The organism is Trichocoleus sp. FACHB-46 (assembly GCF_014695385.1).
Classification (GTDB): Bacteria; Cyanobacteriota; Cyanobacteriia; order FACHB-46; family FACHB-46; genus Trichocoleus.
Genome location: NZ_JACJOD010000014.1, coordinates 173014 through 230684 on the forward strand (window position 1 = coordinate 173014; position 57671 = coordinate 230684).

Sequence of the window (57671 nt, forward strand, 5' to 3'; positions counted from 1 at the left end):
CTGTTGCGCGAGCAGGCCGCTCGGACAGTCGCAGAATCAGCCGAAAGACGAGCCGCATTTTTAGCAGAAGCCAGCCGAGTTCTGGCTAGTTCTCTCGATTACGAAGCGACCTTGGAAAGTGTGGCTCAACTCGCCGTCCCGCCGATCGCTGATTGGTGTTTGGTGGATGTCTTAAATCAAGACGGGACCTTGCGACGCTTAGCCATTGCCCACCTCGATGCCACGAAAGTAGCCCAAGCTTGGCAGCTAAATCAGCGTTATCCTCCCGTAACTCACGCCTCTTCTGGCCCTGCTTATGCAGTGCGAATGAGAGCCTCAGAACTGATCCCTCATATCTCTGAGGAGATGTTGATTGCTTATGCTCAGAACGCTGAACATTTAGAGCTGTTGCGGAGTTTGAGTTGCCAATCTGCAATGGTGGTGCCGCTGATTGCTCGCGATCGCGTCTTAGGCGTGATTACCTTCGCAACGGCTGAATCAAAGTGGCAGTACAACACAGTAGATCTGGTTTTGGCAGAAGATTTAGCGCAACGAGCCGCGATCGCCGTAGATAATGCTCGTCTCTATCAAACCGCCCAAGCCGCCCTGCAAGAACGAGAAGCAGGATTGCGGCTCCAGCAAAGCGTTGAGCAAAAGCTGACTTTATTGGTCGAAGCTTCTAGCACCTTAATTAGTTCTCTAGAGCTGACGGTACTGCTGCCTAAGATTCTAGACCTGTCTTGCAATCTAATTGCTGCCGATGCTTATGCGGTCTGGCGTTTCTTACCCTCCCTAAACAAATGGCAAGTTGTTTCAGCCGCCGGATTGTCTGAGGCTTACCAGCAATCTGTGATTCAGGTGACAACTGCTACACCTACGATGCCAGACGAACCATTTGTGATCGAGGATGTAGAACAGTCGCCCCTCCTAGAAATGCGCAAAGCGGGCTATCGCCAAGAAGGAATCATGGCGCTCCTAGTACTACCGCTAAAAATTCATGGAGAAACTTCTGGGACTTTGGTGTTTTATTACCACCAACCCCACCCATTCCACGATACCGAAATCCGAGTGGGGATGGCCTTGGCTAACTTGTCGGCTTCAGCCATCGGCACAACCGAGCTATATCAGGAGCAGAAGCGCCTACGCGCAGAAGCAGAAGCAGCTAACCGCATCAAAGACGAATTTTTGGCGGTGCTCTCTCACGAATTACGCACCCCTCTGAATCCCATTTTGGGCTGGGCCAAGTTACTGAGAGGTGGCAAGCTAGAACCCGCCAAAGTGGATTTAGCCCTAGAAACCATTGAGCGCAATGCCAAGCTGCAAACTCAACTCATCGAAGATCTGCTCGATGTCTCTCGGATTCTCCAAGGGAAGCTGACCTTGACGGCTCATCCCGTGAATTTAGTGGCTGTGATTGCCGCTGCGATCGAAACAGTCCGTCTGGCAGCAGAAGCCAAATCGATTCGCATTCACACCTTCTTCGAGGACGGCGTCGGTCAAGTTTTAGGGGATCAAAACCGACTCCAACAAGTAGTTTGGAATTTGCTGTCCAATGCAGTAAAGTTCACCCCCGCAGGCGGGCAAGTAGAAGTGAAGCTAGAACAAATAGGGAGTCAAGCCCAAATTCGTGTGAGTGATACAGGCAACGGCATCGCCCCAGAATTTCTATCTTATATCTTTGACTACTTTCGCCAAGCAGACAGCACGACCACTCGCATCTTCGGCGGCTTAGGTCTAGGACTGGCGATCGCTCGGCATTTAGTAGAACTGCATGGTGGTATGATTCAAGCCGCTAGCGCCGGAGAAGGGCAAGGAGCCACATTTGTCATCCGCCTACCGCTGTGGCAAGTCGAGGAAAGAGATCAGCATGAACTGCTGCCTGGAGATGCTGCCGTTCTCAGCCTGCAACCCTGGCTAACAGCCTTGAGAATTTTGCTGGTGGATGATGATGCCGACACCAGAGAAGTGGTGGAGTTCATCTTGAGCCAAGCTGGAGCAACCGTCACTGCTGTAGGTTCTGCGGGGGCAGCCTTACAAGCGCTGAGCCAAGCTCAACATGATTTGCTTTTGAGCGACATTGGCATGCCGCAAATGGACGGTTATATGCTGATTCGTCAAGTGCGATCGCTGCCTCCCGAGCAAGGTGGCACTATTCCCGCGATCGCCCTAACCGCCTATGCGGGAGAGTTAAATCAGCAACAAGTACTAGCGGCTGGTTTCCAACAGCATGTCGCCAAACCCATCGAGCCTGATTATCTAATTAAGGCGATCGCCCAACTAATGGGACGAGTGGATTAGAGCGCCAGAGGCTACAAACTTCTAGAATAAAGCGTTTGCTCTTGATCTATGTCCTTGGAATCGCAGCGACTTCCTCACTACACCGCCAAAACGGTACGCGAAAACGGCAAACAATATTATGTCAATGCCCAAGGTAGACGTTTGCCGAGTGTCACCACCATTCTCAATGCCACTAAACCCCAGGCTCATCGCGAAGCTTTAGCAAATTGGCGCGATCGCGTGGGGGCAGCCGAAGCCACTCGCATTTCTGGGGCCGCAAGTCGGCGCGGGACGGGGACCCACAAGCAAATCCAGCGTTATTTGTCCGGTGAAGCAGTGGTTTGCTCAGAAACCGTGCAACCTTACTGGGACAGTGTCGCACCCGTGTTGCAGGAAATTCACCAGATTCGCTTAGTCGAAGGTTTCGTATTTCATGAAGACTTGGGTTACGCCGGACAGGTAGACTGTGTTGCTAGCTATCAAGGCGTGCCCTGTGTCTGTGAGTGGAAAACGGCAGATAAACCAAAGCAAACCATAGAGCGGCTGTACGATTATCCCTTACAGTTAGTTGCCTATTTAGGCGCAGCTAATCAGCTATATCAAGACCACGAACTAAACTTGGCGCACGGATTGTTAGTTGTGGCTCTCCCTGGCCTGGCAGCCGAATTATTTTGGTTTGACTCAGAAGCCCTCAGTGCTTACTGGCAAGAATGGGAAGCGAGAGTCGCGGAATTTTGGCGGCGGGCAAGGTATTGGAGGAAAGGGGAAGGATGAAGGATAAAGGATGAAAAGGTTAGAGCTTGGGAACCTGCGATCGCTGCTCTCTGCGCTGCTCTCTGTGCTAGGTATTATTGCCTTATTGCTCAAAAATCTGTAACATACAGAACAATTCATCATCAAATTTTGTGTATCACCTGTCCCCATAGACAAGGGCTTACACGACTCCCCTATGAAAAGCCACTTTCCCAACCTGCGTAGAGTAGAGCTAGATCAGTCATTACAAGCTTCACCCCCACGGCGTTTTAAGGCAAATAACATCAGGCGGTTTGTTCGGGTCAAGCGATGGCCTCAGCGCTGGAACAACTATGTTGGCAAAATGCGGGGAACACCCATTCAACTGCCGCAGCCGAATTATAAATATGTGTTGTGGTCATGGTTGGGCGCTTTCTTAGCGATCGCCACCACCGGATATAGTTCTGCGATCGCTCAAGCTCCAATGTTGATTGCGCCGTTTGGAGCCACCTGTGTTTTAGCTTTTGCAGCGCCTGAAAGCCCTTTGGCGCAACCGCGTAACATCGTGGGCGGCCACTGTTTAGCGAGTCTGATTGGCTTGGCTTGCTTGCATCTGTTTGGCTCGGAGGCTTGGGTGATGGCGCTGGCAGTAGCGACCGCGATCGGTTGTATGCAGTTGACTCATACGCTGCATCCACCCGCCGGAGCTGACCCACTCGTGATCATCATGACAGGGGCAAGTTGGAAATTTTTCTTTACCCCAGTACTGACAGGCTCGATTTTGCTGGTGTTGTGCGCGGTCGTATTTAATAACCTGGCAGAAGACAGAAAATATCCTAAGTACTGGCTTTAGGAATTACGACCCAAAAAATGCAGCAAAAAGACGCGGCAAGCTAAGAATCGTTGCAGTCAAACCCAAAGGTGATAAACCATGCGACTTTGCAGGGGAAGATGGATATAGGCCACAATATTGGTTCTAGCTCACATTACTGACCTTGCATCTTTGTTAGCGACATCTATGAAGTCTTATCTGGCTGCCGCCATTCAAATGAATAGTCTGCCTAATTTGGAAAAAAATTTAGTGCAGGCAGAAGAACTGATCGACCTTGCAGTGCGGCAGGGCGCAGAATTAATCGGGTTGCCAGAAAATTTTTCCTTTTTAGGAGATGAGGACGCCAAGCTGGATCAAGCGGAAGCGATCGCCGTTGAGAGCGAAAAATTCCTCAAAACAATGGCTCAGCGTTTTCAAGTCACCATCTTGGGCGGTGGGTTTCCGGTTCCCGTCGGCAATGGCAAAGTTTACAACACAGCCTTGTTGATTGATCCGAGTGGGCAAGAGTTGGCTCGCTACGAAAAGGCACATTTGTTTGACGTTGACCTACCAGACGGCAACACCTACCGCGAATCTAGCAGTGTACTCGCAGGCATGCGGGTGCCGCCCATCCATCCTTCTAAGGAGCTGGGCCAGATTGGGCTGTCGGTGTGTTACGACGTACGCTTTCCAGAACTATATCGGCATTTGTCTCAGATGGGTGCGGAAGTGCTTTTTGTGCCCGCCGCATTTACAGCCTATACAGGCAAAGACCATTGGCAGGTTTTGCTGCAAGCTAGAGCGATCGAAAATACTTGTTATGTGGTTGCACCCGCCCAAACAGGTCGCCACAACAGCATACGGCAGTCACACGGCCATGCCATGATCATCGACCCCTGGGGCGTGATTTTAGCGGATGCGGGAGATAAACCAGGGATTGCGATCGCCTCGATTGAACCTGCGCGTCTAGACCAAGTCCGTCGTCAAATGCCTTCCTTGCAGCATCGCGTGTTTGTCTAAATCCAGCGTTTCTGGCAGGACTCCTAGCCTAGAGCAGATTAATTCTGTAAAGAAACCTGTACATTAGACAAAATGAGTTCTGCGGAAGCAATGGCTGATTTAACTGCCTGGGTAGCCTCCTCCATCTTCTCCATGCCTTTTGTTCCTCCTGCTCCCTTGCTGGCAACGGCAGCGGAAACGGAGAGTAGTGCTCTCGTCCTAGCAGGAGTATTGCTGAGCTTAGTTGTTGTTTACTTAGCTAGCAAAATTGGTGGTGAACTTTGCGCTCGAATTAACTTACCGCCAGTTTTAGGAGAGCTGGTGGGCGGTGTTGTCGTGGGTGTCTCGGCCCTACATTTGTTGGTTTTTCCGGAAGGTGGGGCCGATGCTTCCACCTCCGTAATTATGAATTTCATCCAAATGACCACAGGCTTGAGTTCGGAAGCGATCGCGAGCCTGTTTTCCGCTCAGAGCGAAGTTGTCTCGGTCCTAGCGGAACTGGGTGTTGTGATTTTGCTGTTTGAAATTGGTCTGGAATCAGACTTGAAAGAACTGATTAGGGTGGGTCCTCAAGCAGCAGTGGTGGCTGTGGTAGGAGTAGCTGCACCCTTTGCCGCAGGCACAATTGGGCTTATCACCATTTTTGGTGTGCCCACGATACCCGCAATTTTTGCTGGGGCAGCTCTAACCGCTACTAGTATTGGCATCACCGCGAGAGTTTTGGCAGAGATTCAGCGCCTCAGCTCCCGTGAAGGCCAGATTATCATCGGCGCGGCGGTCTTGGATGACGTGCTTGGCATCATTGTTCTGGCGGTCGTAGCGAGCCTCGCCAAAACCGGAGAAATTGAAGTCACAAATGTAATTTATCTGATTATCAGCGCCACAGTCTTCCTAGTAGGCTCGATTCTCCTGGGCCGCTTTCTCAGCCCCTTCTTTGTCTCTTTGGTCAACCAACTGAAGACCCGCGGCCAACTGCTGATTTCCGCCTTAATCTTTGCTTTCATCTTGTCCTACATTGCAGCCGCAATCCAGTTGGAAGCCATTTTGGGGGCATTCGCGGCAGGCTTGATTCTGGCAGAGACAGAAAAACGTGGTGAGCTAGAAAAACAGGTCATCCCCATTGCCGACATGCTAGTGCCGATTTTCTTCGTCACTGTGGGTGCTAGAACGGATATCGGTGTCCTCAATCCAGCGATTCCCAGTAATCGAGAAGGGTTGATTATGGCAGCCTTTTTGATCGTGGTGGCGATCCTGGGTAAAGTCATCACCGGATTAACAGTGTTTGGTCAGCCCAACATTAATCGGCTAGCCATTGGAGTTGGCATGATTCCGCGGGGTGAAGTGGGCTTGGTCTTTGCTGGCGTAGGGTCAGCGAGTGGTGTCCTGTCTAAATCTTTAGAAGCAGCCATCATCGTGATGGTGATTCTAACCACCTTTGTCGCGCCTCCTCTGCTGCGGCTGGTGTTTCAAAATGGCCCGGATGCCTCAGCCACTGAGCCAGCAGACTTGGCGTTGGCAGCAGGTCAGACTCAACCCTTGACTGAAACCGTTGGGCTGCAAGGCGATCGCGTTGAATCAGACACTCTCGAATCCAACAGCGAGCCTGGGCAACATTAGCCAATCAGCTGAGACAACCGGTACATTTGGAGGATTTCCACCTCAGAATCCTGAGGAGGTTCGCTGTAGGTTGATTAACACTATTGGATGAAACTTGTGTGGCTGAGTCTGCGTCCAATCGCTTATCAATCTCAATTGAACAGGTGAGTTTGAGCGCAGCAGGCTGCTGCAAAAACGATGGCCGAGTCCGTTGGCATCGTCGAAGCTGCAAGCAACGTCTGCAAATCATGCGTTTAACCGAGACTCTAACTTGAAAGATTGGTGGGTGTGAGGAATGTGGAGCAACAAGTCAGTTGCCAATGACCAATGGAATAACGCTGTTGGAGCAGTCTGGTTCAGGCAAAAGAGCCTACTAGCTAATCAACTTCTAGCTTCTAAGGCTGTGGTGTGACCTAAATCGTGGTATTTTTCAACGCAGCCTTCAAGTTTGAACTTAGCAGAGGAACATGGCCCAGCATGGGGTTTGGCTTACTGAATTGGGTTGATTTCCAACTCGCCAATAGCTTACAGCGACGCAATCCAAACGAGGAGAAATCACAGTGAGGCTTCACTGGCTACTACCCAGCTTTCTGGGCATTATTTTGCTGTCGTCCCCTGCAGAAGCGGCTAGACTACAGTCTTGGCAATTTAATGCCAATCAAAATCAACTTGACTTCACAACTGACGATGGGGTGCAACCCAGAGCGCAATTGATTGCTAATCCCACGCGCTTGGTAATTGACTTACCAGGTACTAAGGTGGGCGGAGCCTTGAGAAATCAATTGGTCGGCGGAGCCATCCGTTCTATCCGGGTCGGCCAGTTTGATCCTCAAACCACTCGCATCGTTGTGGAGCTGACACCGGGCTATACGCTCGACCCACAGCAAGTCAAGTTTCGAGGCCGTTCGGCCAATCAATGGTCTGTGCAACTGCCAACTCCTCAACCTGTATCGTCTAATACTCCTGGGTTCGTAGTCCCCGGTTCACCCGTCAACCCTACACCTCCAGCCACTTCCCCAGTAGTAACGGGGGCGACCACTCAAATTCAGAATGTCCAGGTCACCCCTGATGGCATCTTTGTCCGGACGACGGGTAGAGCCCCAGAGGTCGAAGTCGATCGCAGTAATAATGGACAGCAAATCGAAATTTCCCTTAAAGGGACCGCTATTTCTCCTCGCCTGACCCAGCGATCGCTATCGATTAACCGCTATGGAGTCAGTCAGCTTCAGGTGACTCAGGCTCAAGCATCTCCTCCAGTCGCTCGCATTACCCTCAATGTGGCGAGAAGCAGCCCCAATTGGCAAGCTACAGTCAGTAACTTGGGTGGCGTAGTCCTCGTTCCCACCGGAGGAGTGACAGCAGCCACAGTCGATAGCCAGCGCCCCACCCCCAATAACTCGCGGCCAGTTCCCACCAGCCCTCCGGATACAAATCAGGTAGCCACCATTGAAGCGGTGGACCTAGAAAATAACGGTAATCAACTGCTGATTCGCGGCGATCGCTCGTTCACCTACACCACTGGTTGGGACCGCAATTCGGGGCTATACCGGATTACACTCAACTCGGCTCGATTGGCTGACCGGGTGAGGGGGCCTAAATTGGATGCAAGCAGTGCGTTGCTACGAGTACGCGTGCGGCAAGAAGACCCCCAGACAGTCGTCATTTTGCTCCAACCCGCAGCGGGTGTGCAAGTTGGGGACATTAACCAGCCCAGCAACCAAATATTAGCTTTACAGCTGCAACGGTCGCGTCCAGCACCAGTGCTGCCTCCAGGTAGCACAGTCGGGTCTATTCCAGTCCCACCTCCCACCAACAGACCACCCACGACCAACCTGCCTCGCGTTCCCAACGGGCGACTAGTCGTGATCGTTGACCCAGGGCACGGCGGACCTGATCCGGGTGCCGTTGGCATTGGCGGGCTCCAAGAGAAAGGCATTACTATGGACATTTCTCGTCAGGTAGCCGCAAGACTACAGCAACAAGGTGTGCAGGCAGTTCTGACGCGCGAAGATGACCGAGACTTAGATTTGGAACCTCGCGTTGCCTTAGCAGAGCGAGCGAATGCTAGCTTGTTTGTCAGTATCCACGCTAACGCCATTAGCATGAGCCGACCTGATGTCAATGGGCTGGAAACCTACTATTACAGCAGCGGCGAACGCTTGGCTCGGACTATCCATAGCAACGTGCTTCAAGGGACTGGAGCCCGCGATCGCGGAGTTCGCTCAGCGCGATTCTTTGTGCTACGCAAAACTTCTATGCCTTCAGTCTTAGTAGAGGTTGGCTTTGTGACTGGTGCAGAAGACGCGGCTAGACTGTCAACGTCGAGTTATCGGACTCAAATGGCTGACGCGATCGCACGTGGTGTTCTACAGTACATCCAGCAAAACTTTTAGTTCCACCTGAATGCAACCATCCGTGTCTAACCACTCACAGCCGCACTCCACTTCCCTTCCTAGCAACAATTTGACCTCAGAGCCGCAAGCTAGTTTAGAACCCAGTCTGCCTACACCGTTTGCCACAGAACGACAGCGGGCCTACATTGGTGTGTTTGACAGTGGGGTCGGGGGACTCACAGTTTTGCGAGAGCTATATCGGCAATTGCCCAACGAGTCAATTCTCTACTTTGGAGATACGGCTCGCCTCCCCTATGGCACGCGATCGCAAGCAGAGATTTTGCAGTTTGTGCGGGAGATTTTGACCTGGATGGTGCAACAAGGGGTCAAGATGGCAATCATGGCCTGCAACACTAGCTCAGCTTTGGCTTTAGAAGCAGTCCGGCGGGAGTTCAAAATTCCCATCTTGGGTTTAATCTTGCCAGGAGCCCGCGCCGCAGTTCAGCAGGGCAGCCGCATTGGTGTGATTGCCACTCCTGCCACCGCAGCTAGCAATGCCTACCGTCAGGCTGTTCAAGAAGTGGATGAAACGGCTGAAGTGTGGCAAGTGGGATGTCCGGAGTTTGTACCCTTGGTAGAGCAAAACCGCATTAGCGATCCTTACACCTACCAAGTCGCTCAGGAGTATTTGGCTCCCCTATTGCAGCAGCAGATCGACACGCTTGTTTACGGCTGTACCCACTATCCTCACTTAGCACCTGTACTACGCAGCCTATTGCCGCCCTCTGTGAAGCTAGTCGATCCGGCAGTTAGTGTGGTAGCTGCAGCAGCCCAAGAACTAGAGTTACTCGGGTTGAGAAATATCCGATTGCCGTTACCTACCCGCTTTTGTGTGAGTGGCAACCCGGAACAGTTCGCTCAAGTTTCTGTTCAGTGGCTTGGATTCACCCCGACCGTCGAAAAAATCAATCTTCCAGAAGTACTGAGTCAAATTGTTTCTTGAACCACCGCTGAGCTGTTACCGCTTCTCTAGGCCAAGGCTGGAGCAACTCTAGTCTTGGTATTTTTTCTGGGCAGGGGGGAAGATTAAGACAGCGCAATTTGAGCGATCGCTAGCCTTAAAGCTACGCCACTACTTACTTCAAGCACTCAACTTCTAGAGTGCTCCGTCTTTCTGGCTAAGCGAAACAATTTAGCGTGGCACCTTAGAACTTCGCTGAGCCAACATCAGTAGCAAATAGATTGTAAATAGGTACCCTGTGGCTAGGAGCAGAATAATGGCTGGAATATCGTGATACATAAGACGGCCAGGAGCAAAGCGGGGTTGGCGAAGGAAAGCAAGCTCAGGACAAACAAAGCTAAATTAGCCTGCAAGAAATCACTGGTGTAGCCCCTAGACACACCAACTAATCTCTATCAAGTTGCTCAGCCCAACTGCCGCCTCTAGCCCCTCAAATTCTGGTTCGGCTACAAAAGACCAAGATTGTAAGCTACAACCCCAACAACATAAGTCTTTTAATTTAGGCAGCAGACAAAACCCCCACTGCCACTAGCACAAGGAGAAACCAGAAGACTGAACTGCCATTACCTACTGAGTATCTCAGTAGAGCAGACGATACAGTTACCCTGAGGCAACTCACAGTCTCAGTCGCTTTGTAAAGTATGAAATTGTTGAAATCCTTGTCATCTAGACTAACACATGATTTCCGTGTTTTTGGACCTTACTGCACAAGTTAAGTCGCTAGAAGTGGCTGCAATCGAAAAATTGCAAACAATTGGGTTACTGCAAAACTTGTCACCTTCCCAAAGTCAAGTTCTGCGGTTGATTTCCTAGGCTCAAACGCCCAATCTACAGTAACTGTTGGCTCACAGCGAGGTCGAATTATCAATCAGCTAAAAACAAATCTTTCATAATGCGGGAGGGTTAGCTTAAAATGAGGTTAGGATATGTAAAATTTCGTAACCTAATATCGTAACGCCTGAGCTGGCCTCTCCATGACCTCAGCTACTTCTTTGTTCTCTACTGTCGAAACTGACCTACGGGTCTTGACAGACAATCTGAAAAACTTAGTTGGTGCCCATCACCCCATTCTCTATGCTGCCGCCGAGCATTTATTTGGAGCGGGGGGAAAACGGCTGAGGCCAGCGATTGTCTTTCTGATCTCGCGAGCCACCATGCCAGGTCAAGACATCACTGCTCGGCATCGACGCTTGGCTGAAATCACTGAAATGATCCACACAGCGAGCCTCGTCCATGATGATGTCGTGGATGAATCAGAAGTTCGTAGGGGTGTTCCCACGGTCCATAGCAGCTTCGGAAACCGCATCGCAGTGCTAGCGGGCGATTTTCTTTTTGCTCAGTCCTCTTGGCATTTAGCTAACTTGGACAACTTAGAAGTCGTGAAGCTTCTGTCTAAAGTGATTATGGACATGGCCGAGGGGGAAATCCAGCAGGGGTTGAACCGCTTCGATACTAGCTTGTCGATTGAAGCCTACTTAGACAAGAGCTATTACAAAACAGCTTCCCTCATCGCTAACAGTGCTAAAGCCGCAGGTGTGCTCAGCGATGTCCCATCCTCAATGGCTGAGAACCTATACAACTATGGTCGTCATATTGGCTTAGCATTCCAAATTGTGGATGACATTTTTGACTTCACTGGTTCTTTGGAAGCTTTAGGAAAGCCTGCTGGATCAGATTTAAAGAGTGGCAACCTTACCGCCCCTGTTTTATTCGCCCTTAAAGAAAATCCGATTCTCGAAGGCTTGATTGAACGAGAATTTGCTCACGAAGGCGATCTCGATCATGCGATCGCCTTGATTTTAGAGAGCAATGGTATGGAGCGATCGCGTGAACTCGCAGCTCACCATGCCCAAAGTGCCATAGCCTGCCTCAGTGACCTTCCTCCCTCCGAATCCCACCAAGCTTTAACAGAAATGGCAGATTACGTCTTGAGTCGGCTGCATTAAGCGCCCAGTCGGGAAGCTATCCTCAAAAGCAGTTCGCCTCGGCAATTGGACAATCAACTAAAAAGTTCAGCCAACAACTTAAGCCACATCCGGCGGTAAGTTGTTGCTTGGCGTGGAAAGCTGTTGCATGTGTCCTTGAATTAACTTCGTCAACTCTTCACGTACAATTTCGGTGCCAATATCAACATTGCCAGGGGTATCGAAAAAAATCATGCCGTCTAAACCTGGCATGGAGATGAGGTAAAACAAAATGTGCGCGATTGGCATGGGTAAGGCCAGCACCTCAGGATCTTGTAACTGATAAGGGCCTGACGCCACATCTTTTAGGGTAGAAAAAGCATAAACAACGTTCTTCTCGACCCCAGGTTGGGAACGCTGGTTTAAGGTTGTTACAATCCAAGACTGATTCAGGGTTTGTAAGACATAGTATTGAGGGTGCCGCAATCGTCCTGCTATTTGCTTCAAAATGGGGGCGATCGCTTCAATTAAGCGGGGTGTAGTGCCATCTTGAGGGGCTTGCTCGATCAGGACTTGAATCTGCTGGTCTAGATCCATGCTGGAGTCTCGGAAAGATTAATCATTCTCAGTCTAGACTTTCTTCAAAATTGCTTCAAATTTATGGCTGGTGAGTATGCTAGGGTCTTGGTTAGCTGTTAACCATCATGGGGAGATCTGCCGCGACGTGGAGGCAATTTTTCAGCTACTGTTCAATGAACTTAGGCTGTCAACGGGAGCGTCTGAGCAGAATTGTACGGATGTAGCAGAGCGTTTGACGCAAGAAGTAAAAAGAATTTGCACTGAAAGTAAGCGGATTCAGGCTTCTGGAGAAGTAGAAACTTGGGCGATCACCTTAGCTCGGCATCGCCTCACTCAGTGTTTGACCTACTACAAGCTAGGGTCACGGCGGGGTCGAGTCGAGCTGCACAGTACCCTCAGTGCCGTGATCTATCGCTATATCACCCCCTCCCAAGGACAATCCAGTTATCAAGCCCGATTAACCTTGATCGAGGATTTTCTGCAAGGGTTTTACATGGAAGCCTTGAATGCATTTCGGCGGGAAACCCAGATGCCAAAGGCTTACTGCCCCAAAACCTTGCTAGAGCTAGCAGAATACATGGCCTTTACAGAGCGCTATGCTAAACGCCGCATTCCTCTGCCAGGGCACCGAAATCAGCAATTGATCATTCTGCGAGCCCAAACCTTCTCGCAACAGCAACCCTTAGAAACTTACGTAGATATTGAGCAAGCCGCCGAGGGAGCTTCTCAAGAAACCGATCAAGCTTGGAACGCAGCTTCGGTACAACAACTGCGGGAGCAAATGGTGGCTCAAGCCCCAGAACCCGCCGATGACAGTTTGCGTCACACCGTTGTGACTGAGCTGATGGCTTACCTGGAGGAGCGGCAGCAGAGTGACTGTGCAGACTACTTCGCTTTACGACTGCAAGATTTACCTGCCCATGAAATTGAGGCAATTTTAGGGCTAACCCCTCGTCAGAGGGATTACCTCCAGCAGCGATTTAAGTACCATTTAATTCGATTTGCGCTCTCTCACCATTGGGAATTGGTGCATCAGTGGCTAGAAGCTGACTTAGAACATAATCTGGGTTTGACACCCCAGCAGTGGGAGGCCTTTCAAACGCAAATCAGTGCGCAACAGCTTAGAATATTGCAGCTAAAGCAACAGCAATTTACCAATCTCGCGATCGCTCAAGACGTTGGGTGCACAGTAACTCAAATCCAAAAACAGTGGTCTCAGTTGTTGGAGCAAGCTTGGGAAATTCGCAATAGCCTAGTATCCGGAGCAAGTCCATCTACAGATGAATAGGGGTTTAGGAGATGACTAAGAATCCTGAATCATTTTCCGAAGAGTTACTCGCATGGCTACTGCAAGACTCCAACTCAGCTGAATTTTCAACTGAGACGGGTGCCAATTCTATCAATTCAGGCAACCAGGCTCAGGTTGAGCCGCTCGCTTCTAGTCAAGCGAACCCAGCGGTTAACTATGAGAGTAACAGTCCTGAATTAGCAGACTTAGATCCGTTGGATTCAGAAGGGATAGACTTTGCACTGACTAACTCCAGTGAAGTGCCAGCCTTCTCCCCGCACTCAGGGAGCCAATCACTCAAACCGGGAGAAATACTTACTGTGCAAGACAGATTCCACGCTCTTTTAAAGCGTCGATTACAAACTGAAATTCAACGCCATCCGCCCCTGTTTCCTTGGGAATCGGAGGTCTATGCTTACGAGCCTGATCAAGTTGACTCAACTGTGGTCGGGCAGGTTCCCAGGCGGTTATGGGCAGCTCAACTACGCAACCTGAGTGTCCCCGTTGCGCTACCAGAGGCGGTTCTGGCTCAATTGCTGGACCAATGCCAAGATTTGCTGCAAACTTCTTTGCGGGAAGGAGCCAAATTAGTTCGAGCGGTTGAGACCTTATTTCCGGGCCATACTCAAACTCTGAATGATTTGGCTGGTATGGTACTGGTGTCTCCGGCTCGCTCTGGAACCTTGGATGCTCAGATGGGATCCTCCCTATTAGAAACGAGCACTAAGTTTCCCGATAGTTATGAAGCGGCTACACCGAAGCAGCAAATGGCGCTATCCCTTCTGGCGGCTCGCGAAATTTTAAGTTCGCTAACTTTATCGATTTCAGCTAGCCAATCTTGCCTGGAACGCCAGTGGTTAACAGCAGCAGGGCTGTTGACCTTGGAGATCCGCTATCAGCCTCAAGCAGAACCAAGACTCCGGGTGCAAGGTCGGTTACCTTCCGGTGGCAGCTTAAAGTTACAAGGGCGATCGACTCAATCAACCGCTTCTCGGTCGCGACCGGGTTGCATTAGCGTTGAGGTATTTGATCCACAACCCAATCAAACCTATCCTCTAACCGTGGAATTCTACGACCAGGAGCAAGAGCCGCTGGTCTTTGTGATTCAGCCGCTGAGCGATTGAGTGCTTAACCAGAATTGATTTTGTACAGAAGCGCTAGGATAACTCCAAGGCGCTTATGGTTGGCTTGCTACCAACCGCTGAGCGGCTAGAGTTAACTGCTTCTGTATAAATCTATGTCTAACTCACCTGGGGTACGGCAACGGCGAGGCATCCCTGTTTGGCAGCAGCTACAGCAGCGTTTGCAATCACTGCCAAACGTTGAGGTGGAGGACTCGATCCTACTACGAGTACTTGTGCAGGTACTGGTAACGGTGGGAATTATCGCAACCGATATCGCGGCCAAGGATGCAGTGGCAGAATGGCCGATTACCAGTTATTGGGCGATTCCGTTGAGCTTGTTGGGGGCTACTTGGAGCTGGTACCGTCGCCACGATCGCAACATCCCAACGAAATTTTGCTTAGCCATTGGCATGTTAGTGACGCTACTGGCTTTTTTTGTGCGTCTATTTGGCGAGCTGAATGATACTCGCTTAGCGTTGGCTCAGTTATTAATTCAACTTCAGGTTCTGCACAGCTTTGATCTGCCGCGTCGCAAAGACTTAGGCTACTCGATGGTGATTGGTCTGATTCTGCTAGGCGTGGCGGGTACACTCAGCCAAACACTAGCATTTGGGCCATTTTTGCTCGTATTCGTAGCGATCGCCTTACCTGTTCTCGTTTTAGATTACCGCTCTCGTTTGGGATTGGTATTTCAAGGCTGGAAACTCCGCGGTGCTGACCTGGCTCCTAAGCGTTTGGGTATTTTCCTGCTAGTTGTGGTCAGTCTGGGACTGATCATTTTTGCTTTTTTACCTAGGCTACCTGGCTACCAATTGCGGACGTTTCCGGTCAGCGCGCCCGTAGACTTCCAAGGGAAATTTGACACGAGTCGGATTCTGAACCCTGGTTATGTGCGGGGGGGACGCGGCGGAGGTGAGGAAGGTGAAGGAGAAGGATCTGGTGCTGAAGCGGGACAACGGGGGCAAGGCCGAGGGAAGGGCAAGCTAGACGAAACCTACTACTACGGTTTTGATACCCAAATCAACCAAAACTTGCGCGGACAAATGAAGCCCCAAGTTTTGATGCGGGTGCGATCGCAAGCAGAGGGTTTTTGGCGCGTAGTCGCCTTCGATCGCTACACCGGACAAGGATGGGAAATTTCGCGTAATGACCAAGCAGAGACGATTAACCGCTCTAGTTGGTCTTATCAATTTTTCCTCCCTCGGCCCATTGTTTTGGGCAAAGCCAAGGAAGTAGTTCAGACTTATACGATCGTGGCGGAAGAACTGCCAAACGTAATTCCAGCGATGGCTTGGGCCAAGGAACTCTATTTCCCAACTCGTCAGGTTGCTGTAGATCCAGAAGGTAGTTTGCGATCGCCCTTAGCCTTAGTAGAAGGCTTTACTTACACGGTGATTTCGGAAGTGCCTTACCGCAACCGAACGTTGCTAAGCAAGGCTGCCACCGACTATCCGGAGGCGATCCGGAAAAACTATCTTCAAGTTCCACCCGAAATTGCAGCCAAGGTGCGACAGAAGACGCAAGAGATTTTAGCCACTGCTCCAAATCCGCTCACTAGTCCTTCTGAGCAAGCGCTTTATTTGGCTCAGTACTTGAAACAGCAATATACGATCCAGCCCGACTTAGCTTTTCTGGAAGATAACGACGACTTAGTCGAAGCGTTTCTCTTTCGCTTTGAAGGCGGCTACCCAGATCATTTCTCAACTGTGCTCACCGTCATGTTGCGATCGGTCGGGATACCTGCGCGTTTGGTAACTGGGTTTGCACCAGGAGAATTTAATCCCTTTACTGGCTTGTATGTGGTTCGCAACACTGATGCCTATGCCATGACGGAGGTTTACTTTCCCAAGTATGGCTGGTTTGCGTTTGACCCCATTCCAGGTCATGAACTGATTCCTCCCTCTGTGGAAGAAAACCAAACTTTTAGTGTGCTACGGAAGTTTTGGCAGTGGGTAGCGGGCTGGTTGCCTTCTCCGGTGACGGGTATTCTCAGTGGCTTGTTTAATGCGATCGCGACCATCCTGACTCGAACAATCGGTTGGTTTCTAGGACTTTTTTCGAAAGGATGGCTGGGCCTGTTTACAGGACTGATTGTATCCGTTGGGCTGGCTTTTCTAGGTTGGTTGGGTTGGACAGGTTGGCGAAATTGGCGCTATCAACGCTGGCTGGCCAAACTACCACCCATGGAAAGCCTATACCAGCAAATGCTGGCTTGGTTGGCAACCCAAGGGTTTCACAAACGACCCGCCCAGACTCCTCTGGAATATGCTCAGCAATGGTACAGCCACCCCTCGCCAGAGTATAGTCAAACGATTGCGGCGATCTCACATGCCTATGTGGGCTGGCGCTATGGAGGTCAAGCTGCGAATGTGAGGCAGCTACAGCAGCAGTTTCGCAGCTTGAAAAAGCAGCAAGCTAAGCGATCGCTTGCCATCTGGAAATTGAGAAGTCAACGTCTGATGCAAAGACAGAGCGCTCGATAAATTACATAATCAAGGGCGATCGCTTGTCATAAAACAATTTACCCTCCTTAAACGGGAGGGTAAAAATTTGATTTATCTATGATTGCAGTAAGGAAGTTAGCACGCTAGGACGAAGTGATAAACCTAGGCTCCTAAAAGCTCGATCGCAACTTCCTTAATATGCTGCAAGTTAAAACAAGTAACTCGTCCCATTAAAATTCGAGCCGCTGCTCGGAACTCAAAATCTGCTTCCTGCTGATTAATTTCTTGGCCGAATAGCGCTTTAGCAGCTTGCTGAATCTCTACTAAGATTTGAGCATACTCGTGTTGATAGTCTTGTTGAGAATCGACAGGGATAGAGGGTAGGGTCATAATCAGGCGCTCTGGTCGAGGTGAGTTTGGCAAAGCTGCATGACGCATGAGCCTGCTTATTTCAGAATTCCCGAACTCACCAAAACTATCCGTACCACAGCTTCAAGATTTCGTAAGGAACCGTCACCTTTACATAAAGGATTGGCTTGGAATCTGAGGACGCAGGAGCCAGCCGATCCGTAGTTTCTCCGAATTCTGGCTCCTAGGTTCTAGCTTCTAACTCTTATAAAGGGCTGTATAGCCCAACAAGCTTGGCTCCAGTCAGGCTACTTAGCTTTGGCTTCCAAAGCTTCTAAGCGACTCTTCAGATCTTGGTTCTCCTTTTTCATCTGATCTAGCTCTTCGCGCAGTTGCTTCACAGCTTTATCAGAGCCAGCGTGCTTCTGAACTCTTTGGACTGCTTCTTCAGCAATGCGACGCACTCGACCGTCAGGAGTCTGATCGGCAAGAGCTTGGAGGATGGGAATTGCTTTGAGCGTTTCCATCTGCCCTAGAGCCGCAGCTACCGCCACTTGAGTCAGGAAGAAAGTTTCCCGTGATAGCTCACTAAGACGCTCTAAGATCCGTGACAAATTCACGTTGGTTTGACCAGAGGAAATGCCCCCTAACGCCCGGATTGCGGCGAGACGTAACGATTGGGGGAGTCCAGGAGCGGTGTACTCTAAGATCAAATTCAAAGCTGCTTCTGAAGTTTTCATCTGGCTCAGTCCCGCGATCGCCCCGGATCGTACGACCTCATTCCAGCCTGACCGTTCTGCTAGAACTGTTTTCAGCAGCTTCAGCACCTTGTCATCCTTAGGTTTTTCATGCAGGTTAGAAGCAGCAATCCCACCAATGGCCCGAATAGCAGCGGCTTCAACGTAGTAGCTGGGGTCGCCTTTTTCAACGATTGGTTTTAGGGCTTTATAGCTCTCAGAAGTCTTGATGCTAGCTAACGCTTCAACGACGGCTCGACGGACCTGGGCAACTTCATCCTTTAGCCCTGTGACCAGTCCTGCAAAGGCTTGGTCTAGTTTGACGTCTGCTAGTTGCTTAGCAATTTCTGCTCGGACTCCCCAAAAGCGATCGCGTTTTAGAGCATCCGATAGTGCCTTCACTGCTTCTAATCCACCTTTCTTGGCTAAAGCCTCGGCAGCATAAATGCGGGAAATGGGGTCAGGATCATGCTGAAGCTGAGCTTTAAGTTCAGCGACGGGGTATTCCAGTGAAACAGTTTTGAGGACGTGATTGCCTTGGTCAAAGCTGATGAACTGGGGCTTCTCTTCTAGGGGGAAGTAGAACGTCTGTTCCCGCTCATGGACTCGCACCGTGAAGGTTTTGAAGCTCTTCTCCTCACCTTCTACATACCCAAATGAAATCGGCAATTTGAGATCAAACAGCTCGTTCCGACTGCTGTTATCATTACTCTTCGCTTGGGTTTGAGTGATGGTGATTTTGGCTAACTTGCTATCGCCATCCCAGGCGTAGCTGACTTTATAGTCGGGATGTCCACCGCGAAACACATATTGATCGAAGAGAAATAGCAAGTTGCGTCCCGTCGCTTTCTCGATCGCCCTTAATAAATCAATGGTTTCCACAGTTTGGTGAGCGTTGTCGTTGACAAAGGTGGCGATCGCTTTCCAAAACAAGTCATCCCCCAACTCCGCCCGGATCATGTGGTAGACACAAGCTCCTTTTTCGTAGAGGTGGCGATCGTAAAGCTCGATCGCTTCTCGATAAACGTGGGTGACAATGGGGCGACGGTAACGGGCAGTATCCTCTGCAATATAGTTGCGAGCTTCACCAAGCCGATAGTAAGCCGCTTCTTCGGCTCCGTATTCCTCTTCAGTCCACATCACTTCCGAGTAAGAAGCCATACCTTCTTTTAACCAAGCATGAGACCAGTGCTTGATTACCACCAAATCCCCAAACCACTGGTGGGCCAGTTCGTGGCAGACCAAACTTTCGGTGCTGCGGTTATCTAGCGCGGCTCGTTCATCCAACAGGCAGCGATCGGTCAACAGCGTGGTGGAAGTATTTTCCATGCCGCCGAAAATGAAGTCATCGACGCAGACCTGAGCGTACTTCGGAAAAGGATAGGGATAGCCATACTTCTGGCTGAGAAACTCCATCATTCGGGGAGTTTTGCCCATGCTGCGGCGGGCATCGGCTTCTCGGCTTTTTTCGACGTAATAAGGAACGGGTTTTCCTTGCCACTCATCGCGAATCTCGGCAAAGTCTCCGATTGCTAAGGTCATTAAATAAGTCGGATGCACCTGCTGTTGCAACCAGTGATAAATCTTGGTGTCGCCCTCAACCTCAGTGTTGATCAGCTCGCCGTTGGAAATTGCCGTTAAGTGCTTCGGCACCCGGACTCGAATTTCAGAGCTAGTCAATTGGCCTGGATAGTCAAAGCAAGGAAACCAGAAGCGAGAGTCTTCATCTTCGCCTTGGGTCCAGACCTGAACAGGTTTATTAGGATAATGCTTATCTGGTTGAATAAAGTAGAGACCTCGCTGGGGTTTTTCGACGCTGTAGGCGATCGCTAACTCCAAGGGCTTCCCTGTTTCCGTGGGTTGCTGCAACTGGATGTACAGTTGTTCCCCATCGGTTTCAAAGGCTTGCTCAATCGCGGCAATTTTCACCGACTGAATGTTTAAGTTCACTGCATCCAAAGTCAGGCGATCGATGCCATTGCAAATTGGATTGAGGCGAATGGTGCAAGTGCCTTGGTAGGACTGGTTAGGAATGTCGAGAGCGAGATCTAAAAAGATATGCTCTACTTGACCAGGGCGATCGGGATTGTAGTGAGGCCGAGCACCCGGTAGCTCAAATGACTTATGGCTGTTCTGGTCAGAATCGAAAGACGACTGCAACATTGGTAGAAGATGACCTGTAGGGCTAAAGAATAGAAGCGCCCACCCAAAAACCCAAAGAAGTTTTGGATTTCAAGAACTTCTGAGTTTTTGACTAGACCTTAAGACGGTTGACTAAACGAAGCCGAGCACACGGTTGTTTACAGAGTAGCGTGTTCTAGACCTGATATCTTAACTAACTCGAAGTCATATCCACTACTTTGTTACCTTGGGCTGGCGAACTGGTTAGAAGCAGCCGTTTCAGTCAGCCCTTAAGTGAAATAAGCTGCTATTCAACACATTTTGAAATAAATGAACTATAATTAGAGATCCAAGCATGGGGCTGCACTGGTTTCGACGTGATGGCGAAAGCTGCTTCGTGATGCAGGTCGAGAGTGAGTCACCTCTCGCAAATCAATGGCTCAAAACAAGTACATGCGAACAACATCGTACCCTTTGCTCGTAAAGCAGCTGCTGTTGCCTAAAAACCTCTCATAGGTTCGAGCGTCTGTAGTTTGACTCCGTTAAGGATTACAGACAAACCCCCAACGGATGCGTTAGCTAGTTACCTCTGGTTGACTGGTTAGCAAAGACTTTACCAGAGCATCCCATTGTCCGGGATAAAGGACAGTTCCCGCTTCGAGGATCAGAGAAGCTAAACCTGTGAACGATCGGGGGGTCAATACCCGTTGCGGACAGCGGTTCGATTCCGCTCAGCTCCACTTCTAATTTTAGTAACCTCACCCATGCTTTAACTGGGTGAGGTTTTTTATTTAGGCTGAATCAGCTAGGCACTAGGCGTTTAGGTCAGAGAGCCAGCGCAGCTTAACGACAGCAACAGTTTCAAACAGGTCTACCACAACCAACTAAAAGATAGGTAGTGGCTAAGGTAGTCACCAGTAGAATAGTCATTGAAATCATAATCTTCGAAGCACCCTGTAATAGTTCACAGTCAACGACGACTCAATTTCATCTAGCCTAGTCAGATAGCTCAAGTTCGCTCTGCAAGCAGGCGCAAAAACCAGCAGATTTTGGTTCAAACAGCCTCAATCTCTTATCAGGACCGACAAGAGTGAAGCGATCGCTGAACCAGGTTAAATCATGTGGCAATGGCATGAGCGATCAACAGGAAACAAAATTTGACTCAGGCTGAAACACAGGGAACTTTAATCTGGGCCAAGCTATAGCAGCTTGACTTTGGCGTGAAGTTTTAGCTGAACTCTAAGGGCGTATTGTACAGCTTTATCACCGTATAAATACATAAGAAAAAGAATTTTCCTCATGCGCGATCGCGAAGCAAGCTAGGAAAGTAACTTGATACTATTAGCCATCCTTAAGTCAAGTTTTACTGTATAAACTAATACCTAAGAATCGGAGATTGCTTTTTAGAAACTTTACATCTCCTCCGTAATTGAGCGATCGCTGCTTGGTTCTCTATGTAAGCACTGAATTTATGGAGGGGACAGCAACGATGCAAGTGCAAGCTCTCGAATGCCCCAAGTGCAGCAAGAAGGCAGTAGTTCAGCGCACCAGCGATCTTTATCTGTGCTTATCTTGCGACTTCAAGCGCGATTTATCCAAGTCAGCGCCTTCTAAGCCAGACAACGATCTGTCTCTGATGTTGATGACGCTGCTGACGGCGCTCTTAATTGCACTGATCATTATTTAAGTAAGCGTAAGTAAGGAGCGATCGCTCTTCGCATCAACCTGGAGACCGTGCCAAGATAATGGCAGTTTTGCGGGCTAGAGGATAGATGAAAGGGCTGAGTAAGGTTTCATCCTGGATAGCGATCGCCTCACTAGCTGGGGGAGTGCTGGCTTGTCGTACTAATACGACCCCAAACGTCAGTCCTTCCACAGTTGGTCCTAAAGTATCTGAGCTGACTCTCAATGCTACGCCTGCACCAGGAACAACAAAACTAGTAGCAGCTGAGAATAGCGGTTTGCCCATCCAGCCCATTCCAGTTGATCGTCGGCTGCGAAATCCTTGGCCATCGGACTGGGAGCAGGAATTTCAGCAGCGAGCCCAACAGGTCATTGCTTTTTATCAAGGGAAGAAGTACGGCAACAATAAAGGCGAAAACGAGAAGCGGTCTTACCCTTACGCCATGTTCGATTTTTTGGCGGGAAATCGAGATGCCGCGATCGCTTTTTTGCAAAGTGAAGACAAGCAAGCCAAAGACAATCAGCACACAGCAGGCATTGACTATTACTATTCCTTCACGCTGAAAGGCCAGATGCGGAAATATTTTCTGTTTGGCCAATTTCTCGATCCTGCTTACAAGCAGCGGATGTTTGAGGGTGCTAAGAACTGGACCAAGCAAGACCCAAATCGGCGTCCCCACCCGATTTATGGCAAAGGCGATGACAGCAAGCAAGGTTGGGGTCCAGAGGTGCGGGGTAGTTGGGTAGATAATCGCAACACTGACAATCTCCGAGCCATGCGCGAAATTTCAGTGTACTTAATGGCAGAGGAGACAGAGAATGAAGCGGTACGCCGCTTATACAAGCAAAAGCTACATCGCTATGTTTCGGCTCTTTACCACATTGGGATGGGGGAGTGGGACTCAGAGAATTATCACGGCCACACATTGGCAGCGTACCTGAATCTCTATGATTTCGCCAAAGATCCAGAAGTTAAGCAGTTGGCCAAGGCAGCTTTAGATTGGCTCTCGGCTACTGGAGCTGTGAAGTACTACCACGGCGGATTTGGTGGACCCAGTAAGCGGGATTACGGCAAAGGAAATGTAGTGTTTGGCTCTAGTGCGGCTAGGCTACTGTGGTTGTACTTCGGAGATGCCACTCTGCCTAATCCTGAACCAGAGCGGGACTCAATTCATGTGATCACTAGCGCTTACCGTCCTCCTGAGGCCGTGGTGAATCTAGCCCGGAAACAGTTTGCTAAACCGACAGAATTGCTGATCACGCATCCTACTTACGAAAATTGGAAACCTGGTCGATCTGACGAACCTGCTTATTGGGAAACCACTTTCTTCGGCCAAACCTATCAACTAGGAAGCGTGGTGTCTTCCTTTAAAGATGGCGATGTGGGGCCGTTCAAGTTAATGGCACAGAACTCTCAACGCGGCGTGGATTATTTTGTGGCAAATACGGATGGCGATCGCGCGCAGCCTGGCAAGAATCGGGGCGACCAAATCGGTCAGTACCGCAATCTGATGATTTGGTTGCGTCCTGCTTCAGAAACACCGTTTTTCTTTCAAGTGCCTAAATCTGCCAAAGCAGAGGTTGAAGATGGCGTTTGGTTTTTCCAATTTGAAAATACCTGGCTAGCCGTTTCTCCGATTAATCTTCAGCCTTATGAGGAAGTGGCGATCGCGAACAAAAAAACCGCTGACCTTTATCGGCAAGAACGCACGCTGAAGTCTGTACCAGGCGATAGTGCTTATACAGGCTTCACCTTAGAAGTCGGGGAACCTGCAACTCACGGTCGTTACCAACAATTTAAGCAAGCCGTCAAAAATAAGAGCCAATTGAATTTGAGCCGTTTGCCCCAAGGAATGGTCCAGTTGCGAGGGGGCACTGGAGAAACTCTAGAGCTAAGGCACAATCCCCAAAATGAGTTACCAACCGTAGTTCGTAATGGTGCGGTTTACGACTGGGAGCAGCACTTTGATCTCTACAAACCGACAGAAGGGAACGGTCCGATTTCTCTAGGTTGGAAACAAGGTAGGCTACGAGTGGTAGCGGGTAATTCCACCTTTGAAACCCAGGTTGAGGCAGCGGACACCCTAGAGGTTGCACCATAGGTTGAGTAAGAGTCGTTGGAGAGAGGGAAACAGATTGCAGACGCAGGAGTATCAAGCTCAGGTAGAGCAGGTAATGCAAACGTTGAGAAATGATTTGCCGACTTTGTTTGAGCGAGACATTTCCTACAATATCTACACTCAAGACATCTTGTTCCAAGATCCAGTAAATCGGTTCAAGAGTAAGTTCAACTACCGCATCATTTTCTGGACTCTACGATTTCACGGGCAACTCTTTTTCACCGAACTCTTTTTTGATTTACACGACGTCTCACACCCTGCTCCTGATGTGGTGCTAGCCACCTGGACAGTACGGGGTAAATTGCGAGTACCTTGGAACGCCAATATTTTCTTCAACGGCTACTCAACCTATAAGCTCACGCCCAAAGGGTTGATCTACGAGCACATCGATACTTGGGACCGTAAACCGAGCGAGATTTTGCGGCAGTTCCTTCCTGAAAAGAGTTCGTCTGAGAACAGCGATCGCAGCCCTTAAGAGCTCACACATTAGGCGATGCCCTAAATTTCTATCTTTCAGTCAATATCTGAATATATGTTCATCTGTTAAAGTAGCTTAGAACTAGTAAAGGTAAATTCTATGACTGCTGTGTCCCAAATGAAGTGTGCCTGCGATTCCTGCCTGTGTATTGTTTCTCCCAACGAGCAAGCAGTGCAAAAAGATGGCAAATACTATTGCAGTGATGCTTGTGCAAGTGGGCACTCTAATGGAGAAGGTTGTGGTCATACAGGTTGCGATTGCAACTAGGACTCAAACTCAAGCAATTCCTACAAAAAGAACCCGCTGGTGCCAAGACTAGCGGGTTTTTTCATGAGTAGGCGATCGCCTCCCTTAAAGAGGGCTACACCTTAGCGCCAACTTAGAGGCTAGACAGTACATCTCGTGCTGCTTCCAAGGTGCGATCGATATCAGCATCGGTGTGCGCCAAAGAAGTAAAGCCTGCTTCAAATTGCGAAGGTGCTAGGTAAACGCCCCGCTCTAGCATGCCGCGATGGAAACGGCTGAACTTGGTGAGGTCGCACTTTTTGGCGTCTTCGTAGTTGTGAACTGGGCCTTCGGTAAAGAAGAAGCCGAACATACCGCTGATGCTGCCACCGCAAGCTGCATGACCTGTTTCTTGAGCGATTTGCAGCAGACCTTCCACCAGCTTCTTGGTGACGCGATCAAGATGCTCGTAACTGCCAGGTTGCCGCAGCAGTTCCAGAGTTTTGATGCCAGCGGTCATCGCCAAGGGGTTACCGGAAAGGGTGCCAGCTTGGTACATTGGGCCAGCAGGAGCCACCATCGCCATAATGTCGCGACGACCTCCATAAGCCCCTACAGGTAATCCCCCACCAATCACTTTACCCATCGTAGTTAGGTCGGGAGTGATGCCGAATTTTTGCTGAGCGCCGCCGTAGGAAATCCGGAAGCCAGTCATAACTTCGTCGAACACGAGCAAGGCACCATGCTCTTGAGTAATCTCGCGCAAGCCAGCCAAGAAGCCCGCATCGGGAGGAATGAACCCAGCATTACCCACGACAGGCTCTAGAATCACCCCAGCAATTTGGTCAGGATTCTCCGCAAACAGGACTTTCACGGCATCGAGGTCATTGTAGGGAGCTGTCAAGGTGTTGGCAGTGGTGGACTTGGGCACGCCAGGAGAGTCGGGCAAGCCGAGAGTGGCAACGCCTGAACCTGCCTTAACCAAGAACATATCGGCGTGGCCGTGGTAGCAGCCTTCAAACTTGACGATTTTCTCCCGTCCAGTGAAGGCTCGCATCAAGCGCAACACGGACATGCAAGCTTCGGTACCAGAGTTGACGAAGCGCACCATTTCCACGCTGGGAACGGCATCAATCACCATTTCAGCCAGAATGTTTTCGAGCGCGGAGGGCGCACCGAAGCTAGTGCCTTTCTCTAGGACTTCGTGCAGGGCTTTGTTGACTTCAGGGTGGGAATGACCACAAATGGCTGGCCCCCAACTGCCTACATAGTCAATGTATTGGTTGCCATCTACGTCCCAAGCGTAAGCTCCTTGAACGCGATCGAAAACGATGGGCTGACCACCCACAGATTTGAAGGCACGCACTGGAGAGCTAACGCCCCCTGGCATTAGTTTTTGAGCAGCTGCGAAAATTTCTTCTGACTTAGTGGTTTTAAGTGTCGTGACAACCAAGGTTCTCTCCTGATGTTTCTCTTAACTTTAAAGTCTGACCTAAAACTGGAGTTTTCACGGGCGTAGAGCTAGAGAGTTGAAAGCTGCCCCCTCCAACCCAAAGACTTTGTACTGGTTCAATATCCACCGCTGGACAGGCGTGAACTGTGCGGCCAGAAGCTATGCTAGTCAATTATCCCATTTCTAGGAACCGCATGACTTCCTTCGCTACGAATCAGGAAGTGCATGCCAAGTTGAAGAGTGCTATAAATTTGCCTGCCAAATGATTGAGAGACTTTGAGTTACTCAAGATTTTCTGTAACGATCGCCCAACATTTTGCTGGAACTAGAAGTTCGGTCGCGATCGCGCGATGATATCTTAGACGGGTTAACGTTGCACCAACCTCCGCTGAGATTTCTGAAGTTATGTCTGCTCCTGAATCAACTGCTTTTCGTCAAGCTATCCCTGTAGACCAAATTCGCTACAACGAGCAGGGATTAGTGCCCGCCATTGTGCAAGATCACCTCGACGGCACGGTGTTGATGATGGCTTGGATGAATCGGGAGTCCTTGCAAAAAACCCTAGAAACGGGCGAAACCTGGTTTTGGAGCCGTTCACGAGATGAGTTTTGGCATAAAGGAGAAACGTCGGGCCATACCCAAAGGGTGCGATCGCTGCGTTACGACTGCGACAGTGATGCCCTGTTGGTCAGCGTGGAGCAAATTGGCGATATTGCTTGCCACACTGGAGAGCGCAGTTGCTTCCATCAAGTTGATGGTGGTGTGACTCCTCCACCCGCCGATACGCTCTCTCAAGTGTTTGGTGTGATTAGCGATCGCCGCGACAACCCCAGCCCCGACTCCTACACCTGCAAGCTCTTGGCAGGGGGCGACAACAAAATCCTCAAGAAAATTGGTGAAGAATCAGCAGAAGTGGTGATGGCTTTTAAGGATGACGATGCTGAAGCGATCGCCGGAGAAGTAGCGGATTTGTTCTATCACACGCTGGTGGCTCTAGCTCATCACAAAGTAGACATTAAAGCCGTATACCGCAAATTACAAGAACGCCGCCGTTAAATTTCACCCATCCACTAACCAAAAATGTAGGGTGTAGTGAGCAAAGCTGAACGCAGCGAGCAAAATAAAGCAAAAGGGAGGTTTAATTCACCTCCCTATTTGTCGTTTTTGTAGCTTTACCTTAGAAGCGAGCTCTACAATGCACTAGGTTGATTTTAACGGTTAATTTTATCGAGAAGTATTATTAGGATTTTGACGATAATAGAACGTATATTCTTGAAATCGCGGTTTGGGTTAAATAAGATAAAAGTGAAAAGTATTACTTCTATTGTCAGGATAAGCTTTATTGAAACTGCACTTTTGCTCGTTTTTGATCTCTGAGATTCTTGCTTAGTGACATCAGACGAGGATGAGCGAGGGTTTTCTTTGTCATCTGTACTTTGTATATTTTTAGGTAAGTCATTGTTGTTATAGCTGTCTATTATGAGTGTTTGATTATTATTTATAATAAACGTTTGGTTTAGGGGTGGCCCTTGATTTTTAGCTTTGTTTTTATCAAAGGACGGTTCAATAGGGCGATATCTAGCTATTCCATCTCCCTTTGCGGGTGGATTAAAAACATTAAAGAAGATTAAAAAAGCCACGCAAAGAAGAGAACTCGAAGAGATTTTTTTGTTGTTCATTATTATTGAATTCTTGTTTTTTACTTTTGGTTTTCATTTTTTTAGCCTCTAAGGTAAGCTTTGCTCTACTCTTCTATTCTAACAATTCTATTTATTTTTGTGGAGAACTCACTGTGGTCAAAAAACCGAATAATTGATATGCAAATTTCTAGCCCTTGCCTGGATAGTTAAGATTAAGGCTGTCCTATGAAAACTGCTTTTCAGCTAATAGGTCGTTAAGATGCTTCAAAATTAGTAAAGCAATGCCAATACTCAAAGCCATGCCCAGCCAAAAACTGTGGGCCACAAACTTCGACTGATCAAGCGCCCAACCGCCCAAAGGTGGCCCGATAAAATAACCGATCGCCCAGCATTGCGAGTTGATTGAGAGGTACACACCGCGTAAGGATTCTGGTGCCAGATCGACTACTAGTGAAGAAGCGGCAGGGGTGTATGCCACATTCGCGATCGCCAGGACTGCCAAACTTAACCCAGCCCACAACCATTGCCCGCTGTTACTGATGCCAGTGGCCCACACCAACACAAAGCCTACCGCCCAAATCAGAGCCGAAATCATCAAGGCATGGGGACGGCTAAAACGATTGAGCCAACGAGCAGCAGGAAGTTGGCAGAGCACAGATAAAACTAAGTGGGCCGTAAACAAAGCGCTAATTTCTTTTGGAGCAAACCCTTGACTAGAATTGCCGACTGAGACGAAGTTGCTAAAGTACAGCGGCATCGTGCTTTGGATTTGGGAGACATAGGTGGTGAATAGAATATTCACCAACGCATAGACTAGCAAAGCGCGATCGCGTAGGGCCACACCCCAGCCTTTTAGCCACTGCTGAGGCTCGTTTTTGGGTTTAACGGTTTCAGCGATCGCGGCGTAAATCACCCCAAAAAAGACGACGAAAGAAATGCCATCAAGAATAAATAAAGTCCGATAAGCCCCCGTAGCACTGATTAGCACTCCTCCAAGTATCACGCCCAAACCTAAGCCCAAGCTATCAGCCAACCGAGTCAAGGCGTAAGCTTCATTACGTTGGTCTGGAGTGGTCAGATCGGCCACGACCGCTTCGGTGGCAGGCCAGTACAAGCCCAACCCTAACCCCATCAGCAGGTTGCCAATGACAAAAATGGGGAAGTTGGTGGTTGCAGCCAAGACAAAAGAAGCGATCGCTGAAACCAGTGCCGACAGCAGCAAGGTTCGTCGCCTGCCGAACTGCGGAGAGTCACTCAAGGAGCCACTTGCAAGTCGCCCTAAAACACCAGAAATGGAGGCGCTACCTAAACCCAAACCAACAGCTGCTGCCGACAAATGCACCTGATTGACGAAAAAAATGGGAGCGTAAAATAGGGTAAAACCGCTGCCCACTTGAGAGAGCAATCGACCGAAGACCAGAATCCAAACTTGGGCGTTGAACTGGGGCAGCCAAGGAAATCGCGAATTGATGGGACTCTCTCCTGCTAATTAAATCTAAGTCAAGCCAATCTCAGCGATCGCAAAAGCACCATTATTCATCAAGCGATCGCAGGTCGTTGCTCACTACTTCTTGCAATATTGCAGCTTCATCCCAGCTTAGAATCTCCCATTTTAAGGACATCTATTGACGAGATTTAGGCTGGTTCCAAATGGTTTGAGCGATCGCAGCCTTCCAATCATGATTCTTCCTGAAGAGGAAGCGATTTCCAGCAAGCTCCCCTTAAACTTTTCATGGAGTGACCGGAGCGTAAAGAAGCTGTGACGCAATTTCTATTTGTAACCGACCTGGACAACACTCTAGTAGGAGATGCCGCCGCCCTCCAAGTGTTGAACCAAAAGCTAGCCCAGCATCGCCAAGAGCATGGCACCAAAATTGTTTATAGTACCGGGCGATCGCTGTCGTCGTACCAAGAACTCAAAGCCGAACAGCAATTGCTAGAGCCAGATGCCCTCGTCGTGGCAGTGGGCACCGAAATTTATTACAACGGCAGTGACGCTCCAGATGCGACTTGGTCAGACAAGCTCTCGCACAACTGGGATCGAGATGTGGTGGTGGCTACCGGGGCGCATTTTGCGGATCTAGTACCTCAACCCGAGCCAGAACAGCGTCCTTTTAAGGTCAGTTATTTCTTGACGGAAGAAGCCGCTGTTGAAGTTTTGCCACAAATCGAAGCGTTATTAAAACAGCGCGGTTTGGAAGTAAAGCTGATTTATAGCAGTGGCAAAGACTTTGATATTTTGCCTCGCCAAGCAGACAAAGGCATGGCAATGGCATTTTTGCGGCAAACCTGGGGAATTGACTCTGCCCAAACTGTGGTGTGTGGCGATTCTGGCAATGATTGCGCTTTGTTCTCAGTGGAGAAGGAGCGAGGGATTATTGTCGGTAACGCCCAACCGGAAATGTTGGCGTGGCACGAAGCCAACCCCTTCGAGCACCACTACTTAGCTAAAGCTCACTGTGCGGGCGGTATTCTGGAAGGTCTGAACTACTTCGGCTTTCTCTAAACTTTTGCTAAACGATGATTGGTTATCTCAAGGGCACCGTCGCCAGCATCCAAAAAAATCCCAGCAATCGGGTCACTCTCACTCTAGATGTGAATCAGGTGGGCTACGACATCCAAGTAGTCCCTCGCCTAATTCAACAATTACCTGACTTAGGAGAGCCTGTCCAAATCTTCACGCATCTACAAGTGCGAGAAGACCAAATGATTTTGTTTGGCTTTGGCACCGCCGCTGAGCGAGATTTGTTTCGCCAACTGGTCAGCGTCAGCGGCATTGGCCCACAACTCGCCGTAGCGCTTCTAGACAAAATGGGGCTGCAAGACCTCGTGCAGGCGATCGTTTCTGGCAACACGAAAGCTTTGGCCCGTACCCCTGGTGTGGGAGCCAAAACCGCAGAACGGATTGCCCTAGAACTCAAAACCAAGCTGGCCGAGTGGCGGCAACATACAGGCTTGTCCAGCTTGCCCTCGGCTGGCCCCACCCCTGAAATTCAAGAAGATGTAGAAATGACGCTGCTGGCTTTGGGCTACACCAGCGACGAGATTATGCAAGCGCTGCAAGCCGTAGGACAAAACACCAGCCTGGCGAAAAACTCCGAACCCGATGCCTGGATTCGGGAAGCGATCGCCTGGCTTAGCCAATAGAAAACCACTCTTCTGGTCGCTGTCTGTGCTCCTGGAGACTGATGTGGTTGCTGAGCGAAAAAATTCACAATTGGTAATAAAGTTCTCAGTAATTTCAATTTCCGTTTTCTAAAGGATAGCTATGGTAAGCCCTATTGAGTTCAGCTTATTTGCTCCCCGTGTCGAGAAAGTGGCACTCATCGGATCGTTCTTAGACTGGAAGGAGGCGCCGATGACCAAAGGAGAAGATGGCTACTATCGGGCCTCTGTAGACTTGGAAGACGGAGTTTATCAATACAAATTTCGGGTGCTGTCCAAGACTGAGTACTTGCACGGTCAGTGGCTCGATGTGAACGATCCCTACGCCACCGAAATCGACCTCAATACTCAAAATGGCATGATGCGCGTCAAAGATGGGGAAAAGGTCAGCACCTTCTACGAATGGCAGCACGATGATAAACCCTTACCTGCCAACGAAGAACTCGTCATTTATGAGATGCACATTGCAGATTTCGTAGGTGAAATTGAAGGGGTGACGTTGGGGCAGTATTTTCTTGCCGCGATCGCCAAACTAGACTACCTCGTAGAACTGGGCATCAATGCAATCGAACTCATGCCCGTGACGGAATACACCGGAAATTACCGCTGGGGCTACTTGGTGCGTTATTTCTTCGCCCCTGAGTCCAGCTACGGTAATCCAGAAGACTTGAAAAAATTTATTGATGAGTGCCATGCGCGCGGCATTCGGGTCTTGATCGATGGCATCTATAACCACTCAGACGGGGAAAGCCCGCTCCTCAAGATCGATCGCGACTACTGGTACTACCACGACATGCACTATCCAGATGACCCAGACAACTTCTGGGGGCCAGAGTTTAACTACGATGGCTACGATGAAACCCTGGACATCAAACCAGCCTGGAAGTTTATTGGCGATGTCGTGCGCTATTGGGTGCAGGAGTACCACATTGACGGCATTCGCTACGATGCGATTCGCCAGTTGGGGAACTACGACTTTTTGTTCTGGCTAACCCAGGAAGCGACGAAAGCCGCAGGCAACAAACCTTTTTACAACATTGCTGAGCATATTCCAGAGGCCATTTGCGTCACAGAACCGGATGGCCCATTTGAAGGCTGTTGGCATGAAAGCTTCCGCATCTTTGCAATCGAGCATATTTGCAGCGATAGGTTCGATTTAGCCAAGCTGAAAGAAGCCTTAGATGGTAAGTTCCAAGGTTTTGCGGGTGCCACTTCTGTCGTAAATTATCTCGCCAGCCACGATCGCGAACGCACTCTAACTGAGTTAGGCGATCGCGGCATCTTTGACCAAGCAGCGTTTCAACGCGCCAAGTTAGGTGCAGTCTTACTGATGACCGCAATGGGTCTGCCCATGATTTGGATGGGCGACGAGTTTGGTGAGTATAAGCGTAAAACCGAAACTACAACCCAGCCGAATAAATTGCAGTGGCATTTATTAGAACAAGATTTTAACCAAGACTTACTCAAGTACTATCAAAAGCTCATTGCCTTGCGGAAAAAAATTCCAGCCCTGCAAAGTAGCAATGTTAATTTTTTCTACGAACATATCGAGAATCAAATATTAGCTTACGTGCGCTGGAATGATATGGGTTCCAGAGTCGTAGTCGTTGCTAATTTCTCTGATCAATCCTTCCCTGAATATCAAATTCCGCAGTTTCCAGAAGATGGCAATTGGTATGAATGGTTGAACGATCGCCAATACCAAGTAGAAAATGCTTGCCTCACTACGGAACTCAAAGATTTTGCAGCGAAAGTATTTATCTACCAGCCTTAAAAGCTGCTTTAATTCGCCTATTTCCTGAAACCAACACGCCTACTGCTTGTAGGGGCACCTCCTGTGGGTGCCCGGTTTGTTCTCATGCCTCAATTTCCATCAGATTGCGATCGCCCCCATCCTAAAGACATAAATCAAAGTAAAGCAGACCTGTGATTGTCCTTACCCTAGCGGGATGATTTAATTCAGAAAAAAATCAGAGAATCGTCCTAGATTCAACTCAACTGCTTTCAAAAGTTTTATGTCAAGCCCTATTGAATTTAATTTATTTGCTCCCTATAACGAAGGTGCTGCTTTAGTCGGGTCTTTTTCTGATTGGGAAGAGATCCCCATGCAAAAAGACAAAGATGGTTTTTTTCGCACCACTGTTGAACTCAAAGATGGCGTTTATCAATATAAATTCCGGGTGCAATCAAAAAGCTGGTTTTTTGAACCCGATCAGTGGGTAGATGTCAATGACCCTTACGCTACGGATATTGATAACCCTACTCAAAACGGTGTGGTGCGGATCAAAGATGGGGAAAGAATTGTCGATACTTACGTCTGGCAACATGACGACAAACCCTTGCCGCCCGACCATGAACTAGTGATTTACGAAATGCACGTGGGCGACTTTTCCGGTGGTGAAGACGATCCCCACGCTCGTGGCAAATACAAGCACGTGATTGAGAAGTTAGACTACCTGTGCGATCTAGGCATTAACGCGATCGAATTGATGCCCGTCAAAGAGTATCCAGGTGACCACAGCTGGGGCTACAACCCCCGTTATTTCTTCGCGACAGAATCTAGTTATGGCACCACCGAGGAGCTAAAGCGCCTGATCGATGAATGTCATGGCCGTGGCATTCGCGTGATCATGGATGGGATCTACAACCACTCCGAAGCTGAAAGCCCCCTGACCCAAATCGACCACGACTATTGGTATCACCACGAACCCCGTGACCCCGACAACAACTGGGGACCAGAATTTAATTACGAGCACTACGACGAAAACCTAGACACCTATCCCGCTCGGCGGTTTGCGGGTGATACTGTGCGCTTCTGGACACAGGAATACCATATTGATGGCGTTCGCTACGATGCCGCTCGCCAAATCGCCAACTACGACTTTATGCACTGGTTGGTGCAAGAGGCGAAACAAGCCGCAGGTAGCAAACCGTTTTACAACATTGCCGAGCATATTCCCGAAAACCCTAGCATCACCAACGTCGATGGCCCGATGGATGGCTGCTGGCACGATAGTTTCTATCACTGCGTTTTAGAGCATATTTGTGGCGATACTTTTGACCTGGAGCGGCTCAAAGATGTGATTGACGCTAGACGGCAAGGCTTCATGGGAGCCACCAACATCGTCAATTACCTCACCAACCACGACCACAACCACATCCTGGCCGAGCTGGGCGATCGCGAAATTTTTGACGAAGAAGCCTTCAAGCGCGCCAAACTAGGGGCAGTGCTGCTGATGACAGCAATGGGCGTGCCACTGGTTTGGATGGGTGAAGAATTTGGCGAGTACAAATACAAAACCGTAGACCAAGCAAAGATTGAATGGCCCTTGCTAGGAAATGACTTGAATCGCAGCTTGTGGGATTACTACAAAGGCTTGATCCAACTCCGCAAGAGCAATCACGCCCTGTATACCGAGAATGTCGATTTCTTCCACGAGAACCCAGAGGCCAAAGTTCTAGCCTATACCCGCTGGAATGATGAAGGTTCTAGAGTCGCCGTTGTCGCCAACTTCTCCGACCAATTTTTGGCAGGCTATCAAGTGCCCAACTTCCCAGCCAACGGCACTTGGCATGAGTGGACTAGAGACTACGATGTAGAGTCGGGAGACCACAACCTCATCGTTGATTTGGGTAGCTACGAAGCTCAGGTGTTTGTTTGGCAATCCTAAGCTTTTGTTCAAAGCTCCTCTCCTCTTTGGAGAGGGGCTTGGGGAGAAGTCTGAGGTTTATTTATTCTGTGCTCCTTAACAGTTTCACGCTTAATGTCCAGCATCCTTGTGGTAGGATGGTAGACTGCTGAACTTATGATTAGGAAGTAACTGCATCCATGGCCCTGCTGCAAGAGCGTAAGCACGAAATCATTTCTGACTACCAGGTTCACGAGACTGACACTGGTTCTGCTGATGTCCAAGTTGCCATGCTCACAGAGCGGATCAACAAACTGAGTGACCACCTGAAGACCAACAAAAAAGATCACGCCTCTCGTCGTGGTCTCTTGAAAATGATCGGTCATCGTAAGCAGTTACTCGCTTACATCCTGAAACAAGATCAGGGACGTTATAGAGCTTTGATCGGTCGGCTAGGCATTCGCGGTTAGAGGGTAAGCGGTTATGGCTCCTGAATCTGACGATCGAGCACGCCTACCTTTTGAACCTACTAAAAATCGTAAAAAAGCTGCCAAAACAGAAAGCTCTAAGCCTCAACCAGTCGTGAAGCAAGAGAGCCAACCTAAAGCCAGTACGCAAAAATCCTCTCAGCAGGAAATGGCGATTCCGGATGTAGTCAGCAAGCGTATGGCTCGTCGGATGGCTTTTTTCTGTGGTATCCCTACGAGTTTAGGGATGGCTACATTTTTTGCGGCTTATTGGGTTGTCAGCCACGACTGGATCAAACTGCCCAACGTAGTAGTCGTACTAGTGAGCATGGGCTTTTTTGGTCTAGGAGTTTTGGGACTGACCTACGGGGTGCTTTCAGCCTCTTGGGACGAAGAAGCACCAGGTAGCTTACTAGGAGCCTCAGAGTTTGCTATCAACTGGGGCCGCATGACCGGAGCGTGGCGCTCTGCGAAACAGCAAAAAGATTCGCCTTGAGTTTTTCGAGGCGAATTTTTCTTGGCGATCGCTTAATTCAATCCAGTCAGACCCACAAGCCATTCGGTTATCGCTATCCTGAAACATAGGATAGTTCGTTAAGTCTAATCGCTCTCTTCTAAGCATGAGGACTTCAGCATGATTGTGGTTATGAAGAGCGGCTCGCCGGAAGCCGAGGTTGCTCGTATTACCCAAGAACTCACAACTTGGGGTCTGACACCAGAAAAGATCGTTGGGAAACACAAAGTTGTCGTGGGTCTAGTGGGGGAAACAGTTGACCTAGACCCATTACAAATTCAAGAAATTAGCCCTTGGATTGAACAAGTTTTACGAGTTGAGCAACCATTTAAGCGAGCCAGCCGAGAGTACCGCCACGGAGAAGCGGGCGATGTCGTCGTTTCTACACCGAATGGTCCTGTCCATATTGGTGAACATCACCCGGTAGTCGTGGTAGCAGGTCCTTGCTCGGTCGAAAACGAAGAAATGATTGTGGAAACGGCGCGGCGAGTGAAAGCGGCAGGCGCACATTTCTTGCGGGGCGGTGCCTACAAACCTCGGACTTCACCCTATGCCTTCCAGGGCCACGGGGAAAGCGCTCTGAACCTGCTGGCCGCAGCTCGTGATGCCAGTGGCTTGGGAATTATCACCGAAGTCATGGACGCGGCTGATTTAGACAAGATTGCCGAAGTGGCAGATGTGGTGCAAGTCGGTGCCCGCAATATGCAAAACTTCTCGCTCTTGAAGAAGGTGGGGGCTCAAGATAAGCCTGTGCTGCTGAAGCGGGGGATGTCGGCCACGATCGAAGAATGGCTGATGGCAGCGGAGTACATTCTAGCTGCGGGAAACTCTAACGTGATTTTGTGTGAGCGTGGCATTCGCACGTTCGATCGCCAATATGCCCGCAATACACTGGATCTGTCTGTGTTGCCTGTGCTGCGATCGCTCACCCACCTCCCGATCATGATTGACCCCAGCCACGGGACAGGCCGAGCAGAGTACGTCCCTGCAATGGCAATGGCGGCGATCGCAGGTGGCACTGACTCACTGATGATCGAAGTCCATCCCAATCCCAAGAAAGCCCTCTCCGATGGCCCTCAATCCCTCACACCCGATCGCTTTGACCAGTTGATGAAAGAGCTAGCAGTAGTGGGTAACGCTGTGAATCGTTGGCCTCAATCTGCGGCAGCGATCGTTTAAAGCTCGGCAACTTTAATAAATCAAGGAAAGGAGGAGAGCTAATTCAAAACTCTTCTCCTTTTTTTGATCAATATTCTTGATCCAAAATTTGTCGAATCTCTGCATCTAGTGAAGGAATTTTATTGGCAATCACATCCCACACAATGTCGTAGTCAACGCCGAAATATTTGTGAATTAGGCGATCGCGCATCCCAGCCATTGCTCGCCATTCAATATCAGGGTATTTCTCACGTAAAGGCTCAGGAATTCGCTTGACTGCTTCACCAATTATTTCGATACTCCGTACAAAAGCTCGTTTGAGTGTTTCGTCTTGCACAAAGGTTGCTTTCTCTAAACCCGCAGAACTTTCCAGGATGTAAGCGGTCTCATCAAGAATGTGCTGTAAATATTCACGGGCTGACAGAGACATATTCAACTTCTTCTAGAATGCGCGGGCCAATGTAGGGGCTTAAAGACTCAACTGTAAGTAGGTCAACGGCTCGACCAAAGAGGTCTTCTAGAAAAAAAGACAGGTGCATGAAGTTGTCGAATGTCTTTTGCTCTGGCTCAAAAACGACCAAAACATCAACATCACTTTGCTCGTGAATTGCAGTATCGCGCACAAAGGAACCAAAAATACCACAACGTTGAACACCAAAACGCCGTAATTCCTGTTGATGTTGCTTCAGAAGATCAAGTACTTGAGTTTTGGTTTGAACAGGCATTTTAACTGATACCTACTTAGGCTGCGATCGCTTGACTCAAGCTTTACAAATTAGAAACCTGTTGGATAAAGTCAGCTGTTGACTAATGTAAGAACCAAATATATTAGCCACAAAGATGCATCAAGCAGATACTTATATTTCGCTGCGATGAGGTAGTGAGACAACTTCTTCTAGAAGTATTTTTTCGTCCCGGTAAGACAACTTGTAGCAAATCTCTCGGCCTGGGGCAACTGCCCAAAAATATAAGGGTTTCGCAAAAGCGCAAAGCTCATATTTAGGATGATTTGACTTGCATTTACAGTCATTTTTGCTATGTTGACCCTGTTGACAGCAATAATGATAGTCTTCAATTAATTTCTCAAACTCCCGGCTATCTTTTTTCACCTCTCCACAGATCATAATGTTGCCGGCATGAGATTTTATGACCAGATCGACTCCACGAGCTAACGCTCCAAAATCCTCTCTTCTCGCTTCTATCTGCACCTGGGATATGTCCCAACCATATTTCAAGATTAATGCTGATGCAGCTGAAAGTTGACTAATACCCTCCCGAAATAAAGCCCGTGTCCTACGACCCTTATAAGCAAAATGCCAGAATAGTTGAAAACCTTTTTGTTGCCCTTTGCTTCCACTTGCTGTCAGTAGAAGGGAACTTTGAGCATAGCCTCCTTCATCAATACTAAAGAGCTGTGCTTCTAACCCTAAGATAAAATATTTTGCTTCATCGCTGTCTAGGGCAGGATCGATACGCAAAGCAGGTTTACCATCTGCTACAGACTCATGAACCGGAAGATTGGCATACTTCTCTGCTAGATATTCTTCTAACTCGTATATCCAATTTCTCTGCATATTAATTGTGTTGAAGAATTACTGATGAGTTCTTAGAAAACTCACTTTCCAATAGTATCAAAATTCATTTGTCTGTCATTAGTAAGTCAAAAATTGTTCGTTGAAGATTTTTATTTATTCAATCTTTGTGAAACTTTGGTAAAAGAGTAATAGAAAGCATACTCTTGTCTGAAAAAATTTATGGTCAGATAGTGCAGCTCAAACTTAGAGGTGATAGTGCGATCGCCCCTCTCTCAGCCCTCTCACCACTTCTCTAGTTATATTTTCTGAGGGAAAGCTTATGTTATGGGTAAATTTCTTGGTAGGAAAGATAACCTAGGGATGTAGCCTTCAGACTGGCTGAGTCATGACCACAAACCTGACCGGGATTACGCTGCGACAAGCCGAAGAAACCGACCTCCCCCAAGTCGTTAACTTAGACCGATTAGCCTTTGCTCCCTTGCGATCGCCTGCTGAGATTGAACGCGATTGGTATGGTCAAGGGCTGAACCTACCGGGTCGCCAGCACATGCTTGCCGTGGATGACTTAACTGGGCAGGCTGTTGCGACCTATGCTCAGCTTGACCTCAGCGTCGTGCTGGAAGGGCAAGGGTTTACCACAGCGGGAGTAGCTGGGGTGGCGGTAGCTCCAGAGCGACGGGGCCAGCGAATTGCGCGGTTTATGTTGGAGCAAGGGGTACAAGAATGGCGATCGCAGCAAATACCCCTAGCCATGCTTTACCCGTTTCAGCACGGCTTCTATCGGCAATTGGGTTGGGCTTGGGTGGGGCGGCTGCACCAATATACCGTGGCAGCAAAGCATCTACCGCTGTATCCAGAGCGGTTTGGTATGGTGCCCTACGACCCGAAACACCATCAACCAGCCCTGCAAGACGCATATCAACGCTCAGCTTTGCGGCGGAATGGGTGGTTGCAACGGCAAGAGCTACAGTGGCAACCCCGCCTGAAGCCAGAACCCGGAAAAGAAATCTACTGTTATCAAGAAGCAGGTAAGCTACTCGGCTACATGATTCTGCAATATGCGGCTGCGGATTCTCTTCCCGGTACGCTCTCTGTGGTGGTGCAAGAATGGGTGGCGCTAAACGCTGATGCTTATCGGGGGATTTTAGGTTTTCTCTCAGCGTTGCGAGATCAAGTGCACACCGTAGTTTGGAACACTTACCCAGAAGACCCGTTTCCCTATTTAGTGCGGGAGCAGCACCGGGTTTTAGAGGTGAACCAAGCTCCCCGCCTCTATGGCTTTACCCATCGCTTTGGCGAGATTGGCGGTGGTTTCATGTGGCGCTTGGTGGATCTAACCACCGCTTTTCGGCTCCGTCCAGTCAAGCAGGGTTCTCCCTTTATCTTGACTTTCCAAGTCAGCGATCCAATCCTGGGCGACCAGACGATCACGGCTAACTTTACGGCAGAACGAATGCACCCCGTGGCGCAGCCTGTGCCTGCGGTCGTGAAGACTTCTGTGGAACACTTGACCGAACTATTTTGTGGCTTGCGACGGGCGACAGAAATGGTTTGGACGCGAGAAATTGAGTACGAGGGCGATCGCGCTTTGCTGCAAAAGTTGGATGCCGCTTGGCAATGCACGCCTCCCTTCTGCTGGGACTATTTCTAATCCAGCGTTATTAAGCGTCTTCTTCTGACTCGTCCACAGCATTAGTAGCTTGGAAGGCGTTCAAATTCTTGAGTTGCTGATCAACACTTTGCAGAAGCTGATTCAGAGCAGGCAAAGCGTCTAAGGGCGTACCATTCAAGCTCAAATCCGTTTGGGTGCGATCGCGAATTTCATCCAACTTGCGCTGCAATTGCTGAGCAATACCCAAAGCATCTCGGCTGAGGTTAGCTAATTGCTGCTGCTGATAAAACTTTAAGGCTGCCCCTCGTAAAACCTGTAGTGTGGCTTCTTCTCCATAGGTACCAGGCATAACCCGAAACCGTAACAGGAGACGAGACTGTTGATACAGGCGCTCGACTTCTTCCTGCCTCGGCTTCTCGACAGGAATCATGGGTAGGTTTGTCAGCCGCTTCAGTTCGTTGATCACGCCTTGGAAGACAGCAGCAGGCAAATTTTCTAAAACGGATTGCAGAACCCCATTTTGGCTCCACAGAATCCGTCCCTGATGCTGCTGTCGCTCAAAATAAAGCCGACCAATCCCACCCACCAAGACTCGCCCTAGCAGTTCATCCAGCAAATTCTTGGGCGGCAGGGCGGTGAGTACCTCAATCGAGCTAGATAAATGTTGTGGGTGCACGTCTAAGACTGGCAGCGCTGGAACAGCAGACGTTGGAGGCACCTCTGGAGGCGCAGAAATCTCTGAGGCAGGGCTCGGCTTGGTAGAATTAGCGACTGGTTTGGTAGACGCAGGTTTGCTAGGGCTAGGAGATGTGGCGGCTGGTGCCATGAACTCAGTTTCGTCTGTTTTGAGTCCAGGAATGTCTAGCCTTTCGGGGCTGTCCACCACTAGGGTTGGTTGGTTGTTGCGCTCTGACGGATCGGTGGGGCGAGGTTTGGAGGTGGAGCTAGGCGTAGAAGGTTGAGCGAGCCTAGGAGCCGCTTTCTGCGACTTCTGCTTCTGCTGATCTGCGTGGCTGAGATAAGCAGAGAGCATTTTCTGATGAGTTTCTGAGGAGATGGAGCGAGGGACTAATGAGCAGTTGATATAAGCCAAAATCCTGCGGACATAGTCTAAAGCGGCTGTATCCTCTAAATTCACCATACCTAAGTTCATGCGGCTCCCTTCTACGGATAAAGGCAGCACTTGGTGATAGAGACAAGCCTCAAAAGGGAGCAGGCTATCAATCAACTGAAACATTTGCGCGGAGTCCAGCCAAGCCATACCGTCGCTTTGAGTTGACGATAAAGAGGGATGATTACCAGGGCTGGTGTCCTGACGCCCGCCGCGATCGCCTAAGGGAGACGCCATAGAAACTCATTAAACTTGATTACCTACTATCCTAATCGGGCCAGTCATTAAAATCCCGGATTAAGCTCAGCAGATTCAACCAGATTGTGTAAAGAACTTCAGCCGTTACTGCAGTTAATTTAAGAAGCACTACGGAGTTCTTGAGCCGCGAGATAAAGCTTGCTCCATTCCCCCATGACTTGATTGGTCTTCAAGTTCAAGTCACCTGCGATCGCTTCTAGAGTGCAGCCTTCCCGAAGACGGTCCAACAGTTGGCGTTGTTCTGGAGTGAGTTTATCGACATATTGCTGCCACTGCTCCGGCGTTAACCCTAGGCTGTGTTCTTGCAGCGAAGTCTCCAGCCAATTTGCCACTAATTCTGGTTCGTTTTTCAGCGCGAAAACCCGAATCGCGTGATAGCTGATTTTCTCTCGCAACCGATAAACTTGCTTGATCGGCAGGTCTAGAGTCCGAGCGATCGCTTCTTGCGAGTGGCCTTGGAGATAAAGCTGTAGCCAACGGGCTGCATCTGGCTCTACTTTCTCCGCTAGGTATTGCTCAAACGATTGCTTCACGGCAGTTCGAGCCATCTGCTGTTCTTCCCAAGCTTGTTCGTCTTGGTACTGAGAAACGGCCTGATTGTCGAGCAAGCTGACGGGGTTTTCGGCTTCATCGGGGGTGATTTCTTCCGAAACTAGCCGCACTAAATCGCCACTGGGAACTTGAGTCATGCCACCGCGTTGAGAGCGGCGCAAGTAGTTAACAAAGCGATAGACGAGCAACGGTTGATTGCGGATGGGTCTGAGGCAGTACTCCTCGACGCTCGCTAGGAGCAAGTTATTCCGCATCCGGGAGTCTGAGGTGCATTGAGCAATCCAAGTGACTTGCTGTTGCATGTAGCCGTCACTTTGCAACAGTTCCTGAATCACTTCCTGCAACACATCGACGACAGAGCGTTGGCGATCGCGGCTGAGTGCGACCCAAGTCTTAATCTTGTTACGAATGAGAAATAAGCTACTAAGGCGCTGAATGAGCTTACGGTAAGCCCGCTCTGGCCCTACACCCAGATAGCGCTGCTGCAAAATGCGATAGCGATAATCCATTGCTTGCTGAACAATCGCGAGTTGGTCAGAAGTTAACGTGTCAAAACGCGCTAAATCCTCTCCCATCAGCCAACGGATAATACTTTCCCGATGCGCCACAGATTGCTCTGAGCAGTCTGTTTCAAGTTGCGATCGCCAGTCATTTGCCAGTTTGTCTGCCAGTCTCATTGGAGTTGCGATCCTTTTAGTCCCTACCTATAGAGTTTGTGGCCAACCCTTCCGCTTGGCCCTCACCCACATGGGTAAAAATATCGCTTACTAATACGTAAATTTACGTTACTTAAGCTCAAGTGTCGGGGCATCGTTAACTTTATGTCTGCCATTAGTGTTGGTTTACACCTCGAAACCTGTACCAGACTCCGTACCAGACAACCAGGTTTCGTGATTGCTTTGGATGACTATAGCAATCCCAAATGAGGATGACTAGCCGCAGGCAGTAGCTCCGAGAGCGGCTGATAGTAGCCTAATAGTCACTATTATCGCTGCTGTCATCAATCGAAATAACCAAACGTTCCAATGCCTCAGTAAGGTGATTCAATCGCTCCAGGGAATGGTTTTGAGTTTCAGCCAACGTCTGCACAGCATCGCTCAAAGCAAAGATTTGGTATCCCTGTTGCTGCACCTGTTGAGATTGTTGTTGTACCTGAACTGCTAAAGCATCTACACGCTCCGCCAAGCGGTCAATGGTCTCGGTGGTCACTAGTACAGCTTCACCAATTTGCTGAATAATCGATTCTAAGCGGCTTACTCTTACTTCCACGCCTCAGAGTCCTTATCATCAGATTGCAGTTTGAGCCAAAACCTAGTTTCCTAGGCCTGAGTTAGCGTTTGCACCCTAAAGTCGTAAACTCTTAGCTGTTAGTTGTCAAGGCATCACTGCTCTCTGAAGCTAGCTTTTCGGGCTGTACAGCCATATTCCAGCGTACAAAGGTATCAAGCTAGTACCGATGATTTGACTCAGCTAAGACATGAATAATCATCTGTTGTAGCATCTTCTCCGGATTAACCCGCCAGGTTTGCAAATCTACTCAATTTAATCCCTGAGCGGCCCTCACTTGATAGCCAACACAAATTGCATTAGCTCAGCATAGTGACCTGAAGGTATTTGGCTCGATAAAAGTTTTACGCAGGTCCATGATGGCTGACTCAGAAGGAAGGGGTAAGCTCAAACGAGTCGAATTTAAGTCTTGTGTTAGGTAAATCTTTTGGGTAGAGATCGCCGAGCTTCGGCTGTTTGAGGCCACCAAATTGAGGGATTCAAAATCTAGAAGATCAAGACAGGCTGGTCAAGCAGCTAACTTAGGGTTTCAACTATCAGCAATGCTGCTTACACGCGTTAGGCTGAAATTCCAAAGCAGCTTCATCGAATCTTTATAAAACCGCAGGGTTATGAACCAGGCAATGAAGATTTGGACAAGCCTTGTGGAGAGGGCTATCACTGTTAATCGAGTCCCGTCTATATATTAGTGGTGCGTACGTGCTTCTACGGTCCTATAGTGACAGGCTTGTCATGACGACGCATTCTGTATTGTCTCCGATATCTAGCCCCTTCACTGTACCGGAATCTGTCTTTCAGGTTCCTCATCCATCAACCTGCTCTGTAGCGAAACGGTTGCTTGACATTTTCGGCAGTGTAATCGGCCTATTGATTCTGGCGCTCGTGTTCGTCCCTGTGGCGATCGCGATCAAGCTAGATAGCCCTGGCCCAATTTTCTATAAGCAAAAGCGTTACGGCCTACATGGTCGACCTTTTGAGATCCGCAAATTCCGCTCTATGGTGGAAAATGCTGAAGCTCTTAAGGCGCTGATTCCCAACGAAGCCCAAGGCTTAATCTTCAAGAACCGCGAAGATCCTCGCGTCACTCAAGTCGGTCGTTTTTTGAGACGCACTAGCCTTGATGAATTTCCCCAATTCTGGAATGTGCTGAGCGGGGAAATGAGTTTGGTCGGCACTCGCCCCCCAACTGGTGACGAAGTCGTTCACTATGATGAGCACCATTGGCAGCGCTTGTGTGTCAAGCCCGGTATTACGGGAGAATGGCAAGTGAATGGTCGTTCTTCAGTCAAGGACTTCGAGAAGATTGTTGAGCTAGATTTGCGCTACCAAACCCATTGGACCCCTCTGTACGATTTGACAATCATCTTCAAAACCGTATTTGTGATTTTTGCCAAAACTGGGGCCTACTAACCCACGAACTCAGCCGCGATCGCCTCACTTTCAAGGCTGAAAAAAGACAGCATGCTCTAGTTCCACCACTCTGTCCTTAAAACGGCAGGGTGGTTTTTTGTAGCGGGGCAATGGAGCCTCAGAGTCACAAATAGCGGGCTGGAAAACAGATTGATGATGCTTTGTTGTCCTCACTTCATGCTAGCGTTAGCGCAACTACGGGAGAGTTGCTTGAACATTCACAAATGCAAATCAATGGGCTCAGACAAGAACTGACATACCGAGCGATGTCATTAGTACCGCCAGTAAAGCAAAACTCCCTAGTTGGTGATGTGAGGAAGTGCCGCAATGTTTGAACTATTAACCTTAGTTCTGCTGTGGCTGCTAGTCGGCATAATTATCTGGTACGTCCTACAGAAGCTGATTCCGAAGGAGTACTACACTTGGCTCGGTGCCTTTGTGATGGTGTTATTCATCATTCTGGCCTTCCTAACGCCAACCAGCCGAGTCGTCTCCACAGTTTGGAGCGTGTTATCGCTGCCCTTCAAGCCGCTTGGCTTATCGTTGTTGCTGCTAGCTGCTGCTGCCGCCAAGATGGATAAAGGCGGGCTGAAAAAGCCGGGGGGTACTTTGGTGATCGCTGCCCTGTTAATTTTGCTAATTTCCAGTACTCCTTTTGTGGCCTATGCACTGGCCCAAAAAACCGAGCAGGCCGCCATTCAGTTCGATCAGCAACGGCGGGAACTTTGTGACCTCCAGTGCCCGACGACGCTGACCCCTCCAGAAGGACAAACAGCAGCAGCGATCGTGGTGTTGGGATGGGGAACCACGCAGGCGAATCTACCCTATCGGCGGCAGATTCAGCTGACGGATACGGGCGATCGCATTATTTACGCTGCCCAACTGTATCAAGACCAACTACGGCTAGGGAATAGGCCTTTGGTGATCGTCAGTGCAGGCCCTAGGGGCGATTTGCAAGGCAAGCCTGAGGAAATCGTGGAAGCGAGGGACATTGAAACCTTACTGATCAATATGGGAGTGGCTAGAGACGACATTGTGGTGGAACCGACTGGCGTGGATGTGCGTACTAGCGCTGTCGCCGTAGGACGAATTTTGATGGAGCGGCGGTTGGGCGATCGCGTGATCTTAGTTTCTTCTGCCACGAATACTAGGCGAGCCGCTTTAACCTTTGCCAGGGTAGGCATTCGAGTTATTCCTCGACCCACGAATTTTTATACCTTTGAGTCGGGTGGCAGTCTCAAGCGCAGATTACGGATTGCCGACTTTGTCCCCAGCGCTGACACTCTGGTAGTCACGACTCGCGTGATTGAGGAATATTTGCTCTCGGTGTACTACTTCTTACGCGGCTGGCTCGCACCTTTGGGCATTTAGCTTGGCTCGCAGGGGAGTTGCCTGCTGCTGAGGTAATTCGTTTAGGATGATCAAAAGGTTGCTGGATTTTTGCTCATGGCTCGCTCTCAGCTACGGAAACTTGCGGCTTACTTACAACCCCACTGGAAAACTACTGTTTTAGGTGTTTTATCGCTGCTGATCGTCAATTTAGTTGGGGTCTATATCCCGCTGGTCATCCGCGACGCTGTTGACGACCTTCAAGTCACCTTCAGCTTCGACCAAGTTTTGTACTATGTAGGGCTGATTTTGGCCCTAGCGTCGGTCATGTGGGGAATTCGCATGGCCTCTCGGATTTTGCTCTTTGGCACCGGGAGGCAGGTCGAATTTGACTTGAAGCAGAAGATCTTCAATCACTTGCTAACCCTAGAGCCGTTTTACTTCTCACTCAACACTGCTGGGGATCTCATTAGCCGCGCGACAAGTGATGTAGACAATATTCGGCGGTTGGTGGGGTTTGCTGTGCTCAGTTTGGCAAATACCGTCTTTGCCTATACTTTGACCTTGCCCGTCATGCTGACGATTGACTGGAAGCTGAGCTTACTGGCGATCGCACCTTACCCATTCATGTTGATGTTGGTGCGTTTGTTTAGCGATCGCCTCCGCAATGAGCAGCTAGAGGTGCAAGAAGAACTGTCTAAAATGAGCGATCTGATTCAAGAGGACATGAGCGGCATCGCCTTGATCAAGATCTACGCTCAAGAGGAAAATGAGCGGCGAGCCTTCCGACAACTGAATCAGCAACTGCTCAAAGCCAATCTGAAGCTAGCTAGAACCCGCAATACCTTATTTCCTTTGTTGATCGGCATCGCCAGCCTCAGCATTTTGGTGCTGTTGTGGCAGGGGGCCAGAGCGATCGCCACGGGAGCGCTGAGTGTCGGTGACTTTATCGCCTTGCTCCTATATGTCGAACGCCTGATCTTCCCCACGGCACTGCTCGGCTTCACGATTACAGCCTATCAACGGGGTGAAGTCAGTATCGATCGCGTCGAGTCAATTTTGACGGTGGAACCGAAGATCAAAAACGAGCCCGATGTGGTGCCGTTAACTCTAGCAGAGGTCAAAGGTCGCCTCAGCGCCCGTGATCTCAGCTTTACCTATCCTGGCGCCGTCATACCAGCGCTGCAAAATGTCAGCTTCACAATCGAACCGGGAGAAACCGTCGCGATCGTAGGGCCAATTGGGTCAGGTAAGTCCACCTTGGCAAATGCGATCCCCCGACTGCTGGATATTGTGTCAGAGCAACTGTTTGTCGATGACTACGACATTACTCAGTTGCGCTTGCAGGATTTGCGATCTGCGATCGCGTATGTGCCCCAAGACAGCTTCCTCTTCAGCACCACAGTCAAGAACAATATCCGCTATGGCGACCCTCTAGCAGAACAGCCAGAGGTAGAGTACGCGTCCAAACAAGCTCAAATTCACCAAGAAATTCTCAATTTCCCGCACCAGTACGAAACAGTGGTAGGTGAACGAGGGATTACGTTGTCTGGTGGGCAACGCCAACGCAGCGCCCTAGGCAGAGCTTTATTGGTTGATGCGCCCATTTTGATTTTGGATGATGCCCTCTCTAGCGTAGATAACCAAACCGCCACCCAAATTCTGAAAAATTTGTCGGAAGGTACACAACGTAAAACGGTGCTGTTTATCTCTCACCAACTGGCCGCCGCCGCTACCGCCGATCGCATTTTTGTCATGGATCACGGTCACATTGTCCAAATGGGCACCCATGATCAACTGCTCAAGCAGCCTGGACTATACCAAACTCTATGGAGCCAGCATGCCTTAGAAGAAATGCTACGCTAGGAACCAAAATCTGGGGTCGCAGTTTTGTGGCAAAAACGTTTATGTCAATAAACAGTGATATGATTGCCCTACTCATGCGGTTCTAGTGAGGAACAGTCACTAGAGGTAACGGGGAAAGTTCGGTGCAAATCCGACGCTGTCCCGCAACTGTGAAGGAATTTTTTGCTCAGCTAAGTAAAAATTTCCTAGCCAGGATGCCCGCCGGTGGGAAGTTCTATAGCTCTAAAGTGCGAGGTACACCATGAGAACTGCATCCCTAACTTCTGGCTCACTTCAGCAACAGGCCGTCCGTTGGACACTTTCGGTGCCTGTGCAAGCCACCTTATTTACTTCCTTGTGTGCGTTGACGCTCTGGACGGTTTACTTCTCAAGCTATCCTGCCGCCCACAACCAAATGCACTCGCTACGCCACCATACCTTGAGTGTTAGCTGCCACTAGAATTTCGCGCTTCGTCAGAATTCTTATCTCTCAGCATCCTCAAAGGTTCTAAGTCATAATGGCAAAAATTAAACTTGTTTCGCTCCTCAGCTTATTAGGGCTGCTAGGAGCTTTAGGCTATGGTGCGGTTGGGCGATCGCAACTCCTACAGCCATCGGTGAAGCTGGCAACTGAACCATCTACCACTCAGTTACTACCCTTTGAGGCCGATGCCGCGCAGCCCCAAAATCCAGTGCAAATGACGCTACAAGCGCTGGATGCAACCGGGAAGCCACTGCAAAATGCCAACATTCATGTCAAACTGCTAACCCCGCCTACGAATCCTTGGTTGCCCACCGACTTTCCCATCGTTGAGGGCACCAAGCTACTGGATTTGGCGGCGATCGCCGCTAACGGTCAACTGCAATTTCAGCAAATGCTCCCGATTCGCGGTGACTACCAACTCCAAGTCGAAGTTATACCAACCGTTGCTAATGCCTTTGCACCTTTCCAGCAAACCTTAACTTTGTCCGTCGCCGAAAATTCAATTAAATATCGCAACTTCGCCATCCTAGCCGTGATTTTGGTGGCAGTAGGTTTCGGCGGCGGTTGGGTGATTGGTGGCAAGCAAGAGTTGCAACCTGGAGAAATTGCCCCTCAGCGAGTTCGGCTGTTGCTGAGCGGAGCCATTGTGGTCGCGATCGCTGCTCTGCTAGTCGTCAATATTAGTGCTGAACTGTCTCACTCCCATGAGCACTCTCACGAACATGAGCATAGAGATAAGGCGATCGCCGCTTTGCCGTCTAGTGCGAACACGCAAGGCTTGGAGGTGAAGCTGTTAGGGCATCACCATGCCATGGTAGGCGAACCTGCTGAGTTGGCTGTACAGGCGATCGATGTGAAAACGGGTCAACCAGCAACTGATGTGGTGTTTGACATCAAAGCCAAATCTTTAGAAGCAGGCTGGGTTGCATTTACTCACCAAGCAACACCCAATAACCAAGGTGAATTTGCTTGGCAACAACAGTTTTTTGATGGCGCACCCCATCAAGTGGAAGTTGAAGTCACACCCAAACCCGGTGCGGCTCGTCAGTTTTCATCCTTCAAAGTGGCTCAAGAGATTGAAGTTGAGGGCGTAGAGCCACCGTTGCGATCGCGCCTCCTTTCCCTTGGCTACTTTATCAGCATTTTGCTGGTCGGCTTAGGACTGGGCTTATGGATACAACAACGGCGACAACCACGATCGCTCCTTGACAGCAAGGCGTTAAATTAGACATAATGGCAAATTGTCTGTCTATTCCTGCTCGGACCAGGTGAAGGCATCACAAAAAGCTGGCATGCTGATTGTGCAAAGCATTTCATAAAGAGCATTAGCCAGCTACCTGTACGGCAACTGTTAGGAGAATTTCATGGCTTACGCAATTATTGAGACGGGTGGTAAGCAACTGCGGGTAGAACCCGGTCGCTTTTATGATGTAGAGCGGATTGCGGGTGATGTCGATGCCGCTGTCACCATTGACAAAGTGCTATTTGTGCAAAACGACGGTGAAATTTCTGTTGGTCAGCCTTTAGTAGCAGGGGCAGCAGTTCAAGGTACCATCCTGCGCCAACTGCGAGGCCGTAAAATCATCGTGTACAAGATGCAGCCTAAGAAAAAAACCCGTAAGAAGCAGGGTCACCGTCAAGAATTAACCCGCTTGATGATCAACTCCATCAACCTGAATGGCACCGAGTTGGGTGCGGGCGAAGGCTAAGATCAAGTCAGGCAGCGTTGTCAACTTGCAAAACTTGTAGAGATCTCTGAGGGAACAATGGCTCATAAGAAAGGTACAGGTAGTACTCGTAACGGTCGCGACTCAAATGCTCAGCGCCTCGGCGTCAAGCGCTTCGGCGGTCAAGTGGTTCGTGCTGGCAACATCCTAGTGCGTCAACGTGGCACCAAGTTCCACCCTGGTAGCAACGTCGGTCGTGGCAGCGATGACACTCTCTTCGCTCTCGTTGATGGTGTTGTCACCTTCGAAAGAAAAGGTAAGAGCGGCAAGAAAGTCAGCGTTTATCCCGCTGCTGCTGAAGCTCCTGTTGCAGTTACTGCATAAGCTAAGGCGATCGCGATTTGCTAAATCGATTGTGGGGGCACAGCATGCTGTGCCCCTATTTTGTTTGCTTAAAATCCGGAGTTTTACAGAACGTTACTGAGTTGTGAGTGGGCAAGCAACAAGCCTTAAACTAGTAGACTGTTGAGAAATTTGAGAGTTAGCTAACCTTTCGTTACGAGGTTGCTAAGCCAGGTAGGTTTTTCTAAATTTTTACCTTTAGTAGACGCTATGTTTCCGACCCATCGCCCTCGCCGCTTGCGTGCCAATCCTCAGCTTCGTCGGATGGTACGTGAAACTATTGTCACCACCAGCGATTTGATCTACCCGCTGTTTGCCGTTCCGGGAGAGGCGATCGCTCAGGAAGTTCGCTCCATGCCAGGCGTTTACCAACTCTCCATCGACAAAATTGTGGAGGAAGCCAAGGAAGTCTATGACTTGGGCATTCCCGCAATTATTCTGTTTGGCATTCCCGCCGACAAAGACACCGACGCAACAGGGGCTTGGCATGAGTGTGGCATGGTCCAGAAAGCGGCGACTGCGGTCAAAGAAGCAGTCCCTGACCTGATCGTCATTGTTGACACCTGCCTGTGCGAGTACACCTCTCATGGTCACTGCGGCTACTTGCAAGTGGGGGATTTGAGTGGACGGGTGCTGAATGACCCTACTTTAGAGCTGCTGAAGAAAACAGCAGTTTCCCAAGCAAAAGCAGGTGCTGACATCATCGCGCCTTCTGGAATGATGGATGGCTTTGTGCAAGCGATTCGTCAGGGCTTGGATGAAGCAGGTTTCCAAGATCTGCCGATTCTTTCCTACGCCGCCAAGTACGCCTCTGCCTACTACGGCCCTTTCCGGGATGCGGCTGATTCTGCGCCTCAGTTTGGCGATCGTCGTACCTACCAGATGGACCCTGGCAATGCCCGTGAAGCCCTTAAGGAAATTGAGCTGGACATTGCCGAAGGCGCGGACATGCTGATGGTCAAGCCTGCGCTGGCCTACATGGACATCATCTGGCGCGTTAAAGAGGCAACCAACTTGCCTGTCGCAGCTTATAACGTATCCGGTGAATACTCGATGGTGAAAGCCGCAGCCCTCAACGGCTGGATCGACGAAGAAAAAGTCGTGATGGAAACCATGACCAGCTTCAAGCGTGCGGGTGCTGACCTGATCCTCACCTACCACGCTAAAGATATTGCCCGTTGGTTGGGTGCTTAACCGCTCCCCCGTCCCCTCTCCTTGTAGGAGAGGGGTGCCCTCAGACTTGCGGGTTGAATAAAGCGTCTAGAGCGATCGCTTGGGCGGCAGGCATTTGGCCGTAGGTAAAGACATAGGGTACATCAGCAGGAAGGTGGGGAATAAATTTCTCCAATGCATAAGGACTACCGTAGATCACCAATGCTTGGAGTTGATTCGTTTCCAGCAAAAATTTAAACCAATCTTGCGCTGTCTGAGTCAGCCCAGCACTGCCCCGGAACGGGTTGCCACGAATAAATAGTTGCAGCAGGGTTGGTTGGGGAGTTGTGAGTTGAGACTCAAAGGCGATCGCTGGAGTATGACTATCTACCAATTGCAAGTGATAACCCTTGTTCTGGGGTAGGGCGATCGCCGGGGTATATCGTCCTAAAAACTCACCAGCAGCTAAGGCATCGTCCACCACCACGACATTACGTAAAGTTTGGCCCTCGCTCGGTTGACTCAGACGCGACTCTTTAGGCAGGTGCATCTGCATGGAGTCCTGGAGGATGCCATTGACGGTGGCGATCGCCTCTGGCGTCGAGAGTTGCTCTAACTGAATTGGCGGTGGCGGTAAATTTTCCCAAGCGTGGGTGATGTCAGCACTTTCGGGCATCGGGGAGCAAACTTTGAACTTGGCCCGCCAAATCCGTTCTACCGACGCTTGAATGCGTTCTGGCGTAATCCGACCTGTTTCTACGGCTTCACATACCGCTTTGATGGCACCTTCGGGGTCAAGCGGCATCAACAAAATGTCTGCGCCTGCTTCCACGGCCAACACTGGCGCTTCATTCACGCCATAGCGGTTAGCGATCGCGCCCATGACTAAGGCATCGGTGACAATCAAGCCCTCGAAGCCTAAGTTTTGCCGCAGTTCTTGAGTCAGAATCCGGTGAGAAAGGGTCGCCGGAAACTGGGCATCCCACGCAGGGATTTGCAGGTGAGCACTCATTACCGCATCGACACCTGCCGCGATCGCACTCTTGAAAGGAGGCAGTTCAATCTCAGCAAAACGTTTTTCAGAATGCGTAAGAACGGGCAAATCCAGGTGCGAATCTGTAGCAGTGTCGCCATGGCCTGGAAAATGTTTAGCAGCCGTTAGAACTGGATGCTGTTGAGCACCTTGAATAAACGCCGTTGCCAGCTTCGATACCGTTTCTGGCGTTTCCCCAAATGCCCGGACGTTGATCACTGGGTTGTGGGAATTGTTGTTGACATCCACAGTTGGAGCCAACACCCAGTTAAGGCCGATCGCTAGCGCTTCTTGAGCCGTGTAAGCTCCCATCGCCTCGGCATAGTGCAAAGCTTGGGCTAAATTAGTTTGGGCGATCGCGTTGAGGGCCATCGGGGGCGGAAACCAAGTGGCACCGGAAAAGCGCTGCCCTACCCCTTCCTCAATATCAGCGGCAATTAGGAGGGGAATTTGCGCCCACTCTTGGAGTTGTTGCGATCGCAGGGCAATTTCGGCGGCACTCCCACCTAACAAAATCACGCCACCTACACCCAGATCTTGCACCCAGTGCTGCAATGTGGCAGCAGGAGGCTCCCAAACGGGATACTGAATTTGATGGTCAAACAAATACCCTGAGGCTCGGACAACAACCATCTGAGCCACTTGCTCAGCCAGGGATAAGCTCTCCCAGTTGGGCAATGGAGAAGTCACGCTAGATCCGACCAAAGGTTTTAATCCTCATCCTCATCTTCAGCTCCAACCAAATCTTGCTCCCAGTCGTCTGCGTCTTGGTCAATTTCTGCGGCTGCATCGTCAGGCTTGCGGTCTTGACTCAACTGGTTAATCAGAGAGAGAACACGGGTGCCGCGCTCAATAGAGCGATCTTCGACAAAAATCACTTCTGGGGTGCGTCGCAGCCGAACCCGCTGTCCTAGTTCGCTACGAACATAGCCTGTCGCTGACTTCAGCCCCGCCATTGTCTCCTCTCTCGCTTCATCGCTGCCATAAATGCTGACGAAGACTTTGGCATGCTGCAAATCGCCCGATACGTCTACGTCGGTGACGCTGACCATACCCGTACCCACTCGGTCATCTTTAATGCCAGAGAGGAGCATTTGGCTGACTTCTCGTTTAATTAATTCTGAAACGCGAGAGACGCGACGACTAGTAGCCATAACAAACCTGCTCTTTAACTCGAAAGCGAGACGTACATTTTACTGCGTCCGTACTCGAAACATGAGCCTCGTGTCAGGGCAGATGTTCGGTACAGACTTCTAATTTAGGCAGGGGTTGAGCAGTCAACCTCTCTCCAGAGAAATGAAGTGCTTATGCAGGGCTTAGTCCTAGCATGGCCCGGAGCGTCAGACTGAGAAAGACCAAGCCTGCGACGAAGATGCCTGTCAAGGCGATCGCGGTGGTGGGCTTCTTAAAAAGAGGGATTAAAGGTCTGACAGCATTTAGGAAGACTCCCAAACCAATACTGATGAAGTAGGTGGGGTAGCGAGATACGTTAACCAAAAAGTCTCTCATGGCTTTGATCTAGTAGCGGGTTTCAAAGTTGAAGCTTGCCCAGGTGCTAAGTCCGACTTTTATTTTAATGCCATAAGTAGTTTCTCTAGGGCTGAAGTGACAAGCTGCAAGATTTCTCTACAACGTCTAGAACGTTTAGGTTAGGGTTTTACCATCAGACCGCAGACAATTCAGCAGGAAGGCCATACACTAAGTATAAAAACTTAAGCAGCATGGATGATTTAGATACACGGGAATGGCTACTAACGAATGGATTAGGTAGCTTTGCCAGTGGAACCGTTTGTGATGCTCATACTCGCACCTATCATGGTTGGCTATTTGCCGCCCTCGATCCGCCTAGCCAACGCACGCTCCTCCTTTCTCACATTGAAGCAAGTTTGGAGATTGCGGGACAGGTCTTTGCCTTAGGCACGCATTATTGGTTAAACGATGCCATTGCTCCTCAGGGCTTTAGACTTTTGCGATCTTTTACGGTGGACCCTGTTCCAACTTGGGTTTGGGGAGACTTTCCTGGGCAACTCACCCGCCGATTGATCTTGCCCTATGGCTGGGTAAGCGATCGCGACTCCACGTCATCTCTTGCCCAGAATAATACGTCATCTTGCTTTAGACACCAAACTTTGATCCAATACAGCTATGCAGGCAGTGAGGTAGCAACACTAAGATTGCGGCCTTTGATTGGCGATCGCGATTTTCACCATCAACAACGAGCTGAACCGGAGGTCCGTTTTTCCCAAATTGTGGGGCCACAACAACTGCTGTTGCAAGCGATTCGGCCTGGTATGGTAGGCACACCGTGGCATCTACGCTGGACGCAAGGCAACTATGAACCCGATGGCCTCTGGTACTGGAACTACCACTACCCAGCAGAAACTCAACGCGGACTAGCCGACTACGAAGACCTCTACAGCCCTGGGTATTTGACTGCGGTTCTGCAACCCGGTGATCAGTTAACTCTAGAGGCTAGCGTCGGTTGGCCAGAATCAGAGCTGCCTTTGCTCAATCACTCCTTGTTCACAGTAGCCATTCAAGCCGAGCAACAGCGATTGGCCCACGACTTTGCTGCGGTTCTACCTGCGTCTGCTCGAGCTCTAACCTGCACTCCCCCAGAAAAACCGCCTGAGTTAAAACCTAGCGATGCGAGTCATTTATGGCATCAATTACTCCGGGCAGGCGACCAATTTTTGGTGTATCGCGCTTCGATTACAGGCCCAACTGTGATTGCTGGATATCCCTGGTTTAACGATTGGGGACGGGACACGCTGATTGCCCTACCAGGGTTAGCCTTGGCAACGCAACGTTTTGACTTAGCCAAAGGCTTATTGCAAACTTTTGGGCACTATTGCCACTTGGGTCTGATTCCGAACGCCTTTCCCGACGTGGGTGTGCAGCCTTCCTACAACAGCATTGATGCTGCTTTGTGGTGGATTGAAATTCTTGGTCTTTATCTGGAAGCAACCGCAGACTGGGAATTCTTGGCGCAACAATACCCAGTGGTGCAAAAAATCTACAAAGCTTTTATTGCAGGTACACTCTACAACATCCGGGTGGATGCCGCGGATGGCCTCGTCACCTGGGATGCTCCCGGCGTGGCCCTCACCTGGATGGATGCGGTAGTTGAGGGTAAGCCGATTACGCCTCGGCGGGGCAAGCCGATAGAAATCAATGCTTTGTGGTACTCAGCTCTGCGCTGGGCGAGCCAGTGGGCTGAACGCTTAGATAAAGAGGCTGTTACTAATCCTGAGACGTTGGTTAACCAAGCTCGACGCTACCGCCAACATGCCGATCAGGTCCAAGCGTCGCTGCAGCAGTTTTGGAATCGCGAGCAGCAATACTTTTACGACACCATTGAACCGGACGATCGCCCAGACCCCAAAATCCGTCCCAATGCAGTTCTGGCGTTGTCTCTGCACCACTGCGGCTTTCCAGCAGAACAAGCGCGTCAGGTGTTGCAAGTGGCTCGCGATCGCCTACTCACTCCCTATGGCTTACGCAGCCTCGACCCTGCTGATCCTGACTACGTGGGGTACTATCTGGGTCAACCAGGAGGTGTGGCACCCCAACCGATTCGTGATTGTGCTTACCATCAAGGCACCGTTTGGAGCTGGTTAATTGGTCCTTTTGTGCGAGCTTGGGAACGCTTCTTCGACACCCAGGACAGCGAACCCTTACCTTTTGACTGGCAACCATTGCTTGATCACCTGCAACAACAAGCTTGCCTCGGTTCGATTTCCGAAATTTTTGATGGCGATGCCCCTCACAATCCCCAAGGGGCGATCGCCCAAGCTTGGTCAGTCGCAGAAGTGATCCGCCACTGGCCAGGTCGAGAATAGCTACGCTGTTTTAGCGATCGCTGCTGGAACTTGGGACTTCAGGTAGGCCAGAAATTGGCTCAATTCGTTGTTAGTCAGCTTTGAGCGAGTCTCCTTACCTGCAAACTGCTGCTTGAGATAGTTACGGCCCTGAAGCTCAGTCCAGCCCAAACGCTTCATCTCGTGAGTAGTTTCCTGCATCAACCGCTCGCGACCCACCGGACCCTCTGCGATCGGCGTAGGCTCCCCGCTCCAACCGTTCTCCAAAGCAAACTTAGCGGCTCTGCCATCGCCTTTTCCCTGCATGTAGCGGATAAAGGATTCTTTGCCTTGCCGCCCCTTTTGCTCATCGAGGTAAGCACACAGGCCAAACTGCTCGGCTGCATCTTTGAAGGCGTTACGAAAAGCGCGCACAGGTGGTGTCCCAATGATTTTGGCTTTACCGCGATCGTTCATCTCTGGAAAGGTTTTGTCGTCGCCAATGCCAGTGCGCGTGACCCCACAGATAGTAAGTTCGCAGCGAATCACGGTATAGTCGCCTGTCGTAATCGGGTCGCTATATTGGCTACTCCATTCCCCAGGGCAGACCGCATTGAGCCGTTGCGTAATAATTTGGTGCGGCACAAAAAACCAACGTCCGCCTCCGGGCAAGTCTCGCTCTTTGTGCTCTTCTGGCAGAAACCACGCTTGCAGTTGCGGCAGAATTTCTTCGAGTTTCATAGGTTTGGGGTGCAATAACTAGATGCCTGAAGTCAGGCGGGAACTTGAATCAAAATCTCTACCTTCTATTGTCTCCAATAGAACGGGCGATCGCCTAGGGGAAATCACGACTCGGTGAAGATGAGCCGGAACCCATCAGAAACTTGGCTAAACTAAGCTTAGAGTTGCCACCGCTGCCATGACTTATGCGCCTAACTTGGGCACGCCAGAAGATGCACTAGAGGATGTTATATTTCCCCCCAGTGACTTGCTGAGTGATGAGCCACCCTTGGAAAGCTATTTGCATTTGCAACAACTCCTGCTGCTGTTAAAGTGCCTGGATTGGTGCTGGCACCAGGGAGGACTAACAGCCCGCGACGATTATTTTGCGGCAGGCAATCTCACCATTTATTACAGCCCTCGCCAGCGCAAGTCCGAGCAATTCCGGGGGCCAGATTTCTTTGTCGTGCTTGGCACAGAGCGGAAGCCTCGGAAAAGTTGGGTAGTTTGGGAAGAAGACGGCAAATATCCCAACATCATCGTGGAGCTGCTATCGCCCTCTACTGCTGATACCGACCGAGGGTTGAAAAAGCAAATTTATCAAGATATTTTTCGGACCCCAGACTATTTCTGGTTCGACCCGGAACGC

50 protein-coding genes, 1 other RNA gene and 1 riboswitch (2 of these 52 only partly in view) are annotated in these 57671 nt (G+C 49.8%); of the genes, 35 read left to right on the forward strand and 16 right to left on the reverse strand.

Going from position 1 to position 57671, the window contains the following annotated elements; genetic code table 11:
* The 8 genes from H6F72_RS11125 to sds all read left to right on the forward strand — a co-directional run.
* Positions 1–2277: the 3' portion of an ATP-binding protein gene (locus tag H6F72_RS11125; RefSeq protein ID WP_190434776.1), read on the forward strand. 135 nt of this gene lie to the left of the window's left edge; only the last 2277 of its 2412 coding nucleotides appear in the window; the start codon falls outside the window, past its left edge; its stop codon occupies positions 2275–2277.
* Between the two features lie 48 nt (positions 2278–2325).
* Complete coding sequence (locus H6F72_RS11130; protein ID WP_190434781.1) at positions 2326–3030, forward strand: PD-(D/E)XK nuclease family protein; 705 nt, start codon at positions 2326–2328, stop codon at positions 3028–3030.
* A 175-nt stretch (positions 3031–3205) separates the two neighbouring features.
* A complete protein-coding gene (locus tag H6F72_RS11135; protein ID WP_190434784.1) occupies positions 3206–3841 on the forward strand; it encodes an HPP family protein in 636 nt (211 codons plus the stop codon).
* A gap of 165 nt (positions 3842–4006) precedes the next feature.
* The gene (locus H6F72_RS11140) at positions 4007–4819 is read left to right on the forward strand and encodes a carbon-nitrogen hydrolase family protein (protein ID WP_190434786.1); all 813 of its coding nucleotides are present in this window, start codon (positions 4007–4009) and stop codon (positions 4817–4819) included.
* 90 nt (positions 4820–4909) lie between these two features.
* Positions 4910–6415, forward strand: a complete 1506-nt coding sequence (locus tag H6F72_RS11145) for a cation:proton antiporter (protein WP_190435100.1) — start codon at positions 4910–4912, stop codon at positions 6413–6415.
* 539 nt (positions 6416–6954) lie between these two features.
* On the forward strand, positions 6955–8787 hold the full coding sequence (locus H6F72_RS11150) for an N-acetylmuramoyl-L-alanine amidase (RefSeq protein ID WP_190434788.1): 1833 nt from the start codon (positions 6955–6957) through the stop codon (positions 8785–8787).
* A 22-nt stretch (positions 8788–8809) separates the two neighbouring features.
* Positions 8810–9730 (forward strand): glutamate racemase, encoded by a 921-nt coding sequence (murI, locus tag H6F72_RS11155; protein ID WP_370527483.1) that lies wholly within the window; start codon positions 8810–8812, stop codon positions 9728–9730.
* A 992-nt stretch (positions 9731–10722) separates the two neighbouring features.
* On the forward strand, positions 10723–11694 hold the full coding sequence (sds, locus tag H6F72_RS11160) for a solanesyl diphosphate synthase (RefSeq protein ID WP_190434793.1): 972 nt from the start codon (positions 10723–10725) through the stop codon (positions 11692–11694).
* A gap of 78 nt (positions 11695–11772) precedes the next feature.
* Here sds and H6F72_RS11165 read toward each other — a convergent pair whose 3' ends face one another.
* The gene (locus H6F72_RS11165) at positions 11773–12249 is read right to left on the reverse strand and encodes a hypothetical protein (protein WP_190434796.1); all 477 of its coding nucleotides are present in this window, start codon (positions 12247–12249) and stop codon (positions 11773–11775) included.
* Between the two features lie 76 nt (positions 12250–12325).
* Between H6F72_RS11165 and hetZ the strand changes: the two genes are divergently transcribed.
* The 3 genes from hetZ (at position 12326) to H6F72_RS11180 (ending at position 17126) form a co-directional block, all read left to right on the forward strand.
* A complete protein-coding gene (gene hetZ, locus H6F72_RS11170; RefSeq protein WP_190434799.1) occupies positions 12326–13519 on the forward strand; it encodes a heterocyst differentiation protein HetZ in 1194 nt (397 codons plus the stop codon).
* A gap of 11 nt (positions 13520–13530) precedes the next feature.
* On the forward strand, positions 13531–14643 hold the full coding sequence (locus tag H6F72_RS11175; protein WP_190434802.1) for a PatU: 1113 nt from the start codon (positions 13531–13533) through the stop codon (positions 14641–14643).
* Positions 14644–14756: 113 nt separating this feature from the next.
* Positions 14757–17126 (forward strand): DUF4129 domain-containing transglutaminase family protein, encoded by a 2370-nt coding sequence (locus tag H6F72_RS11180; RefSeq protein ID WP_190434805.1) that lies wholly within the window; start codon positions 14757–14759, stop codon positions 17124–17126.
* A 123-nt stretch (positions 17127–17249) separates the two neighbouring features.
* Here the strand turns inward: H6F72_RS11180 and H6F72_RS11185 are convergent, their stop codons facing one another.
* Together H6F72_RS11185 and H6F72_RS11190 are read right to left on the reverse strand one after the other, a co-directional pair.
* Positions 17250–17525, reverse strand: a complete 276-nt coding sequence (locus tag H6F72_RS11185; protein WP_190434808.1) for a hypothetical protein — start codon at positions 17523–17525, stop codon at positions 17250–17252.
* A gap of 218 nt (positions 17526–17743) precedes the next feature.
* Positions 17744–20335, reverse strand: coding sequence for a M1 family metallopeptidase (locus H6F72_RS11190; protein ID WP_190434811.1), 2592 nt, complete (start codon positions 20333–20335; stop codon positions 17744–17746).
* Between the two features lie 315 nt (positions 20336–20650).
* Between H6F72_RS11190 and ssrA the strand changes: the two genes are divergently transcribed.
* From ssrA to H6F72_RS11215, 5 genes are all read left to right on the forward strand, one after another.
* Positions 20651–21036, forward strand: a transfer-messenger RNA (tmRNA) gene (gene ssrA, locus H6F72_RS11195).
* A 746-nt stretch (positions 21037–21782) separates the two neighbouring features.
* On the forward strand, positions 21783–21980 hold the full coding sequence (locus H6F72_RS11200) for a hypothetical protein (RefSeq protein ID WP_190434813.1): 198 nt from the start codon (positions 21783–21785) through the stop codon (positions 21978–21980).
* Between the two features lie 85 nt (positions 21981–22065).
* Positions 22066–24078 (forward strand): hypothetical protein, encoded by a 2013-nt coding sequence (locus tag H6F72_RS11205; RefSeq protein ID WP_190434816.1) that lies wholly within the window; start codon positions 22066–22068, stop codon positions 24076–24078.
* 34 nt (positions 24079–24112) lie between these two features.
* Complete coding sequence (locus H6F72_RS11210) at positions 24113–24571, forward strand: DUF2358 domain-containing protein (RefSeq protein ID WP_242016883.1); 459 nt, start codon at positions 24113–24115, stop codon at positions 24569–24571.
* A gap of 102 nt (positions 24572–24673) precedes the next feature.
* Entirely contained in the window at positions 24674–24841 is a 168-nt protein-coding gene (locus tag H6F72_RS11215; RefSeq protein ID WP_190434819.1) for a metallothionein, read from the forward strand.
* 112 nt (positions 24842–24953) lie between these two features.
* On the opposite strand, the gene hemL is transcribed toward H6F72_RS11215, so the two are convergent.
* Positions 24954–26252, reverse strand: a complete 1299-nt coding sequence (hemL, locus tag H6F72_RS11220) for a glutamate-1-semialdehyde 2,1-aminomutase (RefSeq protein WP_190434823.1) — start codon at positions 26250–26252, stop codon at positions 24954–24956.
* A gap of 405 nt (positions 26253–26657) precedes the next feature.
* Between hemL and hisIE the strand changes: the two genes are divergently transcribed.
* A complete protein-coding gene (hisIE, locus tag H6F72_RS11225) occupies positions 26658–27308 on the forward strand; it encodes a bifunctional phosphoribosyl-AMP cyclohydrolase/phosphoribosyl-ATP diphosphatase HisIE (RefSeq protein WP_190434826.1) in 651 nt (216 codons plus the stop codon).
* Positions 27309–27463: 155 nt separating this feature from the next.
* Here the strand turns inward: hisIE and H6F72_RS11230 are convergent, their stop codons facing one another.
* Complete coding sequence (locus tag H6F72_RS11230) at positions 27464–27931, reverse strand: hypothetical protein (RefSeq protein ID WP_190434829.1); 468 nt, start codon at positions 27929–27931, stop codon at positions 27464–27466.
* 184 nt (positions 27932–28115) lie between these two features.
* Complete coding sequence (locus H6F72_RS11235) at positions 28116–29363, reverse strand: MFS transporter (protein ID WP_190435106.1); 1248 nt, start codon at positions 29361–29363, stop codon at positions 28116–28118.
* Positions 29364–29651: 288 nt separating this feature from the next.
* Between H6F72_RS11235 and H6F72_RS11240 the strand changes: the two genes are divergently transcribed.
* From H6F72_RS11240 to aroF, 7 genes are all read left to right on the forward strand, one after another.
* Positions 29652–30398: a sucrose-phosphate phosphatase gene (locus tag H6F72_RS11240; RefSeq protein ID WP_190434830.1), complete on the forward strand. Its 747-nt coding sequence runs from the start codon at positions 29652–29654 to the stop codon at positions 30396–30398.
* 14 nt (positions 30399–30412) lie between these two features.
* Positions 30413–31039, forward strand: coding sequence for a Holliday junction branch migration protein RuvA (gene ruvA, locus H6F72_RS11245; protein ID WP_190434833.1), 627 nt, complete (start codon positions 30413–30415; stop codon positions 31037–31039).
* Between the two features lie 121 nt (positions 31040–31160).
* Positions 31161–32831, forward strand: coding sequence for an alpha-amylase family glycosyl hydrolase (locus tag H6F72_RS11250; RefSeq protein ID WP_190434836.1), 1671 nt, complete (start codon positions 31161–31163; stop codon positions 32829–32831).
* Positions 32832–33072: 241 nt separating this feature from the next.
* Positions 33073–34728 (forward strand): alpha-amylase family glycosyl hydrolase, encoded by a 1656-nt coding sequence (locus tag H6F72_RS11255; protein ID WP_190434838.1) that lies wholly within the window; start codon positions 33073–33075, stop codon positions 34726–34728.
* A 158-nt stretch (positions 34729–34886) separates the two neighbouring features.
* Positions 34887–35156, forward strand: a complete 270-nt coding sequence (rpsO, locus tag H6F72_RS11260) for a 30S ribosomal protein S15 (protein WP_190434841.1) — start codon at positions 34887–34889, stop codon at positions 35154–35156.
* A gap of 13 nt (positions 35157–35169) precedes the next feature.
* Positions 35170–35649, forward strand: coding sequence for a PAM68 family protein (locus tag H6F72_RS11265; RefSeq protein ID WP_190434844.1), 480 nt, complete (start codon positions 35170–35172; stop codon positions 35647–35649).
* Between the two features lie 138 nt (positions 35650–35787).
* Positions 35788–36846, forward strand: a complete 1059-nt coding sequence (gene aroF, locus H6F72_RS11270; RefSeq protein ID WP_190434848.1) for a 3-deoxy-7-phosphoheptulonate synthase — start codon at positions 35788–35790, stop codon at positions 36844–36846.
* 67 nt (positions 36847–36913) lie between these two features.
* Here the strand turns inward: aroF and H6F72_RS11275 are convergent, their stop codons facing one another.
* The 3 genes from H6F72_RS11275 to H6F72_RS11285 form a co-directional block, all read right to left on the reverse strand.
* Positions 36914–37255 carry a DUF86 domain-containing protein gene (locus tag H6F72_RS11275; RefSeq protein WP_190434851.1) on the reverse strand — a complete coding sequence of 114 codons (342 nt, stop codon included), beginning with the start codon at positions 37253–37255 and terminating at the stop codon, positions 36914–36916.
* Positions 37236–37550, reverse strand: a complete 315-nt coding sequence (locus H6F72_RS11280) for a nucleotidyltransferase family protein (protein WP_190434854.1) — start codon at positions 37548–37550, stop codon at positions 37236–37238. The genes H6F72_RS11275 and H6F72_RS11280 overlap by 20 nt, the downstream gene beginning before the upstream one ends.
* A gap of 132 nt (positions 37551–37682) precedes the next feature.
* On the reverse strand, positions 37683–38399 hold the full coding sequence (locus tag H6F72_RS11285) for a hypothetical protein (RefSeq protein ID WP_190434856.1): 717 nt from the start codon (positions 38397–38399) through the stop codon (positions 37683–37685).
* A gap of 346 nt (positions 38400–38745) precedes the next feature.
* Between H6F72_RS11285 and eis the strand changes: the two genes are divergently transcribed.
* A complete protein-coding gene (eis, locus tag H6F72_RS11290; RefSeq protein WP_190434858.1) occupies positions 38746–40011 on the forward strand; it encodes an enhanced intracellular survival protein Eis in 1266 nt (421 codons plus the stop codon).
* A 10-nt stretch (positions 40012–40021) separates the two neighbouring features.
* On the opposite strand, the gene H6F72_RS11295 is transcribed toward eis, so the two are convergent.
* From H6F72_RS11295 to H6F72_RS11305, 3 genes are all read right to left on the reverse strand, one after another.
* The gene (locus tag H6F72_RS11295; protein ID WP_199299033.1) at positions 40022–41320 is read right to left on the reverse strand and encodes a hypothetical protein; all 1299 of its coding nucleotides are present in this window, start codon (positions 41318–41320) and stop codon (positions 40022–40024) included.
* Positions 41321–41439: 119 nt separating this feature from the next.
* Positions 41440–42570 carry a HetZ-related protein 2 gene (locus tag H6F72_RS11300; RefSeq protein WP_190434862.1) on the reverse strand — a complete coding sequence of 377 codons (1131 nt, stop codon included), beginning with the start codon at positions 42568–42570 and terminating at the stop codon, positions 41440–41442.
* Positions 42571–42865: 295 nt separating this feature from the next.
* Positions 42866–43162, reverse strand: a complete 297-nt coding sequence (locus H6F72_RS11305; protein WP_190434866.1) for a hypothetical protein — start codon at positions 43160–43162, stop codon at positions 42866–42868.
* Positions 43163–43912: 750 nt separating this feature from the next.
* Between H6F72_RS11305 and H6F72_RS11310 the strand changes: the two genes are divergently transcribed.
* The 8 genes from H6F72_RS11310 (at position 43913) to hemB (ending at position 51511) form a co-directional block, all read left to right on the forward strand.
* Positions 43913–44590, forward strand: a complete 678-nt coding sequence (locus H6F72_RS11310; protein WP_190434869.1) for a sugar transferase — start codon at positions 43913–43915, stop codon at positions 44588–44590.
* Between the two features lie 327 nt (positions 44591–44917).
* On the forward strand, positions 44918–45961 hold the full coding sequence (locus H6F72_RS11315) for a YdcF family protein (protein ID WP_190434873.1): 1044 nt from the start codon (positions 44918–44920) through the stop codon (positions 45959–45961).
* Positions 45962–46036: 75 nt separating this feature from the next.
* Entirely contained in the window at positions 46037–47785 is a 1749-nt protein-coding gene (locus H6F72_RS11320) for an ABC transporter ATP-binding protein (protein WP_190434876.1), read from the forward strand.
* 60 nt (positions 47786–47845) lie between these two features.
* Positions 47846–48006: riboswitch (cobalamin riboswitch) on the forward strand.
* 20 nt (positions 48007–48026) lie between these two features.
* Positions 48027–48224, forward strand: coding sequence for a CbtB-domain containing protein (locus tag H6F72_RS11325; protein ID WP_190434878.1), 198 nt, complete (start codon positions 48027–48029; stop codon positions 48222–48224).
* Positions 48225–48282: 58 nt separating this feature from the next.
* Positions 48283–49476, forward strand: coding sequence for a hypothetical protein (locus H6F72_RS11330; RefSeq protein ID WP_190434881.1), 1194 nt, complete (start codon positions 48283–48285; stop codon positions 49474–49476).
* Between the two features lie 136 nt (positions 49477–49612).
* Positions 49613–49957, forward strand: a complete 345-nt coding sequence (rplU, locus tag H6F72_RS11335; RefSeq protein ID WP_190434884.1) for a 50S ribosomal protein L21 — start codon at positions 49613–49615, stop codon at positions 49955–49957.
* A gap of 57 nt (positions 49958–50014) precedes the next feature.
* Positions 50015–50299: a 50S ribosomal protein L27 gene (rpmA, locus tag H6F72_RS11340; protein WP_190434887.1), complete on the forward strand. Its 285-nt coding sequence runs from the start codon at positions 50015–50017 to the stop codon at positions 50297–50299.
* Positions 50300–50527: 228 nt separating this feature from the next.
* On the forward strand, positions 50528–51511 hold the full coding sequence (gene hemB / locus H6F72_RS11345) for a porphobilinogen synthase (protein WP_190434889.1): 984 nt from the start codon (positions 50528–50530) through the stop codon (positions 51509–51511).
* Between the two features lie 40 nt (positions 51512–51551).
* Here the strand turns inward: hemB and H6F72_RS11350 are convergent, their stop codons facing one another.
* From H6F72_RS11350 to H6F72_RS11360, 3 genes are all read right to left on the reverse strand, one after another.
* Positions 51552–53192 carry a glycoside hydrolase family 3 N-terminal domain-containing protein gene (locus tag H6F72_RS11350; protein WP_190435111.1) on the reverse strand — a complete coding sequence of 547 codons (1641 nt, stop codon included), beginning with the start codon at positions 53190–53192 and terminating at the stop codon, positions 51552–51554.
* Positions 53193–53212: 20 nt separating this feature from the next.
* The gene (rbfA, locus tag H6F72_RS11355) at positions 53213–53656 is read right to left on the reverse strand and encodes a 30S ribosome-binding factor RbfA (protein ID WP_190434892.1); all 444 of its coding nucleotides are present in this window, start codon (positions 53654–53656) and stop codon (positions 53213–53215) included.
* Positions 53657–53807: 151 nt separating this feature from the next.
* A complete protein-coding gene (locus tag H6F72_RS11360; RefSeq protein ID WP_370527484.1) occupies positions 53808–53999 on the reverse strand; it encodes a DUF751 family protein in 192 nt (63 codons plus the stop codon).
* A gap of 224 nt (positions 54000–54223) precedes the next feature.
* Between H6F72_RS11360 and H6F72_RS11365 the strand changes: the two genes are divergently transcribed.
* Complete coding sequence (locus tag H6F72_RS11365; RefSeq protein WP_190434899.1) at positions 54224–56344, forward strand: amylo-alpha-1,6-glucosidase; 2121 nt, start codon at positions 54224–54226, stop codon at positions 56342–56344.
* On the opposite strand, the gene H6F72_RS11370 is transcribed toward H6F72_RS11365, so the two are convergent.
* The gene (locus H6F72_RS11370; RefSeq protein WP_190434903.1) at positions 56345–57043 is read right to left on the reverse strand and encodes a hypothetical protein; all 699 of its coding nucleotides are present in this window, start codon (positions 57041–57043) and stop codon (positions 56345–56347) included.
* Between the two features lie 178 nt (positions 57044–57221).
* Here H6F72_RS11370 and H6F72_RS11375 point away from each other — a divergent pair, with 178 nt between their 5' ends.
* Positions 57222–57671: the 5' portion of a Uma2 family endonuclease gene (locus H6F72_RS11375; protein WP_190434906.1), read on the forward strand. 288 nt of this gene lie beyond the right edge of the window; the window shows 450 of its 738 coding nt (coding positions 1–450); its start codon is at positions 57222–57224; its stop codon lies beyond the right edge, outside the window.

What these genes read in the sequence shown, in the direction of transcription:
- H6F72_RS11130 (WP_190434781.1), top strand. Translation starts at nt 2,326, where the DNA reads ATGTCCTTGGAATCGCAGCGACTTCCTCACTACACCGCCAAAACGGTA.
- H6F72_RS11135 (WP_190434784.1), top strand. Translation starts at nt 3,206, where the DNA reads ATGAAAAGCCACTTTCCCAACCTGCGTAGAGTAGAGCTAGATCAGTCA.
- H6F72_RS11140 (WP_190434786.1), top strand. Translation starts at nt 4,007, where the DNA reads ATGAAGTCTTATCTGGCTGCCGCCATTCAAATGAATAGTCTGCCTAAT.
- H6F72_RS11145 (WP_190435100.1), top strand. Translation starts at nt 4,910, where the DNA reads ATGGCTGATTTAACTGCCTGGGTAGCCTCCTCCATCTTCTCCATGCCT.
- sds (WP_190434793.1), top strand. Translation starts at nt 10,723, where the DNA reads ATGACCTCAGCTACTTCTTTGTTCTCTACTGTCGAAACTGACCTACGG.
- H6F72_RS11165 (WP_190434796.1), bottom strand. Translation starts at nt 12,249, where the DNA reads ATGGATCTAGACCAGCAGATTCAAGTCCTGATCGAGCAAGCCCCTCAA.
- hetZ (WP_190434799.1), top strand. Translation starts at nt 12,326, where the DNA reads ATGCTAGGGTCTTGGTTAGCTGTTAACCATCATGGGGAGATCTGCCGC.
- H6F72_RS11175 (WP_190434802.1), top strand. Translation starts at nt 13,531, where the DNA reads ATGACTAAGAATCCTGAATCATTTTCCGAAGAGTTACTCGCATGGCTA.
- H6F72_RS11180 (WP_190434805.1), top strand. Translation starts at nt 14,757, where the DNA reads ATGTCTAACTCACCTGGGGTACGGCAACGGCGAGGCATCCCTGTTTGG.
- H6F72_RS11185 (WP_190434808.1), bottom strand. Translation starts at nt 17,525, where the DNA reads ATGCGTCATGCAGCTTTGCCAAACTCACCTCGACCAGAGCGCCTGATT.
- H6F72_RS11190 (WP_190434811.1), bottom strand. Translation starts at nt 20,335, where the DNA reads ATGTTGCAGTCGTCTTTCGATTCTGACCAGAACAGCCATAAGTCATTT.
- H6F72_RS11200 (WP_190434813.1), top strand. Translation starts at nt 21,783, where the DNA reads ATGCAAGTGCAAGCTCTCGAATGCCCCAAGTGCAGCAAGAAGGCAGTA.
- H6F72_RS11205 (WP_190434816.1), top strand. Translation starts at nt 22,066, where the DNA reads ATGAAAGGGCTGAGTAAGGTTTCATCCTGGATAGCGATCGCCTCACTA.
- H6F72_RS11215 (WP_190434819.1), top strand. Translation starts at nt 24,674, where the DNA reads ATGACTGCTGTGTCCCAAATGAAGTGTGCCTGCGATTCCTGCCTGTGT.
- hisIE (WP_190434826.1), top strand. Translation starts at nt 26,658, where the DNA reads ATGTCTGCTCCTGAATCAACTGCTTTTCGTCAAGCTATCCCTGTAGAC.
- H6F72_RS11230 (WP_190434829.1), bottom strand. Translation starts at nt 27,931, where the DNA reads ATGAACAACAAAAAAATCTCTTCGAGTTCTCTTCTTTGCGTGGCTTTT.
- ruvA (WP_190434833.1), top strand. Translation starts at nt 30,413, where the DNA reads ATGATTGGTTATCTCAAGGGCACCGTCGCCAGCATCCAAAAAAATCCC.
- H6F72_RS11250 (WP_190434836.1), top strand. Translation starts at nt 31,161, where the DNA reads ATGGTAAGCCCTATTGAGTTCAGCTTATTTGCTCCCCGTGTCGAGAAA.
- H6F72_RS11255 (WP_190434838.1), top strand. Translation starts at nt 33,073, where the DNA reads ATGTCAAGCCCTATTGAATTTAATTTATTTGCTCCCTATAACGAAGGT.
- rpsO (WP_190434841.1), top strand. Translation starts at nt 34,887, where the DNA reads ATGGCCCTGCTGCAAGAGCGTAAGCACGAAATCATTTCTGACTACCAG.
- H6F72_RS11265 (WP_190434844.1), top strand. Translation starts at nt 35,170, where the DNA reads ATGGCTCCTGAATCTGACGATCGAGCACGCCTACCTTTTGAACCTACT.
- aroF (WP_190434848.1), top strand. Translation starts at nt 35,788, where the DNA reads ATGATTGTGGTTATGAAGAGCGGCTCGCCGGAAGCCGAGGTTGCTCGT.
- H6F72_RS11275 (WP_190434851.1), bottom strand. Translation starts at nt 37,255, where the DNA reads ATGTCTCTGTCAGCCCGTGAATATTTACAGCACATTCTTGATGAGACC.
- H6F72_RS11280 (WP_190434854.1), bottom strand. Translation starts at nt 37,550, where the DNA reads ATGCCTGTTCAAACCAAAACTCAAGTACTTGATCTTCTGAAGCAACAT.
- H6F72_RS11285 (WP_190434856.1), bottom strand. Translation starts at nt 38,399, where the DNA reads ATGCAGAGAAATTGGATATACGAGTTAGAAGAATATCTAGCAGAGAAG.
- eis (WP_190434858.1), top strand. Translation starts at nt 38,746, where the DNA reads ATGACCACAAACCTGACCGGGATTACGCTGCGACAAGCCGAAGAAACC.
- H6F72_RS11295 (WP_199299033.1), bottom strand. Translation starts at nt 41,320, where the DNA reads ATGGCGTCTCCCTTAGGCGATCGCGGCGGGCGTCAGGACACCAGCCCT.
- H6F72_RS11300 (WP_190434862.1), bottom strand. Translation starts at nt 42,570, where the DNA reads ATGAGACTGGCAGACAAACTGGCAAATGACTGGCGATCGCAACTTGAA.
- H6F72_RS11310 (WP_190434869.1), top strand. Translation starts at nt 43,913, where the DNA reads ATGACGACGCATTCTGTATTGTCTCCGATATCTAGCCCCTTCACTGTA.
- H6F72_RS11315 (WP_190434873.1), top strand. Translation starts at nt 44,918, where the DNA reads ATGTTTGAACTATTAACCTTAGTTCTGCTGTGGCTGCTAGTCGGCATA.
- H6F72_RS11320 (WP_190434876.1), top strand. Translation starts at nt 46,037, where the DNA reads ATGGCTCGCTCTCAGCTACGGAAACTTGCGGCTTACTTACAACCCCAC.
- H6F72_RS11325 (WP_190434878.1), top strand. Translation starts at nt 48,027, where the DNA reads ATGAGAACTGCATCCCTAACTTCTGGCTCACTTCAGCAACAGGCCGTC.
- H6F72_RS11330 (WP_190434881.1), top strand. Translation starts at nt 48,283, where the DNA reads ATGGCAAAAATTAAACTTGTTTCGCTCCTCAGCTTATTAGGGCTGCTA.
- rplU (WP_190434884.1), top strand. Translation starts at nt 49,613, where the DNA reads ATGGCTTACGCAATTATTGAGACGGGTGGTAAGCAACTGCGGGTAGAA.
- rpmA (WP_190434887.1), top strand. Translation starts at nt 50,015, where the DNA reads ATGGCTCATAAGAAAGGTACAGGTAGTACTCGTAACGGTCGCGACTCA.
- hemB (WP_190434889.1), top strand. Translation starts at nt 50,528, where the DNA reads ATGTTTCCGACCCATCGCCCTCGCCGCTTGCGTGCCAATCCTCAGCTT.
- rbfA (WP_190434892.1), bottom strand. Translation starts at nt 53,656, where the DNA reads ATGGCTACTAGTCGTCGCGTCTCTCGCGTTTCAGAATTAATTAAACGA.
- H6F72_RS11365 (WP_190434899.1), top strand. Translation starts at nt 54,224, where the DNA reads ATGGATGATTTAGATACACGGGAATGGCTACTAACGAATGGATTAGGT.
- H6F72_RS11370 (WP_190434903.1), bottom strand. Translation starts at nt 57,043, where the DNA reads ATGAAACTCGAAGAAATTCTGCCGCAACTGCAAGCGTGGTTTCTGCCA.